Annotated in this window: 56 protein-coding genes and 1 pseudogene (1 of these 57 running past the window's edge); 22 read left to right on the top strand and 35 right to left on the bottom strand. The window is 60.6% G+C overall.

Features of this window, described 5'->3' with window-relative positions; translation table 11 throughout:
• Positions 1–469, top strand: partial view of a methyl-accepting chemotaxis protein gene (locus ACNOHI_RS20355; RefSeq protein WP_420476533.1) — the 3' portion only. It extends 1,595 nt beyond the left edge of the window; the window shows 469 of its 2,064 coding nt (coding positions 1,596–2,064); its start codon lies off the left edge, out of view; the stop codon is at positions 467–469.
• Positions 470–625: 156 nt separating this feature from the next.
• Here ACNOHI_RS20355 and ACNOHI_RS20350 read toward each other — a convergent pair whose 3' ends face one another.
• The 4 genes from ACNOHI_RS20350 to ACNOHI_RS20335 all read right to left on the bottom strand — a co-directional run bounded on the left by ACNOHI_RS20350 (position 626) and on the right by ACNOHI_RS20335 (position 4,925).
• Entirely contained in the window at positions 626–1,561 is a 936-nt protein-coding gene (locus ACNOHI_RS20350) for a carbonic anhydrase (protein WP_420476532.1), read from the bottom strand.
• A 108-nt stretch (positions 1,562–1,669) separates the two neighbouring features.
• Positions 1,670–2,440: a DUF1223 domain-containing protein gene (locus ACNOHI_RS20345; RefSeq protein WP_420476531.1), complete on the bottom strand. Its 771-nt coding sequence runs from the start codon at positions 2,438–2,440 to the stop codon at positions 1,670–1,672.
• Between the two features lie 61 nt (positions 2,441–2,501).
• A complete protein-coding gene (locus ACNOHI_RS20340; protein ID WP_420476530.1) occupies positions 2,502–2,921 on the bottom strand; it encodes a hypothetical protein in 420 nt (139 codons plus the stop codon).
• Positions 2,922–3,257: 336 nt separating this feature from the next.
• Positions 3,258–4,925 (bottom strand): methyl-accepting chemotaxis protein, encoded by a 1,668-nt coding sequence (locus ACNOHI_RS20335; RefSeq protein ID WP_420476529.1) that lies wholly within the window; start codon positions 4,923–4,925, stop codon positions 3,258–3,260.
• A gap of 244 nt (positions 4,926–5,169) precedes the next feature.
• Here ACNOHI_RS20335 and ACNOHI_RS20330 point away from each other — a divergent pair, with 244 nt between their 5' ends.
• The gene (locus ACNOHI_RS20330) at positions 5,170–5,709 is read left to right on the top strand and encodes a class I SAM-dependent methyltransferase (protein ID WP_420476528.1); all 540 of its coding nucleotides are present in this window, start codon (positions 5,170–5,172) and stop codon (positions 5,707–5,709) included.
• Between the two features lie 233 nt (positions 5,710–5,942).
• On the opposite strand, the gene ACNOHI_RS20325 is transcribed toward ACNOHI_RS20330, so the two are convergent.
• Positions 5,943–6,425 carry a cupin domain-containing protein gene (locus ACNOHI_RS20325; RefSeq protein ID WP_420476527.1) on the bottom strand — a complete coding sequence of 161 codons (483 nt, stop codon included), beginning with the start codon at positions 6,423–6,425 and terminating at the stop codon, positions 5,943–5,945.
• Between the two features lie 85 nt (positions 6,426–6,510).
• Positions 6,511–7,632: a hypothetical protein gene (locus ACNOHI_RS20320; RefSeq protein WP_420476526.1), complete on the bottom strand. Its 1,122-nt coding sequence runs from the start codon at positions 7,630–7,632 to the stop codon at positions 6,511–6,513.
• A 273-nt stretch (positions 7,633–7,905) separates the two neighbouring features.
• Between ACNOHI_RS20320 and ACNOHI_RS20315 the strand changes: the two genes are divergently transcribed.
• From ACNOHI_RS20315 to ACNOHI_RS20290, 6 genes and pseudogenes are all read left to right on the top strand, one after another.
• A complete protein-coding gene (locus tag ACNOHI_RS20315) occupies positions 7,906–9,654 on the top strand; it encodes a glutamine--tRNA ligase/YqeY domain fusion protein (protein ID WP_420476525.1) in 1,749 nt (582 codons plus the stop codon).
• Between the two features lie 176 nt (positions 9,655–9,830).
• The gene (locus ACNOHI_RS20310; RefSeq protein ID WP_420476524.1) at positions 9,831–10,934 is read left to right on the top strand and encodes a ParA family protein; all 1,104 of its coding nucleotides are present in this window, start codon (positions 9,831–9,833) and stop codon (positions 10,932–10,934) included.
• A gap of 4 nt (positions 10,935–10,938) precedes the next feature.
• Positions 10,939–11,613 carry a (p)ppGpp synthetase gene (locus tag ACNOHI_RS20305; RefSeq protein ID WP_420476523.1) on the top strand — a complete coding sequence of 225 codons (675 nt, stop codon included), beginning with the start codon at positions 10,939–10,941 and terminating at the stop codon, positions 11,611–11,613.
• Between the two features lie 219 nt (positions 11,614–11,832).
• Positions 11,833–12,953, top strand: a pseudogene (locus ACNOHI_RS20300) (IS3 family transposase).
• Positions 12,954–13,071: 118 nt separating this feature from the next.
• Complete coding sequence (locus ACNOHI_RS20295) at positions 13,072–13,905, top strand: hypothetical protein (RefSeq protein ID WP_420476522.1); 834 nt, start codon at positions 13,072–13,074, stop codon at positions 13,903–13,905.
• Positions 13,905–15,104, top strand: coding sequence for a GTP pyrophosphokinase (locus ACNOHI_RS20290; protein ID WP_420476521.1), 1,200 nt, complete (start codon positions 13,905–13,907; stop codon positions 15,102–15,104). Before ACNOHI_RS20295 ends, ACNOHI_RS20290 begins: the two co-directional genes overlap by 1 nt.
• 136 nt (positions 15,105–15,240) lie before the next feature.
• On the opposite strand, the gene ACNOHI_RS20285 is transcribed toward ACNOHI_RS20290, so the two are convergent.
• Complete coding sequence (locus tag ACNOHI_RS20285) at positions 15,241–16,080, bottom strand: methyltransferase domain-containing protein (protein ID WP_420476520.1); 840 nt, start codon at positions 16,078–16,080, stop codon at positions 15,241–15,243.
• 186 nt (positions 16,081–16,266) lie between these two features.
• Between ACNOHI_RS20285 and ACNOHI_RS20280 the strand changes: the two genes are divergently transcribed.
• Positions 16,267–17,295, top strand: coding sequence for an AraC family transcriptional regulator (locus tag ACNOHI_RS20280; protein ID WP_420476519.1), 1,029 nt, complete (start codon positions 16,267–16,269; stop codon positions 17,293–17,295).
• Positions 17,296–17,306: 11 nt separating this feature from the next.
• Here the strand turns inward: ACNOHI_RS20280 and ACNOHI_RS20275 are convergent, their stop codons facing one another.
• Positions 17,307–17,705, bottom strand: a complete 399-nt coding sequence (locus ACNOHI_RS20275; protein ID WP_420476518.1) for an Ig domain-containing protein — start codon at positions 17,703–17,705, stop codon at positions 17,307–17,309.
• Between the two features lie 162 nt (positions 17,706–17,867).
• Positions 17,868–18,188: a GYD domain-containing protein gene (locus ACNOHI_RS20270; RefSeq protein WP_420476517.1), complete on the bottom strand. Its 321-nt coding sequence runs from the start codon at positions 18,186–18,188 to the stop codon at positions 17,868–17,870.
• Between the two features lie 302 nt (positions 18,189–18,490).
• On the opposite strand from ACNOHI_RS20270, the gene pssA reads away from it, so the two are divergent.
• The 9 genes from pssA to ACNOHI_RS20225 all read left to right on the top strand — a co-directional run bounded on the left by pssA (position 18,491) and on the right by ACNOHI_RS20225 (position 24,511).
• Positions 18,491–19,123: a CDP-diacylglycerol--serine O-phosphatidyltransferase gene (gene pssA, locus ACNOHI_RS20265; protein WP_420476516.1), complete on the top strand. Its 633-nt coding sequence runs from the start codon at positions 18,491–18,493 to the stop codon at positions 19,121–19,123.
• A 286-nt stretch (positions 19,124–19,409) separates the two neighbouring features.
• Entirely contained in the window at positions 19,410–19,628 is a 219-nt protein-coding gene (locus tag ACNOHI_RS20260; protein WP_420476515.1) for a hypothetical protein, read from the top strand.
• Between the two features lie 221 nt (positions 19,629–19,849).
• Complete coding sequence (locus ACNOHI_RS20255; protein ID WP_420476514.1) at positions 19,850–20,374, top strand: hypothetical protein; 525 nt, start codon at positions 19,850–19,852, stop codon at positions 20,372–20,374.
• The gene (locus ACNOHI_RS20250) at positions 20,371–20,715 is read left to right on the top strand and encodes a hypothetical protein (RefSeq protein ID WP_420476513.1); all 345 of its coding nucleotides are present in this window, start codon (positions 20,371–20,373) and stop codon (positions 20,713–20,715) included. The genes ACNOHI_RS20255 and ACNOHI_RS20250 overlap by 4 nt, the downstream gene beginning before the upstream one ends.
• A 411-nt stretch (positions 20,716–21,126) precedes the next feature.
• A complete protein-coding gene (locus ACNOHI_RS20245; protein WP_420476512.1) occupies positions 21,127–21,399 on the top strand; it encodes a hypothetical protein in 273 nt (90 codons plus the stop codon).
• A 141-nt stretch (positions 21,400–21,540) separates the two neighbouring features.
• Complete coding sequence (locus ACNOHI_RS20240; RefSeq protein WP_420476511.1) at positions 21,541–21,774, top strand: DUF3563 family protein; 234 nt, start codon at positions 21,541–21,543, stop codon at positions 21,772–21,774.
• Positions 21,775–22,224: 450 nt separating this feature from the next.
• Positions 22,225–23,016 (top strand): amino acid ABC transporter substrate-binding protein, encoded by a 792-nt coding sequence (locus ACNOHI_RS20235; RefSeq protein ID WP_420476510.1) that lies wholly within the window; start codon positions 22,225–22,227, stop codon positions 23,014–23,016.
• 69 nt (positions 23,017–23,085) lie between these two features.
• Complete coding sequence (locus ACNOHI_RS20230) at positions 23,086–23,739, top strand: amino acid ABC transporter permease (RefSeq protein WP_420476509.1); 654 nt, start codon at positions 23,086–23,088, stop codon at positions 23,737–23,739.
• Complete coding sequence (locus ACNOHI_RS20225) at positions 23,720–24,511, top strand: amino acid ABC transporter ATP-binding protein (RefSeq protein ID WP_420476508.1); 792 nt, start codon at positions 23,720–23,722, stop codon at positions 24,509–24,511. Before ACNOHI_RS20230 ends, ACNOHI_RS20225 begins: the two co-directional genes overlap by 20 nt.
• Positions 24,512–24,555: 44 nt before the next feature.
• Here the strand turns inward: ACNOHI_RS20225 and ACNOHI_RS20220 are convergent, their stop codons facing one another.
• Positions 24,556–25,401 (bottom strand): phytanoyl-CoA dioxygenase family protein, encoded by an 846-nt coding sequence (locus ACNOHI_RS20220; protein WP_420476507.1) that lies wholly within the window; start codon positions 25,399–25,401, stop codon positions 24,556–24,558.
• Positions 25,402–25,627: 226 nt separating this feature from the next.
• Here ACNOHI_RS20220 and ACNOHI_RS20215 point away from each other — a divergent pair, with 226 nt between their 5' ends.
• Positions 25,628–26,977 carry a pyridoxal phosphate-dependent decarboxylase family protein gene (locus tag ACNOHI_RS20215; RefSeq protein ID WP_420476506.1) on the top strand — a complete coding sequence of 450 codons (1,350 nt, stop codon included), beginning with the start codon at positions 25,628–25,630 and terminating at the stop codon, positions 26,975–26,977.
• A gap of 34 nt (positions 26,978–27,011) precedes the next feature.
• Here ACNOHI_RS20215 and ACNOHI_RS20210 read toward each other — a convergent pair whose 3' ends face one another.
• The 9 genes from ACNOHI_RS20210 to ACNOHI_RS20170 all read right to left on the bottom strand — a co-directional run bounded on the left by ACNOHI_RS20210 (position 27,012) and on the right by ACNOHI_RS20170 (position 35,193).
• Positions 27,012–27,914, bottom strand: a complete 903-nt coding sequence (locus ACNOHI_RS20210) for a succinylglutamate desuccinylase/aspartoacylase family protein (protein WP_420476505.1) — start codon at positions 27,912–27,914, stop codon at positions 27,012–27,014.
• Positions 27,915–28,161: 247 nt separating this feature from the next.
• Positions 28,162–28,368 carry a hypothetical protein gene (locus ACNOHI_RS20205; RefSeq protein WP_420476504.1) on the bottom strand — a complete coding sequence of 69 codons (207 nt, stop codon included), beginning with the start codon at positions 28,366–28,368 and terminating at the stop codon, positions 28,162–28,164.
• Between the two features lie 136 nt (positions 28,369–28,504).
• On the bottom strand, positions 28,505–29,518 hold the full coding sequence (locus ACNOHI_RS20200; protein ID WP_420476503.1) for a Bug family tripartite tricarboxylate transporter substrate binding protein: 1,014 nt from the start codon (positions 29,516–29,518) through the stop codon (positions 28,505–28,507).
• 93 nt (positions 29,519–29,611) lie between these two features.
• Positions 29,612–30,142, bottom strand: coding sequence for a DUF2939 domain-containing protein (locus ACNOHI_RS20195; protein WP_420476502.1), 531 nt, complete (start codon positions 30,140–30,142; stop codon positions 29,612–29,614).
• A gap of 229 nt (positions 30,143–30,371) precedes the next feature.
• Complete coding sequence (locus tag ACNOHI_RS20190) at positions 30,372–31,298, bottom strand: CysB family HTH-type transcriptional regulator (RefSeq protein ID WP_420476501.1); 927 nt, start codon at positions 31,296–31,298, stop codon at positions 30,372–30,374.
• An 11-nt stretch (positions 31,299–31,309) separates the two neighbouring features.
• Positions 31,310–32,377: a sulfate/molybdate ABC transporter ATP-binding protein gene (locus tag ACNOHI_RS20185; RefSeq protein WP_420476500.1), complete on the bottom strand. Its 1,068-nt coding sequence runs from the start codon at positions 32,375–32,377 to the stop codon at positions 31,310–31,312.
• A gap of 2 nt (positions 32,378–32,379) precedes the next feature.
• Complete coding sequence (gene cysW / locus ACNOHI_RS20180; RefSeq protein WP_420476499.1) at positions 32,380–33,285, bottom strand: sulfate ABC transporter permease subunit CysW; 906 nt, start codon at positions 33,283–33,285, stop codon at positions 32,380–32,382.
• A 1-nt stretch (position 33,286) separates the two neighbouring features.
• Positions 33,287–34,153, bottom strand: coding sequence for a sulfate ABC transporter permease subunit CysT (gene cysT / locus ACNOHI_RS20175; protein ID WP_420476498.1), 867 nt, complete (start codon positions 34,151–34,153; stop codon positions 33,287–33,289).
• Positions 34,154–34,308: 155 nt separating this feature from the next.
• Positions 34,309–35,193, bottom strand: a complete 885-nt coding sequence (locus ACNOHI_RS20170) for an MBL fold metallo-hydrolase (protein WP_420476497.1) — start codon at positions 35,191–35,193, stop codon at positions 34,309–34,311.
• Positions 35,194–35,397: 204 nt separating this feature from the next.
• Here ACNOHI_RS20170 and ACNOHI_RS20165 point away from each other — a divergent pair, with 204 nt between their 5' ends.
• Entirely contained in the window at positions 35,398–36,759 is a 1,362-nt protein-coding gene (locus ACNOHI_RS20165) for a sigma-54 interaction domain-containing protein (RefSeq protein ID WP_420476496.1), read from the top strand.
• Positions 36,760–37,010: 251 nt separating this feature from the next.
• Entirely contained in the window at positions 37,011–38,438 is a 1,428-nt protein-coding gene (gene ccoG / locus ACNOHI_RS20160; RefSeq protein WP_420476495.1) for a cytochrome c oxidase accessory protein CcoG, read from the top strand.
• 6 nt (positions 38,439–38,444) lie between these two features.
• Here the strand turns inward: ccoG and ACNOHI_RS20155 are convergent, their stop codons facing one another.
• The 14 genes from ACNOHI_RS20155 to ACNOHI_RS20090 form a co-directional block, all read right to left on the bottom strand.
• On the bottom strand, positions 38,445–39,314 hold the full coding sequence (locus ACNOHI_RS20155; RefSeq protein ID WP_420476494.1) for an EAL domain-containing protein: 870 nt from the start codon (positions 39,312–39,314) through the stop codon (positions 38,445–38,447).
• A 22-nt stretch (positions 39,315–39,336) separates the two neighbouring features.
• Complete coding sequence (locus ACNOHI_RS20150; protein ID WP_420476493.1) at positions 39,337–39,552, bottom strand: TOBE domain-containing protein; 216 nt, start codon at positions 39,550–39,552, stop codon at positions 39,337–39,339.
• Positions 39,553–39,590: 38 nt separating this feature from the next.
• Positions 39,591–40,424, bottom strand: a complete 834-nt coding sequence (locus ACNOHI_RS20145) for an ATP-binding cassette domain-containing protein (RefSeq protein ID WP_420476492.1) — start codon at positions 40,422–40,424, stop codon at positions 39,591–39,593.
• Between the two features lie 16 nt (positions 40,425–40,440).
• Positions 40,441–41,274, bottom strand: a complete 834-nt coding sequence (gene ssuC, locus ACNOHI_RS20140) for an aliphatic sulfonate ABC transporter permease SsuC (RefSeq protein WP_420476491.1) — start codon at positions 41,272–41,274, stop codon at positions 40,441–40,443.
• A gap of 10 nt (positions 41,275–41,284) precedes the next feature.
• Positions 41,285–42,439 (bottom strand): FMNH2-dependent alkanesulfonate monooxygenase, encoded by a 1,155-nt coding sequence (gene ssuD / locus ACNOHI_RS20135; protein ID WP_420476490.1) that lies wholly within the window; start codon positions 42,437–42,439, stop codon positions 41,285–41,287.
• Between the two features lie 30 nt (positions 42,440–42,469).
• Complete coding sequence (locus ACNOHI_RS20130; protein ID WP_420476489.1) at positions 42,470–43,462, bottom strand: sulfonate ABC transporter substrate-binding protein; 993 nt, start codon at positions 43,460–43,462, stop codon at positions 42,470–42,472.
• A gap of 11 nt (positions 43,463–43,473) precedes the next feature.
• Positions 43,474–44,445, bottom strand: coding sequence for a sulfonate ABC transporter substrate-binding protein (locus ACNOHI_RS20125; RefSeq protein ID WP_420476488.1), 972 nt, complete (start codon positions 44,443–44,445; stop codon positions 43,474–43,476).
• 148 nt (positions 44,446–44,593) lie between these two features.
• The gene (gene ssuE / locus ACNOHI_RS20120; protein WP_420476487.1) at positions 44,594–45,184 is read right to left on the bottom strand and encodes an NADPH-dependent FMN reductase; all 591 of its coding nucleotides are present in this window, start codon (positions 45,182–45,184) and stop codon (positions 44,594–44,596) included.
• Between the two features lie 30 nt (positions 45,185–45,214).
• Positions 45,215–46,222, bottom strand: a complete 1,008-nt coding sequence (locus ACNOHI_RS20115; RefSeq protein WP_420476486.1) for a sulfate ABC transporter substrate-binding protein — start codon at positions 46,220–46,222, stop codon at positions 45,215–45,217.
• Positions 46,223–46,376: 154 nt separating this feature from the next.
• Entirely contained in the window at positions 46,377–46,874 is a 498-nt protein-coding gene (locus ACNOHI_RS20110) for a GNAT family N-acetyltransferase (RefSeq protein ID WP_420476485.1), read from the bottom strand.
• A 105-nt stretch (positions 46,875–46,979) separates the two neighbouring features.
• Positions 46,980–47,402, bottom strand: a complete 423-nt coding sequence (locus ACNOHI_RS20105; RefSeq protein ID WP_420476484.1) for a DoxX family protein — start codon at positions 47,400–47,402, stop codon at positions 46,980–46,982.
• A gap of 102 nt (positions 47,403–47,504) precedes the next feature.
• On the bottom strand, positions 47,505–47,903 hold the full coding sequence (locus tag ACNOHI_RS20100; RefSeq protein ID WP_420476483.1) for a diacylglycerol kinase: 399 nt from the start codon (positions 47,901–47,903) through the stop codon (positions 47,505–47,507).
• Entirely contained in the window at positions 47,900–49,306 is a 1,407-nt protein-coding gene (locus tag ACNOHI_RS20095; RefSeq protein WP_420476482.1) for a LutB/LldF family L-lactate oxidation iron-sulfur protein, read from the bottom strand. Before ACNOHI_RS20095 ends, ACNOHI_RS20100 begins: the two co-directional genes overlap by 4 nt.
• Complete coding sequence (locus ACNOHI_RS20090) at positions 49,306–50,040, bottom strand: (Fe-S)-binding protein (RefSeq protein WP_420476716.1); 735 nt, start codon at positions 50,038–50,040, stop codon at positions 49,306–49,308. Before ACNOHI_RS20090 ends, ACNOHI_RS20095 begins: the two co-directional genes overlap by 1 nt.
• A 172-nt stretch (positions 50,041–50,212) precedes the next feature.
• On the opposite strand from ACNOHI_RS20090, the gene ACNOHI_RS20085 reads away from it, so the two are divergent.
• Entirely contained in the window at positions 50,213–51,004 is a 792-nt protein-coding gene (locus ACNOHI_RS20085; RefSeq protein ID WP_420476481.1) for an IclR family transcriptional regulator, read from the top strand.
• Positions 51,005–51,031: 27 nt separating this feature from the next.
• Here the strand turns inward: ACNOHI_RS20085 and ACNOHI_RS20080 are convergent, their stop codons facing one another.
• Complete coding sequence (locus tag ACNOHI_RS20080; RefSeq protein WP_420476480.1) at positions 51,032–51,886, bottom strand: CheR family methyltransferase; 855 nt, start codon at positions 51,884–51,886, stop codon at positions 51,032–51,034.
• On the bottom strand, positions 51,871–55,610 hold a 3,740-nt coding region (locus ACNOHI_RS20075; protein WP_420476479.1), incomplete at its 5' end, for a response regulator. The genes ACNOHI_RS20075 and ACNOHI_RS20080, both read right to left, overlap by 16 nt.

Here is a 55,610-nt window from a genome sequence, read left to right as displayed (position 1 = left end):
GTCAGCCGCCGCTGCGAAGGAGATCAAGGAACTGATCAACAATTCCGTCGAGAAGGTCGAGATCGGGACGAAGCTGGTTGATCAAACGGGTGACACGATGAACGAAGTCGTCACCAGCATCAGGCGTGTCTCGGATATCGTCGCGGAGATCGCCGCGGCGAGCAGGGAACAGTCCTCCGGCATTGAGCAGGTGAACGAGGCCATTATTCAGATGGACAACGTGACGCAGCAGAACGCGTCGCTGGTGGAGCAGGAAGCGGCTGCTGCGGAAGCGCTGCGCGAACTGGCGCAGAACCTGGCGCATACGGTCAGCGTGTTCCGGTTGGGGAATGAGGACGCGATGGTTGCGGCGCCCGTTCCTGTCGCAGCGCCTGTATCGCAGCCGCTGCCGGCGCGCAGCGCGAACGTGGTTTCGCTCGTGGTGGCGGGGCGGGACAAGCGCGCGGGGTTGAGTCCGGCGCAGCGGTGATGTGAAGGGATGGTGGAAGGGTGTGCGCTGTCGGTTACTTTTCCCCCGTCATTCCCGCCTTCGCGGGAATGACGGGGAAAGGAAATTTCAGAGATTGAATGCAGGTGCCCGCAAACACAAATCGTTTGCACTACATCGCTACTCCACTCTCCCCGATCAATTCGATTCCTTGATCAATCGCCCCGACAGCGCCTGCACCGGGCGCGCATTCATCGGATACAGCCGGGCAAAAATATCGAGCTGCTGCTTCGATGCCTTGATCGGTTCCTTCATCACGATCCACAGCACGCCCTCGTCACACGGCGGCGTCGTCAGCGAACCCATGAAGGTGTAGTACTCACGCTTTTCCGGCAGCATCGCGGCGGGATCGAACTGGACGACGGGCGCCAGCGGCTGGAATTTTTCGAGCGGCAGGTTGTTCCACACGGCCTGGACGCCAGGGTGCTGCGTGCCCTCCTCGATCAGCACGGCAATCACGGCCAGTCGCCCCTCCTCGTCCTTGTGCACGAGATGGGCGACCATGTCGAAATTCCGGCCGTCGACCTTTTCCTCGGACGGGCGGTGGAAATGGAATTGCTGCAGCTCGTAGGTGCGGCCGGTCAGCGTGAAGCGGTTGCCCGGCGCAAGATTGACCTGCACCGTGTGGCCGTTGTTGAGGACATTGAAACCGGAGGCGCCGTATTCAAACGCGATGGGTTCCAGGTCGACGCGGATGCCATCGCGAATATCGATCGGCGACTGGCGGTTGCCGGAATCGCATTTCGCCCAGGCCGGATTGATCTTGCCCCACTTGGCCGGACCGGTTTCGCCTTCATAGCTCCACTGGTCGGAGCGCTTCACCTTGGGCGCGATCTCCGCGGCCTTGGCGTCGGCAGCCGCACGCGCCGCCCTCGCCTTGCGCATCGCGTCAAGGCGTGCCTTCACCATGGCCTGCACCTCCGCGTCCGTCAGCGGTCGGCCCGGCTCCTTGGAAGGTTGCGGCTCGGCCTTGGTGACGAGCACGCGGCTGCCAGGCAGCTTTTCAGGTTCTTTCGCCAGTGAAGCCTGTGACAGCATCGCGGCGCAGGCCAGTAAGGTAATCGGGAGTCGCATGTCTTTTTTGCACCGTGAAGGTCGGGCTTGCTTCGGATTTCAGCGAAGAAATATTCTACCCGACTCACGATACGCCCCCGCCGCTTTGTGCCGGGGGAACAACAGCAATCACCCGTGACATAGCGGAAGCGCAAGTGCCTGCAGCACTTCCCCGCGCGGCGTCTGGACAAAGGCAGCCACGCCGAGATTGCGCGCCACGGCGCCAGCGGGAACCGCAAGCGGCCGCGGCAACGCCGCCTTGCCGCCCTGTCCGTCCAGCGCAACAGGACCGATCCAGTCGCGCACCACGTAGTCGTGCCTGAGTTGCACGTCGCGGTTTTCGCCGGCCTTCACATCGCTCGATAACCCGTTCTCGTAGAGCACCACGTACAGGGCGGCGTCGCGCGCGGCTTTCGCCTTGACCTCCACCGGCAGGCTGCCGCCCGAAGGCCGCGCCGCCGAGACGTTAATCTGCGCCTCTGCCGGACGCTCGTTGATGCGACGGACCGCCGCCGCCGTCGCAGCACGCCAGTTTCGCAACTCCTGTCCGGCGACAAAGATTTCGGGGGTGTAGACGGTACGGCTCTTTGCCTGTGCCGAGAGCCAGTATTGCCGTTCGGTAAAGAGGCGGTTGGCGAAAGGATCTTTCCAGCCGATGTAATCCCAGTAATCCACATGCAGGGCCAGCGGGACGACCTGGTTGCCGTCCAGCCCCGCCGCACGCAGCCCGCTGATGAAGCGGTCGGCCGGCGGGCAGCTGCTGCAGCCTTCCGAGGTGTAGAGCTCCAGCAGCGCGACGGTGTGCGCCGGGCTCTGCTTGCTGCAGGCTTCGGCGAACGCGCCCCACGGCGCGAGAAGGAGGGAAAGAGAAACGGCGGACAGCGGCAGCAAGCGGCTCATGGCATGGCTTCCTCGGCAAGAATGGTGCTTTGTCTGCCGGGAATGCCGAATCCTTACATGCTCATGCGGAAACCTGTTGTAGTGCGACCACGGCCAGCGGCACGGACGCCATCACCACCGCGAGCAGCAAGCGAATGCGCGCGCCGTAGCCGCGCTTGCGGAACCACGCCACGAGCGCCATTCCCCCGGCAAGGTACAGGAAGAGCAGGACTGCCCAGGCGCTATTTCCCATGGCATGGGCGGTGCGGCTGGAAAACAGCACGCCGAACATCGCGGCCGTGACCACCGCCAGCACTGCCAGAAGGAAAGACAGCACCGTATGGAGTCCCTTGTACTGACGCGGATGCGCCTGGTCCAGCATCGCCTGTCGCTTGGCCGTGATATCGCGCTGCAGCAGATAGACCAGCAATGGATCAACCTGCCGGTATTGCAGGAGACCTGCAGCCGCCGCTGCAACGAGGTCGTCGCGTCTGATCGTCATTCGGTGCTCCTTCGGTTATTTTTCTTAGAGCTGAAAGGGTGTGCAACGCGCCCCAGCCGAGCACACCGCTCGGGCTTTCCGAATGACGCCGGACTGCTGCGCGGAGCTGGTACGCGGTCCACGCGCGGGGAATGACGACTTTCCGGAATGCCTGGAGACCCGGCCGGCCATGCGTCGCCAGCGAGCGTCTTTCTGGGTATTTAATCGGCTCGTGGCGAGAAGTGGTAGAGATAGATCAAGCGCTTACGGTCGAATGACACGATATTTATACCGTGTCAAATAGAAGGTATCGATAGTTGACGCGCAATAACCGAAGTCATTGCGCGTGCACCACGATCAAGCGGACCTGCGCATGGCTTCTTGCCGGTAGCCGGCATGGTCTGCGATCTCCGCCCGCCGAGGGATCGCCGTCGGCAACACGCGCTGCTGCCGCCTCACGGACGTATTGAAGACAGCCACCGCATGGCTCAAGCGGGTCGCCTGTTCATTCAGGCTGGCCGTCGCCGCGGCCGCTTCCTCCACCAGGGCGGAATTCTGCTGGGTCACATGGTCCATCTGGGACACCGCCTCGTTGACCTGCTGGATGCCGGCGGATTGTTCCTGCCCGGCCATGGCGATTTCGCCGACGATGGCGTTCACGCGCGCCACGGCGTCCACGACCTGGTCCACGGTGCGCTTGGCGTTGACCACCATGTGGTTGCCGGCATCCACCTTTTCCACGGAATCATGGATCAGGTTCTTGATGTCCTTGGCGGCTTCAGCGGAGCGTTGCGCAAGGTGCCGGACTTCCGCAGCCACCACGGCGAAGCCGCGTCCCGATTCACCTGCGCGCGCGGCTTCCACGGCGGCATTGAGCGCCAGTATGTTGGTCTGGAACGCAATGCCGTCGATCAGGCCGGTGATTTCCGCGACCATTTTCGCCGACCGGGAAATCGCTTCCATCGTGTCGCCGACCTGGGCGACCGCCTTTCCTGCCTCGGTCGCAATCGACGACGCCGAACCCGCCAGCGTGCTGGCTTCCTTCGCGCTCGTGGCATTCTGCGTGACGGTCGCCGCCAGTTCTTCCATGCTGGACGCCGTTTCTTCCAGGCTCGATGCCTGCATCTCGGTGCGCGAAGAGAGGTCCATGTTGCCCGCCGCGATTTCCCCGGTGGCCGTATCCATGATTTCCACGTTGGCGCGAATGTCGCCTATGGTCGCGATGAGATTGACGTTCAGTTGCTGCAAGGCTTGCAGCAGCCGCCCCATGTCGCCCTGCGCGTCGAACGACGCCTTCGACGTCAGGTCGCCTCCGGCCAGGGATTGCGCCAGTTTCGTCGCCTGCGTGATGGGCGTAACGACGCTGCGCTGCAGATAGATCCAGAGTTGCAGGCTGAGCAGCGCGGAGAATCCGATGGCGAAAGGCGTCCAGCCCGGCATGTGGGCCGACGTTCCCGGCAGGAGGGTCGCCACGGCCAGCGCCGCCATCAGCAGGATTTGCAGGCAGGACGTGAACGCGCAGCGAAGCTGCAAGGGCATGGCCGTCAGCCGGGACAACAATGCCGGCAAGCCCCGCCGCTGGAGGCGGCCGCGCGCGACTTCAAGACGGGAATGCTTGTCTTCGCGCATCTCGGCATAGGCGGCCTCGGCCAGTTTTATCTGCTCGCGCGAGGGCTTCGTCCGGACAGACATGTAGCCGACAACCTGGCCGTTTTCGGTGATCGGGGTGACATTGGCCAGCACCCAATAGAAGTCGCCATTCTTGCGCCGGTTCTTGACCGGCGCACTCCAGATCTCGCCGTCCTTGAGGCTTTTCCAGAGATCGCGGAACGCCGCTTCGGGCATGTCCGGGTGACGCACGATGTTGTGGGGTGCGCCGAGCAGCTCCGACTCGGCGTAGCCGCTGACTTCGATGAAGTAGGGATTGACGTACGTGATCTTGCCTTTCAGATCGGTCTTCGAGACGATCGGTCGGCCATCCTGCATTTCATACTCGGTACTGCTCACAGGCAGGTTCGTTCGCATCGTTTTGTCTCCTGGTTCTTATGACTTTGGAATGACTACCAGACGGGTGCAACGCATACCGGAATGCAACAGTGGGAAAAAGTTTCCCATCGCTATTGATGAATAACCATCCCATGAATGCGGTATTCGCGATCGATGTTTTTTTGCAACGTGGATTTGCGGCGATGCGGTATCGTTCCGGTTTCGATCCGGATGGGAATGCATGATGCGTGACGAACAATGGATGGGCAGATGGAAAAGCCTGATGGCACAGCATTCACCGTCGCCCGCCATCCTTGAACTCGGGTGCGGTAACGGGCTGGATACGCGCTGGCTGGCAGCGCAGGGATTTGCCGACATCACGGCGACGGACCTGTCGGCCGAGGCACTGGAAGAATGTGCGCGCGCCGTCCCTTCAGTCCGCGCTGTGTGCCACGACGTGCGCGAGCCGCTGCCGTTTGCCGACGAGCGTTTCGACGTCGTGATTGCCAGCCTGTGCCTGCATTACTTCGCGTGGGACAAGACGGTGGAGATCGTGCGCGAGATCCGGCGCTGCCTGGCGCCCGACGGGCTGATGTTGTGCCGGTTGAATTCGACGCGGGATGTGCATCACGGGGCGGTCGGCCATCGGAAGATCGCGCATCATTTCTTTGATGTTCGTGGAGGGTGCAAGCGATTCTTTGACGCGAGTGAGGTGGATACCTTGTTCGCGGATGGCTGGCAGCGTGTGTCCACCGCTGAACTGACGATCGACCGGTACGAGATGCCGAAGAAGGTCTGGGAAGTCATTTTGCGCAAGGCATGACGCCACTGCCTGAAGGCGGGCACCTACGCTTCCATCAATTCCACCCTCCCCCGTCATTCCCGCGAAGGCGGGAATCCATGCGGAGTCTGTTGCATCAACCTCACTATGGATTCCCGCCTCCGCGGGAATGACGGGGGGAGGTAGCAAGGCCGCATAACATTTCCACGCCCGCACTCGGGCTGCAAGGAACGACGTTTCCACCGCCCCCATCCGACCATCCCAGAAAAAATCGCCTACCCGTACTCCACTCCATCCTTGTGTAAAAACCTCCACTTCCCCTCCACCAGCCGCGCCGCAAGATCATCATCCGGATAACTCGCCTCATCCCCCGCCGTCCGATCCCCGATCTCCAGATACACCACCTCCGCATCCGACTCGTTAACCAGCCGATGCGCATTCCCCGTCCCCGCCTTGAACCCCGCGCACATCCCCGGCTGCAACAGCGTGCGCCCCTCGTCGGTGTGGAGCGTCGGTGTACCCGACAGAATGAACACAAACTCATCCTGCCTTGTATGTGCATGCCGCAACGCCGAAATCGCCCCCGGCGGCAGCACCGTCAAATTCACCCCGAAGTTGGTCAACCCGAACAGGTCCCCAAGCGGCCTCTTCACCCGCGAAGCGACCATCGAGGCAAACGGCTCCGGATAATTGGACGGCTTGGTCCGCGGCGGCGCTTCTGCAGCGACGATGGCAACGGGTTTCCTGTTCTCTGTCATGGTCTTCCTTTCATGAGAATCGGTAACATCATGTCCAAGAAAACGGGCGGCCGCAGCCGCCCGCATCAAGCCTCCCTCGCTTACCCTATCGCAAGTCCCACTGCCGTGCCGGCATCGCAATGATCTCCCGCGCATTCGGCTGCCCCGCCGCCACGTCAAACGCACTGATGCGCACATCCCGCAATCCACCAGGCACACTTGCCGTATCGAACTCCATCCACGCAAAGCTGCCGTTAAAGTCGACGTTGAACACCCCCAGCCGCGGCGTATAGCCGCTCGCCGGAAGCAGCTCCACATTCTTCATCCCGCTGCCGCGCACTTCCAGCCGCACACGCCCGCTGACGATCTCTCCATGCACCGGCGCCATCGTTACCGACGCGAGGAACGTCCCCGTCCCGTTGCTCACCGTCCAGCGCCGCGCCGGCATGGCAATGATCTCCACCGCCCCCGCCTGTCCCTCCGTCACGTTGAACGCGCTGATCCGCAGGTCGCGCACGCCATCCTGCAGCGTCCGCGTATCCAGGTCCACCCACGCCATCGTCCTGTCCGCCGACACATTGAACATCGCCAGGCGCGGCGTGTAACCGGTCGCCGGCAGCAATTCCGCACTGGCAATCCCGCTGCCCCTCAGTTCGAGACGGGTAACACCGCTGACCACGGCGCCGTCCGCAGGCGCCTGCACCACCGCCGCCGTAAATCCGCCAGCCGGCGGCGCCGCATTATTAATGTTCCAGGTCCGCGTCTGCATCGCCACGATCTCGGCCCCCGGCTGTCCGGCGGGAACATTGAAGGCACTCACCCGCATGCTCACCGGCCCGTTCGGCAGGCGCGTCGTATCCAGGTCCATCCACGCCACAGTCCGGTCGCCGGTAATCCTGAAGACCCCGTAGCGCGGCAGATAACCACTGCCCGGCAACAGTTCGACATTCGCCATCTCGTTGCCGCGCACCTCCAGCCGCACGATCCCGCTGATCGTCGCCCCGTTGGGCGGCGCCACGGTCGACGAAGCAAAGAACGGCGCGTACGGATTGCCCGAACACGCGGGACTCAGGCTGCAACTGTTGAACGAACGGCCCTCCGAGGTCCACACCGTCGGCCGCAACTGGGACGTCGGCGTGCCATTCGATTCAAAGTCCGCCGAACCGCCGCCACAGGCTGCCAGCAGCATTGCGGCAATGGCCGCCGCTGCAATTCCAATTCTTGACATTCGTACTGGCTCCAGAAAAAGGATGCTCCCTGCATCTGCGGCATCGGGCAGTCGCGCGCTCAGGCAAAAGTGCGACAGGACGCTAAAGGCCTGCCGTCTCACCCGTCGGCGCGGGTTCTGTCTTCAGTTTGGCGCTAAGTGGGTGCACGCTGTTGACCCTCCTCAAATGGCCGAATCGGGTGTTGCGCGGCGAACGACGGAAGCCCGGCCCCTCCCCCGCTACGGTAAAATGGCCGGTTAAACCTTCATTTACAGAGCAATTCTCCCGATTTCATGAGCAACGATTCCAAAAACGCAGCAGCAACCGAAAACGCCGCGCCGTCCAACTTCCTGCGCGGCCTGATCGAATCCGACCTCGCCTCCGGCAAGTACGCCAACCGCACCGATCCCAACGGCAACCCGCTGCCCACGGTCGTCACGCGTTTTCCGCCCGAGCCCAACGGCTACCTGCACATCGGCCACGCCAAATCGATCTGCCTGAACTTCGGCATGGCCCGCGATTTCGGCGGCCGCTGCACGATGCGCTTCGACGACACCAACCCGACCAAGGAAGAACAGGAATACGTCGACAGCATCCTCGACGCCGTCAAATGGCTCGGCTTCGACTGGAAGGACAGCGCCGGCGACCACCTCTACTTCGCCAGCGACTACTTCGACCAGATGTACATGATGGCCGAGTACCTCATCAGCGCCGGCCACGCCTACGTCGACAGCCAGAGCGCCGAAGAAATGGCGAAGAACCGCGGCAACTTCACCGAGCCCGGCAAGAACTCGCCCTACCGCGACCGCCCGGCCGCCGAATCGCTCGACCTGTTCCGCCGCATGAAGCTCGGCGAATTCAAGGACGGCCAGCACATCGTCCGCGCCAAGATCGACATGGCCTCGCCCAACATGAACATGCGCGACCCGGCCATCTATCGCATCCGCCACGCGCACCACCATCGCACCGGCGACAAGTGGTGCGTGTACCCGATGTACGACTTCGCGCACCCCATCGAAGACGCGATCGAATACATCACCCACAGCTTCTGCACGCTCGAATTCCAGGACCACCGCCCCTTCTACAACTGGGTGCTGGAACACCTGGCCGACGGCGGCTTCTTCAAGCGCCCGCTGCCGGAACAAACCGAATTCGCGCGCCTGAACCTTACCTACGCGATCACCAGCAAGCGCAAGCTGCTGCAACTGGTCGAAGAAAAGATCGTCGACGGCTGGGACGACCCGCGCATGCCCACCATCGTCGGCATCCGCCGCCGCGGCTACACGCCGGAAGCGATCCAGTTGTTCTGCGAACGCGCCGGTGTCGCCAAGGCCGACAGCTGGATCGACATGAGCACGCTGGAAGGCGCGCTGCGCGACGACCTCGATCCCAAGGCTGCGCGTGCCATCGCCGTGCTGAAGCCGCTGAAGCTCATCATCGACAACTTCCCGGAAAACCTCGCCGACGAATGCAGCGCCCCGGTTCACCCGCATCATCCGGAACGCGGGCAGCGCAAATTCCCGATCACCAGGGAAGTGTGGATCGAAGAAGAAGACTTCATGGAAGTCCCGAGCAAAGGCTACTTCCGCCTCTTCCCCGGCAACAAGGTGCGGCTGAAGTACGGCTACGTGGTCGAATGCACCGGCTGCGACAAGGATGAAAACGGCAAGGTGATTGCGGTGCACTGCAACTACTTTGCTGACTCCAAGAGCGGCACCGAAGGCGCCAACAACTACAAGGTCAAGGGCACCATCCACTGGGTCAGCGTGCCGCATTCGCTGGAAGCGGAAGTGCGTTTGTATGACCGGCTGTTCACCGACCCGAGTCCGGATGCGGGTGGGAAGGATTTCAAGCTGGCGTTGAATCCGAATGCGAAGGAAGTGATTACGGCTTATCTGGAGCAGGGGTTACGGCATGCTATGCCGGATGAGAAGTTTCAGTTTGAGCGGCATGGGTATTTTGTGGCTGACCGCATAGATCACTCGGCGACAAGGCCTGTGTTTAATCGGGTGGTTACTTTGAAGGATAGTTGGGGGAAGTGATTCTTTACACGAATCGCCGAAAAGCCCGCTGACGCGGGCTTTTTTTGCAACCGTTAACAATTCGACTATCTATAACATGGGATAGCCCTTCTCTCAACTAATGGTAGCCTTAGCTACTTCGAACGACCGTGATAGTTGAGGGAAACAAATCACCCTAATCATAAAAACTTACGAAGATGAAAATTCTGTCGGTCTTTAATAACAAAGGCGGCGTCGGAAAAACGACCCTTACATATCACCTTTCCCACGCGTTGTCAGAAATGGGATTTCGCGTCCTTATGATCGATGCTGATCCCCAATGCAATCTAACAATCTATTCCATTCCAGAGTCGTCAATCCACGATATTTGGGAGATAGAAAATCCTTTTATCGACGAAGGAATAGACGCAACTAGGAAAGGAAAAACGCTCGACGAAATGAGAGCGCTGTTAAGTGACCCGCGAAGCTTACATTTCATTCTTAAGTCGACCGAAGAAGGTACAGGCGAGCTAGAAATTCTTCCGCCACCATACAAAATTACCGGCTCACTTGATATTGTTCCAGGCCGCCTGTCACTTCATATGTTTGAAGAAAAGGTATCGGCGCGATGGCCTGATGCCTATCGCGGTGATCCGCTTGCAATACGCACACTCACTCGAATTAGAGCATTGGCTGAACAATACACTAAGATAAACAATTACGACTTCGTCGTAGTCGATACGTCACCGAGCCTTGGAGCGCTAAACAAAGTAATCATTTCAACTGTAGACGGCTTTTTTGTCCCAGCGCTCCCGGACCTATTCTCGCTATATGGAATAAGAAATATCGGTCGCGCGCTATCGGCATGGAAAGCCGAATTCGATGTCTTATACCAATTAATAAGTGAAGATAAGCGTAGATCATTTCCGCAGAGGTTCGTTAGCTTCCTTGGATACACGATCTATAACGCTAAGCCCTACAAGAACCCTAATCTAAAGTGGAATCTTGCAAAGGCGCATCTCCATTATGCAGAAAAGCTCCCGTCAGCTATTAAAGACTTTATAAAGCCAGAACTGCGAAATCATCTTGACGATGAGACCCTTGATCGGCCTATAGGTGATGCTTCGATTATGTATACACACAACACATTTCCTAGCCTTGCCCAACACTATCATCAGCCTATGTGGAAGGTACCGAGTTTGCCGGCACTCGATGCAGACCATGTGAATACATTGGCGGGATCTAGAGGAAAATATGAGGCAACAAAGGATTCGTACCATAGCTTTGCGACCGATCTTCTTGAACGAGTAAATTTGCTTTAACGACATGCATAATGATTTCTCCGACCTGATTGAGATGTATCGAAAGCAAATACATCTATTTAAACAGTTCAAGAACGTGATCGTTGATTGTTTTGTTTTGGAACCCTCGCTCAATACCACAACGAATCCGACGATTCATTCAATAAAGGCTCGCTTAAAAGACCCCGATCACCTCGCCGAAAAGATTGCTCGAAAGCTTAGTGATCCGGACGCAGAACCCATAACAACCGACAATTTCTTTTCTAGGATAACTGACCTAAGTGGCGTACGTGTCCTTCATTTATATCAAGACCAATTTCCGAAGATTCATGAATTTATCGATAGAAAAATAAGAGAAGGCGACTGGTATTTAGCTGAAACTCCCAAAGCATACTCTTGGGATCCGGAAGCACGAGAGTTCTTCGAAAAATTAGGACTCGAAGTAAAACTCAAAGAGTCGCACTACACAAGCATTCACTATCTGATCAAACCGAAACCCGATTCAATCGTGTGCTGCGAGATACAAGTGCGTACGCTCTTTGAAGAAATTTGGGGAGAGATTGACCATACAATTAATTATCCGAGCCCTTCACAGTCTCGGGCGTGTAAAGAGCAACTACGAGTCCTTTCTAAGCTCGTATCAACCGGAACCCGGTTAGCAGATTCCATATTTCGGGTACATAGCGATCCACAAGGATAATTGGTACTGGCAAGAAGCAAGAACAGCACGTGTAGAGTGTAAAAGCGAAGCGTCTTCCGCCGAATAGAAAGAGGGCAGTTGTTCGAATCAGTGCCAAAGGCGTCCCCTACTTCTTGCGGCGGATATCGAATTTTCGACGAACTGATATCGCCTGATATGCCCCCAATAAACAGTGCCACGGGGATCTAGTAAAGTTCGTTTTCAACAGGGAGAACGAACGTGAAGAAGCGATTTACCGACGAGCAGATCATCGGTTTTTTGAAGCAGGCAGAGGCGGGAGTGCCATTGAAGGAACTGTGCCGGCAACACGGGTTCGGCGATGCGTCGTTCTACAACTGGCGAGCCAAGTTCGGCGGGATGGCGGTTCCCGATGCAAGGCGGTTACGGGATTTGGAAGCCGAGAATGCACAGCTCAAAAAGCTGCTAGCCGAATCAATTCTTGACGCCCAGGCACTGAAGGCAGCACTAGGACGAAAGTACTGACACCACAGGCCAAGCGTGAGGCAGTCGCGGTCATGAAGGAGAAGACAGAGATCTCCGAGCGCCGGGCCTGCCTGCTTGTGGGACTGTCACGCACCGTGCTGCATTACCAATCAAGAGCACAACCGGAGAACGAGCAACTGCAAGCCCGCATGGTGGAGTTGGCGGGCGAACGGCGTCGGTTTGGCTATCGCCGGCTTCATGCGCTGCTCAGGCGTGAAGGTGTCGATGCCAATCACAAGCGGATATTTCGTCTTTACGAGGATGCGGGTCTGGCAGTGAAGCGTCGCCGCAAGAGGCATGGCGTTGCAGTGGAACGAGAGCAGCTGGCATTGCCATGCAAACCCAACTAGGTGTGGTCGATGGACTTCGTCAGTGACGCACTATCGAACGGCAGGCGTATCAAGGTGTTGGCCATCGTGGATGATTTCACCAAGGAGCCGGTTGATCTGGTCGCCGACCATGGAATATCGGGCCAGTACGTCGTCAGAGTGCTACAGCGAGCGGCACAATTTCGCGGATTGCCAGCGGCAATCCGAACCGACCAGGGACCGGAATTCACTGGAAAGGCACTGGATCAATGGGCGTACCAGAACGGAGTGCAACTGAAATTGATTGAGCCGGGAAAGCCGACACAGAATGCGTTTATCGAAAGCTTTAACGGTCGATTCAGGGATGAATGCCTTAACGATCACTGGTTCACGAGCTTGGCTGAAGCGCGCATTCGGATTGCTGCACGGCGGCGGGATTACAATGAACACCGACCTCACAGCGCATTGAACTACCAGACGCCTGCCGAGTTCGCTGCCAGCCATCGGCAAAAAGAAGCAACCCAGGACGCAGGAAAGATCATTAACTGAACTTTACTAACATGCTCTTGGCACTGCTAATGGGGACACAACACGCCGGCCGCACGAACGTCTATTTGACTATGTTGAATGAAATATGACCATGCATACCATTCCAACAACATAAGACATGAAAAAGAAACAGAAGCTCGTCGAGAAGAATCGGATAGGCATCTGCAAACTTACACAGGGCAGCGGCACATTTGTAGAGTCACATCTCATTCCCAAAGCGCTGACTAAACCAGCCCAAAAAGGCGTCCCATTTTTTCAACTTAGAGCCGATGGGCCACCGATAAAGCGATGGAATAGTTGGTATGACACCGAGCTAGTTACTCGGGCAGGGGAAGATATCCTTGCGGAGTTCGATACATGGGCAATTAATGAGCTGCGTAAGCATAGGCTTATTTGGAGCAGTTGGGGAAAAGATCGATCCCTAGGGTCACATCATCGTCCTATTAAGGAAACCCCGTGGGGAATTCGTAAGCTTGACGGTATCGACTCGAAAAAATTACGACTCTTTTTCCTTACTCTGCTCTGGCGGGCTGCAGCAACTAATCTACCGGAATTCTCGGATGTGCGGCTACCGCAGGAAGACCTTGAGAGACTGCGGTTAATGATTTGCAATAGAATCGTAGAACCGGTTTCCTTCTATCCGGTTCAGTTAACTCAGCTCTCCACAATCGGTATCATTCATAATCATGCTCCGATTTGTGAGTTAAAAGCTATTCGAAGCCCAGCACCCGATATGCCAGATCGGAAAATGCTCGTTTATCGTTTTTACTTTGATGGGTTGATAGCTCACATTCACGCTCACAGTTCAGACGATGGTTTCACTAGCGAACTCGGCAACTTGATTGTCGGCATGGAAAACTCCTTGCTTGTTCCAACTCAGACATATGAGAATTCTTACCAAAGTAATCGCTTGATTCTAGGACTACCTAACATCGCGCTTTCGACTATGTAATGAAAGAAATGTTCATGCGCGGGGTCGTCGAAACAGGGAAGCTGCAGCGAGAACGGGATTCCGAGAGGCTTTGCACTGCATTGAACGCTGTAATCCAACCAATGATACCGGCCCCCGCGTACTCGAAGAGTGCGGTTAAACGCGCCGGCGAAACACTCCTCATCGACAACATCGTCGCCACAGATCCGGAACGACACCTAGAGGCGCTAAAAGCGCTTTCCTACTGGCGCGCCTGCCATCTTGCCCCGTTGGACGCGGCTGTACGTGAGGTGGAAGAAGCGGTCGCCGGAATGCGCAGGGCACCAATAGTGGCGAAGCGCTTAAAGCGCGCGCCGTCGATCATCTCGAAGCTCCAGCGGTATCCGAAAATGGACCTGCAGAACATGCAGGACATCGGAGGCTGTCGCGTGATCGTTCGGAGTACCAAGCATGTCCATCAAGTGCGACGTGCACTTCAGCGACGCCGAGCATACAGGATCAAGGACTACATCAAAAATCCCAAGGAGGACGGATACCGCGGGGTCCACTTGATCGGGAAGTTTCCCGGCAAAGAGCCGGGGAGCAAGTATCACATCGAGATTCAGGTACGCACCGCCATCCAACATGCCTGGGCCACGGCTGTAGAGATCATCGACCTCTTTACTCGCCAGCATTTGAAGGCAAACCTCGGCAAGCCGGATTGGCAAGAATTCTTTTGTCTGGCAGGAGAAGCGTTGGCCGCACTCGACAGGGAAAACACCGAGACCGAACGCCATACGGAAGTGTGCACGGAAGTCCTGCGGTTAGCTAATCGGCTTAACGTCATTAACCGGTTTGCGATGTTTAGCAGCTCCCTTCGAATCCTCGAAGAGAAAGGTGTGAAGGGTGTAGAAGGCTATTACCTTCTTGAGATCAACACGAAGAAAAAGACCGTTGGCGGCACCTTTTTCCCGATCGCGGCCCATGAAGCGGCGGTCGACTCATACTTACAGCGCGAGCGTGCCAGCTTGAAAGCTCCAGAACTGGTCGTAGCGCTGGTGTCGACCGATTCCGTGAGCGGGTTGCAGGAAGCGTACCCGAACTACTTTGCCGACTCCGCCGTTTTTGTCGATCACCTGCATACCATTATGGCGCGCGCTAAGGTGACAAATCCGAACTGGATCACGCGGTTTTTCCTCGACCTTGGCTGGAAAAAAGAAAAACGGCAGATCCAGGAGTAGGCTGCGTAGCAAGCGTAGGCGGCGCCCCGCCAACCAGCAGCGTAGACAACAAAGGGGGTCATACAAAGGGGGTCAGGTCTTGCACGAACACATGCACTTCTTTCCTGACCCTGATTCACATCTTCAATTTCCCTCGTTACCCGTTCTTACGCCTGATCACAACTTCAAGATACTCACTCGGCAGCACCAGCGTTTCATCTCCGGAACGGTTGCGACTCTCCATGAGCGAAAGCAGCTCCCGGGCGAAAGCGTCCTGCTTCTCCTCATCAAGCGCACCAAACGCCTTGTTCATTGGCCCGTAGTAGGTGCGGAACACGTCAAGGAAATGCTCCGGCGAACGGTAACGGAACGTGAATTGCCGCGTAGTCGCCTGAATCTCCTGCGCACTGCTTCCAAACAGTTCTTGCAGCCTTTCCTTCGTCCCCCACAGCGCCGGTGATTTGACTCCTGGTGCCGGCGGAATGTACTTGCCGATGGTCTTGAACACTTGGCCAATGAAGCTGTCCGGCGTCCAGTTCGCCAAGCCGATCTTGCCCCCGGGCTTGCACACACGCGCCAGCTCAGCCGCAGCTTTCTCCTGGTCCGGCGTAAACATCACGCCAAAGGAAGACATGACCGCATCAAACGATGCATCAGGAAACGGCAGGTTCTCGGCGTCTGCTTCCTGAAAACGGATCTCGTACCCATCCGCCTGCGCGCGCTTGCGTCCCGCTTCGAGCAGCGAAGGTACATAATCAGTAGAGGTCACTTCACACCACCGCCGTGCGGCGGCGAGCGTGGCGTTGCCATTGCCTGCGGCAACATCGAGCACGGTTGCGTCGGAGTGCAGGTCAAGCGCTTCGCACAGGTTCTCGCCGACGATTTGCAGCGTGGTGCCGACGACGGCGTAGTTGCCTGTGGACCAGGCGGCCTGCTGGCGCGCCTTGACTGCGGCGAGATCGATAGCGGGTGTGGATGGTGAAAGGACTGCGGACATGAATACTCTCCTGAGAATTGGCTGGTGGTAAGTGTTGATGCGGCACTTGCTTTTGCGCCTCGTCCTGACGTTGAGCCATCGCTAACCGTCGGTGAGGTACGGGTCTAGTATTCATTGACTGCCCTCGGGTTTGAATGACCAGGCGTCCAGCTTTCTTGCCCGCGACGCCGGAATTGGAGCGGCGAGATGGATGCGCTTTCTGATGTCTTGCGCGCCGTGCAACTCAACGGCGCTGTCTTTCTAAATGGTGAATTTTCGGCACCCTGGTGCGTGATCGGCAAGCCCGAGAGCGAACTATGCACGGCGTACCTGCCGCCGTCGGACAGGGTGGCGTCATATCACCTCATCACCGCCGGTTCTTGCTGGGCAAGCCTTGGCGACGACGATTCGGCGATACAGGTGCATGCGGGTGAAATCCTGGTCGTGCCGCAAGGCGAGATGCATCTGCTGGGGAGCGACCTGGCGTTGGCCCCGATCCCTTCCGCGCCGCTGCTGGCGGAGTGCCTGCTGTCACATCCGGGAGAAGTGCTGCGCATCGTTTATGGCGGCGGCGGTGAGCAGACCCGCATGGTGTGCGGTTTCCTGACGTGCGATGAAGTGTTGAGCGATCCGCTGCTTAACGCGCTCCCGCGCCTGTTCAAGGTCGACATGGGCAGCGACAGGGAATCGTCATGGCTGGCATCAGCGCTCGGTTTTGCCGCGATGGAAGCCGCCGAGCCGCGGGCGGGCTCGACCAGCGTGCTCGCGAAGCTGTCCGAACTGCTGTTTGTGGAAGCGGTGCGGCGCTGGATCGAAACCTTGCCGGAACATGAAGCGGGATTTCTTGCCGCATTGCGCGACCGCTATGTCGGGCGCGCGCTGTCGCGCCTGCATATGCAGCCCGCGCATCCCTGGACCGTTGACGAGCTTGCCGGCCATGTTGGGTTGTCGCGCTCGGCGTTGTCGCAGCGCTTTACCGATCTGCTCGGCCAGCCGCCAATACAGTACCTGGCGCGCTGGCGGCTGCGGCTGGCGGCGCGTGAATTGCGCAGCGGCAGGAAGTCGCTGGCCGAGGTCGCCGGCGCGGTGGGGTATGACTCGGAGGCTGCCTTCAGCCGTGCGTTCAAACGCGAATTCGGGCTTCCTCCTGCAAGCTGGCGAAGCAGTCGGGATGCGCCGGTTGCCATGGCCGGGCATGGCATGTTGGGGCGAGCGATGGGAGGCAGTCCGCGGTGACGCCGCGTATTTCAGCTGACAAAGAAAACAGCACTGGTTGTCACCGATCCGGTAAAGCAATCGGCAGACGCGCGTACCGTGTAGGAGAAGCTCCCTTGAAATCCGGCGACTATTCCTGAAATTCGCCCACTGCTCGGATTGAGCGAAAGACCACTGGGCAGCATGCCGCCAACAAGGTCGAATCGCAGTATGGAGTTATCCAGGCCGTTACTTGCCGTTACCTCTATCGTCGGATCAACGCTGACCAGCGCTCCGACAGGAGCCGAGCGATTCGGGTAGAAAATCTTCACGACGGGGAAAGGTGGGTGTGTCTGACATGCAAGCGTCGTTGCGTCATTGCTTCCGCCGCAGCCTGCCAGAGTGAAAACCGCCATCACACTGAACAGCGCGATATAGCGTTTGCTTCTCATGTCTTTGCGTGCGTGATGGGGATCAGGTCTTGCGTGCAACAGGAGACAGACCGGGTTTATCTACTTTCGATTCATTCATCGCGGTCTGTCCCTTGGTCCTAGGCAGAAAAGCGCGTCAAGCCAGAGAATGGATGGTGCGCCAAACGCGCGTGCCTGGCATATTCATCGCCCTGGGGGTGTATAAGACACGTCCATCTTCGCCGCCTTGTCCACTTCGTCTGGTGCCATCAGTACCGTGGTCTTGCATTTCGCGAGTCCGGCCGCGTTGACCTTCAATGCGATCGCGGCGGCGCTGGCGTTGTCGGGGACATCCGCAACGATGATGACGTCCCGGTCGCCGAAGGCAAAGTAGAAGGATTCGACCTTTCCGTCGACCGAACGAAACATTTCCTCCACGGTGCTGCGGCGGTGCGTTCCGCCTTCCTTCAGCAGGCCGCTGATGCCCTCACCCACGTAGTTGGCTTCGAACAGATATTTCGCCATGACAGTCCTCCTCGAAGTAGAGGCTGGCCCGACGCAGTCTCCGTGGATCAACAGGCCATGCTGTCATCCGGGCACCTGGCTCCGCGCTGCGGAAGGCGCGACACGGTTCAGCCTGCGTCGCACACGTTCAGCATAGATTCAGGACGCATCCCAAGTTTGATCGGCCTCAAGCGGGTTGGAAGAGAATAAACAGGGGGCAGGCCACGCACGCGACGCTCGTTTTCTTGCCCGATCTCCAAACGCGTCGTTGCCCAAAGGGTTATAGAAGATATTCCAGAGATACCGCGATATCGCCAACCCCTATGCCCTCTCCGAATCCACGCCCCCGGCACTTCTCGATGATCCGGGAGTTCCATCTTGCGGACTTCCTCACGCTGGCCAACGCGGCGTGCGGTGTGCTCGCGCTGTTTTTTTCCATGCAGTATCTGCTCGGCGGCGAGTTGGCGGATTTCTTCCTCGCTTGCGCGATGGCGCCGCTCGCTTTCCTGTTCGACTTTCTCGATGGACGCGTTGCGCGCTGGCGCCAACAGCACTCGGCGTTAGGCCGCGAGCTGGATTCACTGGCGGACGTGATTTCGTTTGGTGTTGCGCCTGCCACTCTGGCATTTGCCGCAGGGATGCAGACCACGGTCGACAAGATCGCGTTGATCTATTTCGTCTGCTGCGGGGTGAGTCGCCTGGCGCGGTATAACGTGACGGCGGAAAGCTTGTCGGAGGGGGCGGACAAGGTCTCCTATTTCGAGGGGACGCCGATTCCGACGAGCGTCGTGCTGACGGCTCTGCTTGCCATTGCGGCGTGGCAGGGGCGGTTGGGCGATCAGTTGTACGGCGGTCAGTGGGAGATGGGGCCGCTGGTGCTGCATCCGCTGGTTTTGTTGTTCGTTCTGTCTGGATCGCTGATGATCAGCAAGACTTTGCGGATTCCGAAGTTGTAGCGGGAGTCCAATCAACATTCAGTCAGGAACGAGGTCACGTCTTGGCTATCTACCCCCACCTAACCTCACGCATCCGCAGGATTAGCTTTTGCGGATGCAGTCTGTAGGGCGCTCCGCCCCTATTGCTCTCCTTCGAGCTTTCCTCGCCCATGGACCGTCTCAACCTGCGTTGAATTTTGCCCCGGGCACTACTTGCCTATTATTGATATTTTTATAATAATTTCAGCGCAACAAATGTTGCAATTAATGCATCTTTCATCCTCCCTTTAAAGGAAGTCAGGTTCCTATGATCACTGCGACCATCCTCGTCTTGCTCGGTGCTGCCGGGCTATTCTTTGTAAGCCGCCGCGAGTTCTACCGGCGGAATGCATCCGGAATAGAAGAATTCGGCGGCTTTACCGGAATGCTTGCCACAAAATTCCTCGAGCGAATACTGCGAACCGTATCGGTATTGCTTCTGCTCGCAGGCGCGACGCTGTTCGCTATCTCGTTAATGCGGGGATAACGCGCGTCGGTAGATTAACCAGGGCGATCTGTTCAGATACGCACCATCCTTGTGCGAACTCGTAGAGCGGACGTCGAGTGCGCTCTACACACACCCCTGTTTCACTTCATACGTAAGTCGAGGCGGTTCAGGTCTTGTATTAACAATTCCGGGCTTGGACAGTGCCTCCTGCGTCTTGGCCCCTGTAGTGCACCGCCACGTTTCAACTTCAAGGGATAACCATGCCAGGACAGACGCCAGCCACGCGCAACATAATCCCTTTGAGCGCCAACACTGGGAGTAACTTTTCGCCTTCGACCGAACCCGTTGCTATCGATCCCCTTACCGTTCAGGTGATAGTCAACGACGGGCGCTTGCTCAGCCGAGGGTCTCAATGGGGGCACGTGGCAATTGCAATCGACAAAAAGGTCTACTCCCGTGCTCACTCGATCTATTACACAACCACGCTGGACAAGTACCTCGCCGATAACAGCTATCGCGATAGCACGAGCCTTGTCCTTCGCGTTTCGAACACCGAGAAACAGATGATGCGGTCGGAGCTCGAACGACGCGTGACCAGCAATGGCAAGTACAGTCTTTTTTCAAACAATTGTTCGACGAACGTCGCTGATGTACTCCAGATGATTGGCATACTGGCGCACGATCCTCGTTACTTTGATACACCGGTGAGCCCGAAGGAATTGCTGATTGTCGTATCCCGATCGAAGCGCTTGGCGAAGCGAATCGACTACCCTGCAAAAAAATGAAAACTTCGCTCCCCCTCAAAATTTTCCTTGGTGCCGCTTTGGTTTTCGGCGGCCTTTACGTGGCCATGAAAAAGCAAACTCCGCCGTGGACCGGTCCATTTATTGGAAAACGTGTCGTCATCCAGAAGGAAACGGATCCCTCACTTTCGACGTCCTGGGTTTTTGCAGATGTGGACGATTTCAAGAAAATGTTCATGCTGCAGAAAGGCGATGAGTGCTTCGTGATGACGGAACCAGAATGGCGGTGGCAGGATGCAAAAGGAGGCTTTACTCTGGTGCCTGTCTTTTGTCCTGCAAAGGGAGGCGGTTGGACAGATCAGCACATACTGGACGGCGCCTGAACGAACCGCAACGGGATCTACGCATTTACCGACCATGAAAGACATGCCTGATGTTCAAACGCCGGATCCTTCCTTGCCTCAGCCCGCTTCCCGGCACCTTAGCCTTCGTCTATTGGTGGGAAAACACTCTAATCTCTATCCCATTGTCCGAGACCGTCTGGACGTTCTATCTCCACTTGACCGGTGAAACCTATCCAGGGCTTGCATCGGACCTGGAATTCCTCACCGCGATAGGTATTGGTTTTCTCCTATCCTATGGCGGCCTGAGGATATTCCGCCTCCTTAAAAAGACATGGATGAAGTAAGACCGATTGAGGATTCAGGAATGGGGGCGAGTCATCCCACTTCGCGAATGCGAGGTTGCGGAAGTAAGCCCGTTTTCGTTAAAAGTATAAGGAAGGATGCGGCCCGATGAAGCGAGTTCCGCGCCCTGGGCTGCTTTGCGCAGCGGCGACATTCCTGGTTCTCGCGCTGACGAAATACCTGTTAAGCGCGGGTTCGCCAATGGCCGGCCTGCCAGCATCGTTTATTGAGTGGTGCCTGGCGACCTACAACCCTCGGAACGCCGAAGAGGTTGCGGATATGGAGTTGGTGATTGCATTTGCGATTTCCACCACGCTGATGTTTGCGCTTGCCTGTGTCGTACTTGTTCTCCAAAAATGGCGCCGAGCGGGCAAAGCCTGAGATGCAGCGGCAGGTTCTTTTCCGCGCATTTCTGGATCATATTCACAAACCGGATACCTGAAATTCCCAAACGAAAGTTCTGTTTTGGTGCTCGCCGCCTACACTGGAAGCACAAACAGAGTACTTCAAGAGGAAAATAAAATGTCAGCCGTATCCAATATGCCGCATGTGATCGCAGATGCAGTTCGCGCAGCAAGCCATGCCGCCCACGACTTTTTCGAACACCTCGGCGATTCAGTGAGCCACAGCATCATTGAAAGCGAACGTGAACGCGAAGAAGCGTACCTCGCCGAATCAGCCGACCTCGCCGACCTGGAATGCCGGATGCACGATCTGGATCACGCACGCCAGCACCACGTGTTCTGGACGACCTGAACACCTGCCTCCGAGTCGGGAGTTCGGTGCGATGCCAGAAGCACGAAGCGGAGGATGAGTCCTCCGCTTTTTCATTCTTGTTGCTGGTCTGTTGATGCATCTACGGGAGGGTGACTCCTTTCGATTTCACCGACTCCCCTGTCCCCGTCATTCCCGCGCAGGCGGGAATCCATAAGCCGGTTCAGACTGCAAACGCACTATGGATTCCCGCCTGCGCGGCAATGACGGGATGCTTTTCGAAGACGTTCGACCGTAGTCACCCGCCTTCGAACGTATGCACCCGACGCATTCAGCTTAACGGTCTACCAATACCGCACTTGTCATTCCGCTATCGCACGAAGAATTGTCGAACAGATAACCCCTCCCTCTCCCGTAGCATTACTGATCGGAAAGCGCGCGACTTTGTGGAATAATCGCGCGTTTGCCCATTTCGATTTCCGAAAAACTCCCATGAAGAAAACGCTTTCCCTGCTTTCCGCAGCCCTCGTTGCGGGCGCCCTCCTGTCCGCTTGCGACAAGTCTCCGGCACCGGCTGCTTCGGCACCCGCCGCCGCCACCAAGATCGTCATCGGCCTGGATGACAACTTCCCCCCGATGGGTTTCCGCGACGCGAAGTCGAACGAGCTGGTCGGCTTTGACATCGACCTGGCGCGCGAAGCCGGCAAGCGCCTCGGCGTCGAGGTGGAATTCAAGCCGATCGAATGGAGCGCGAAAGAAGCCGAACTCGGCGGCAAGCGCGTCGACGTACTGTGGAACGGCCTGACCATCACCGAGAAGCGCAAGGAACAGATCGCCTTTACCGCGCCCTATCTCGAGAACCGCCAGATCATCATCGTGACGGCCGCGTCGCCGATCAAGACCAAGGCCGACCTGAATGGCAAGGTCGTCGGCGTGCAGGAAGGCAGCAGCGCCGTCGAAGCCATCCAGAAGGATGAGGCGGCGAAGGGCCTGAAGGAGCTGCGCAAGTTTGGCGACAACGTCGCGGCCCTGATGGATGTGAGCACGGGCCGTCTCGATGCGCTCGTGGTCGATGAGGTGGTCGGCCGCTACTACACGTCCAAGAAGCCGGGCGAATACGTCGTACTGGACGAGCACTTCGGCACCGAAGAGTACGGCGTGGGCGTGCGCAAGGACGACACGGCGCTGCTGGGCAAGCTGGACAAGGCGCTCGACGACATGAAGAAGGACGGCGCGGCCGAGCGTATCTCGACCCAGTGGTTCGGCAAGAACATCGTCAAATAAGACTGCCCGCTCCGGCGGGCCTTACTGCCTGCATGACCCGGCCCCGCGCCGGGTCAGCGGGCCAGCAACATGAACTACCTCTTTGAAATCATGGGTCCGCTGCTGGATGGCAGCGTGGTCACCCTGAAGGTCTTTTTCATCACGCTGGTGCTCTCGGTTCCGCTGGGCCTTGCGCTGGCGCTGATCCGCGTCTCCCATTTCCGCGCCGCGAGCGGCGTCGTCAGCGGCTATATCTGGCTGATGCGCGGCACGCCGCTGATGCTGCAGATGCTGTTCATCTACTTCGCGCTGCCCTGGGTGCCGGTCGTCGGCATTCGCCTGCCGGACTTCCCCGCTGCTATCGTGGCGTTCACGCTCAACTACGCGGCCTATTTCGCGGAGATCTTCCGCTCCGGCATCCAGTCGGTGGATCGCGGGCAGTACGAGGCGTCGCAGGTGCTGGGCATGAATTATGTGCAGACCATGCGAAGGATCATCCTGCCGCAGGTCATCAAGCGCATCCTGGCGCCGGTCAGCAACGAGACGATCACCCTCGTCAAGGACACCTCGCTGATCTACGTGCTGGCAATGAACGACCTGCTCCGTGCGGCGCGCGGTATCGTGCAGCGCGACTTCACCACCATGCCGTTCGTGGTCGCCGCCGCGTTCTACCTGATCATGACCCTGGTGCTGACCTGGGGCTTCCATCGCCTGGAAAAACGTTATGCCGTCTATGAAGGATGATGCCGTGGAACCGATGCTGATGATTCAGGCGCGCGACATTCGCAAGAGCTTCGGACACCTGGAAGTCTTGAAGGGCATTTCGCTGGATGTGCGGAAGGGCGATGTGGTCGCCCTGATCGGCCCTTCCGGTTCGGGCAAGAGTACTTTCCTGCGCTGCCTCAACCACCTCGAAAAGATCGACAGCGGCCATCTCGCCATTGAGGGCGAAACGCTGGCGACGACCGCTGGCGACGGCGCCTGCCGCTATGTGCCTTCCGCCGACGTGCGCCGGATCTGCAGCAGGATGGGCATGGTGTTCCAGCACTTCAATCTCTTCCCCCACCTCACCGTCCTCGACAACATCATCGAGGCGCCGATGACCGTGAAAGGCATGCGCCGCGACGAGATCGTGCCCAAGGCCGAGGCCCTGCTGCGCAAGGTCGATCTGCTGAACAAGAGCGACAGCTATCCGTCGCAGCTCTCGGGCGGACAGAAGCAGCGCGTCGCCATTGCCCGCGCGCTGGCGATGGAACCCGACCTGATGCTGTTCGACGAACCGACCTCGGCCCTCGATCCCGAGCTCACCGGCGAAGTCCTGCGCGCCATGCGCCAGCTGGCCGACGAGCACATGACCATGCTGGTCGTCACCCATGAAATGAACTTTGCGCGGGATGTTTCGACGCGCGTGGTGTTCATGGACAAGGGTGAGATCGTGGAGGCCGGCAATCCGGCGGAGATGTTCTCGAATCCGCAGCACGCGCGGACGCGGGCTTTCCTCGAGCACGTACTGTAATCACGACGGCACTGCTCTCCCCGTGCAGTGCTGCCGCGGCCACTTTACTCGCCGCTCATCCCCATCACCAGGCCCGCGATCGTGTGCGCTTGCGTGATCGACTCAAGCTCATCCACTACGCGACAAGCAAGATGCCGCCGCACCTCGTGAGGCAGTCTGTCAAAGTACGGCCTCGTCACCTGCAGGTCGTGTTTTTCCGCATTGCGCGCGTCGGGCGCATCGACACCCAATACGAGTACAGGCCGCGACTGGTTTGACCGGTTTGCCGTGCCGCGATGAATGGTAAGTGCGGAGCGGGCGGAGATGTCGCCCATCTTCGGCATCTTTTTCTGCGCCCGCGCTTCGTAACGGTGCCACATCGACTTCGGTGGAAACATCCCGCTGTCGCAAGCGCTCAGATCATCCCATTGCGTGCCGGGGGCGATTTCGAAGGGACCCATTTCTTCCGTGACGTCAACTGTCGTGATGTTGAAGGCGAGCGAGTTCAGCCGGCGTCCGCTGCTGGTGGCGTCGGGAGATGGAAAGTCGCGATGCCAGGGCTGGTCGGCCGATCCCGGGCCGGGCACGTCGAAACCGACTTCCACGATCTTGTAGTCGGGGCCAAGGATGGACTCGCAGACGGCGGTCACCCACGGATGGGTGATGAGGTCGGAGAAGCCGCGCAGGCGCTCCGGGTGGACCTCGACGTAGAAGCGATTCGGGCCCCGTGCCAATGCGCCGCCGGGGCGCCGCAGTGCTTCCGTGAACAGGCCGTCGATATCTTCGCGCAGCTTCTGCACCCACGGCCGGTCGAACGCGCCCTTGAGTCCGATGATGCCGTCACCGTACAGGCCGCCCATGATCTCGGCGGTATCGAATTGGGGTAAACGTGGCTGCAGCACTGCGTTCATGGATGTCGTCCTCTGGCTCTATGTCCGCGCTCGCGGCGCGGTGATGAAATGGAAACGCCCGCATCCTGTTGCCGGCGCGGTGAAATGATGCAGACCGGACAGCGATGAAAAAGTGCCCGTGAGGAATCCAAAGTATTTCATTGCGTCTCTGCAGGCGCGCTCTACCCTGAGAGAAGCCATACCCGATCACAACACCTTGCCTTGAGCAAATAATGGAGACCTTGCCATGAGAGAACTGTTGACCGCCACAGCGCAGCGTGCCATTGCCTATCTCGACGGATTGCCGCATCGCGCTGTTGCTCCTTCCGCGGAAGCCGTGGCACGCCTGCGCGAACTGGATATTCCGCTTCCGGAGGATCCGGTCAGTCCCGAAACGGTCTTGCACACGCTGGATACGTATGGCTCTCCAGCAACAATGGGCATGGCGGGGCCGCGCTTTTTCGGCTTTGTCATTGGAGGGTCGCTGCCGGCCGCCCTGGCCGCCAACTGGCTTGCCAACGCATGGGATCAAAACAGCGCGTACTACAACGTCACCCCGGCGACGGCGGTGCTTGAACAGGTTGCCTTGCGCTGGCTGCTCGACGTGCTCAGGTTGCCGCCGGATTGTGGCGGCGCCTTTGTCACGGGGACAAGTGTGGCCCATCTTGCCGCGCTTGCCGCGGCGAGGCATTCCCTCCTCGCAAAGACGGGCTGGGATGCGGAAGGGAGCGGCTTGTTCGGGGCGCCGCCGCTGGAGGTGATTGTCGGTGCGGAGGCACATCCTACCCTGCTGAAGTCCCTCGCGATCCTTGGCTTGGGCCGAAAGCGTGTCCTTGCGGTTCCGGTGGACAGCGATGGCGCGATGCGCCTCGATGCGCTTCCGCCGTTGACGGACCGCTCCATCGTTTGCGTACAGGCAGGCAACGTCAATACGGGCGCCGTCGATCCGGTCCAGGAAATTTGCCGGCGGGCGCGCGAGGCAGGCGCCTGGGTGCATGTGGACGGTGCGTTCGGTTTGTGGGCCGCCGCAGCACCCTCCCGCGCGCATCTTGTCGAGGGAATCGAGGATGCCGACTCCTGGGCGACCGACGCCCACAAGTGGCTCAATGTGCCTTACGACAGCGGAATCGCCTTCGTTCGTGACCCGGATGCGTTACGGGCTGCGATGGCAATCACAGCGGATTACCTGCCGACGGTCAGCAATCACCGCAATCCGGGAGACTTTACGCCGGAGCTCTCGCGGCGCGCGCGCGGTGTCGAGGTCTGGGCGGCGCTGCATTCATTGGGGCGCAGCGGATTGGCCGGAATGATTGAACGGACCTGTGCACATGCCCGACGCTTTGCCGAGGCCCTGACGGCGGCGGGATATGAAGTGATCAATGACGTCGTGCTCAACCAGGTCCTGGTTTCCTTTGGCAGCCCGGAAAAGACGCTGCGTGTGATCCAGGATATCCAGGCTGATGGGACGTGCTGGTGCGGCAACACGTTGTGGCAAGGCCGGACGGCAATGCGGATCAGTGTCATCTCCTGGGCGACAACGGAAGCCGACGTCGAGCAGAGCATCGACGCGATCTTGCGCATGGCGGCACGGGATTAAGCCGAGACGAAAATCGTGCAAATCCGCTGCGGGATCACGCCCCCGGAAACTTCCCCGGCGTGCCAAAGAAGAACCATTCATCCCCCGTCGCAGCACTCGCCTTGGGCAGGATGACATGCCCATCCTCCGGCGCCACGAGCTCGCCCTTGGGACCGCTGGCGAGGACGTCCCCGCGCGCCACACGGTCGAAGTGCTGCCATGGCTTGACGAAGGCGACATCGGCGTCCTTGTAGAAAACGCTTTTCATCCAGACGCACTGCTGCGACGCAAGGGCGACACCAGCGTCGAGCGAGCGTGCCGCCGCGCAGTCGGGCGCGAGCATGTCGAAATGCGCCAGTGCCCTGAGGATGGCGCGATATCCGACGTCGGCCGCGTCGGCATTGTGGTGATGGCCGCATTCGAGCGTCACCGCCAGCGCACCGTTCGCACGGGCGTATTCGGTCGTTCCCTGCGATTCCTTGTCACCGCCCTTTCCACCGCTGCCAAAGGCCTCGGCCCAGCCGCAGACGAAGTCGCGCACGCCGAGTGCGCGCGCAAAGTCGACCTCCTCCGGCCGTGACTGGGATCCGCCAAGGAAAACGAACGGGCCGCCTTGCGAGGCGTAGGAATGCAAGTCGAGCAATACGTCGGCGCGGTCGAGAAAGCCGCAGACCACCGGATCGAGATGGTCTTCGTAGTGCTTCTTCTCGTCCTTCGGGTAGAGATAGCGGTTCAGGTTGCGTTCGACGAAACGCGTTTTCTGCGCATAGGCGCGCGGATTGGCGATCGGCATCAGCTGCAGGGTGCCGCGTTGCAGGACGACGACACCGCTGTCGAGATCAGACATCAGGCGCGTGATGGCGGCCGGTCCGCAAATTTCATTGCCGTGCACGGCGCCCATGACGGCGAGCGTCTTGCCGGGTGCCAGAGTGTGGTGAAAGACGGTTTTTACAGTCATGACGTAGCGGAAACGGAGATAAGTCGAGACGGAAGTCTCTCATGACGTGCCGCAAACCTCAATCGCCCGTGCGCGGTAAACGCGCCGCGCGCTTTGTGTGGGACAGAGTGAATGTAACAACGCCGCGCTGCTGGAACCGTGCGCGGCGTTATCCAAGGAGCCAGGACAAAGAGGAATCGCTGGCCTTGCCCCATCTGCGGGGGCCTGCTACCCGTTGCGTGTCGTCGACGGGTCGGCAGAACAACGTTTACAGGGTATCGGCAATCGCCCGAACTTTTGCCATTTCTTGCTCGGACACGCGGCCGGTATGCGGCACTGCGCGGACCATTTCCATGGATTTGGTCAGGATTTCAAGAATCATTGCCACCGTGGCTCCGAGCGTGCGTTGGCTCGACGTCGTGGTCCTTTTGTCAGCCACCCGTGCATGGCTTAATGGGTGTGCTAGTGCGCTCATGGCGTGCCTTTCAGAGTAAGTGCGTTTGAAGACACCACTCTATGCCACCGTCACATGGATTCCCACTTCTGTCTGGTGTTACCTGACATCACTGGTCCTTATATGTGTCGGCTCGGCACGCCGCGCGACGCCGGCGCTATTCGATCTTCACGCCGGCTTCCTTCACAACCTCCCGCATGCTGCCGTGATCCTTCTGCAGCAGCGCCGAGAACTTCTCCGGTGACATTGCCTGCGGTTCCGCACCTTGCGCGTGGATCGCATTCTTCATCTCGGGCGTCTCCAGCAGCTTGTTCACTTCGCCATTGAGGCGTGCGACGACGTCTTTCGGCGTCCCGGCCGGCACGAAGAGGCCATACCAGGTGCTGACGTCGAAGCCCTTGTAGCCCGATTCCGCGACCGTCGGGACGTCGGGCAGCGACGTGCTCCGTGTAGCGGATGTGACGGCCAGGGCGCGCAGCTTGCCTGCCTTGATCTGGCTTAGCGCGGAGGGAACCGACGACAGCGCGAGGTCCAGCGTTCCGCTGATGGCATCGACCATCGCCGGGCTCGATCCCTTGTAGGGCACATGCACCAGCTTGATTCTGGCAGCCGCGTTGAGCTCTTCACCGGCGAGGTGGATGGTGGTGCCGTTGCCGGGCGAACCATACGTGATGGTGCCGGGAGCGCCGCGTGCCGCGTTCACCACATCGGCCAGCGTCTTGAATTTGGAGTTGGCGGCGGTGACGATGACCACCGGCGTGTAGGCGACGTGCGCGACAGGCGTGAAATCCTTGAGGGGGTCATAGGCGAGGCTCTTGTACAGCCACGGCGCAACCGCCATGTTGTCCTTCTGGCCCATCACGACGGTATAGCCGTTGGGCGCGGCCTTGGCTGCTTCGGCCAGGCCGATGGTGCCGCCCGCGCCGCCGCGGTTGTCGGCGACGATGGTCCACTTGTTGGTCTCGGCGAGCTTGTTGGAAACGATGCGCGACAGGATGTCGGTGCCGCCGCCCGGAGGGAACGGGATGATCATCTTGATGGGATTGGCGGGCCAGGTCTGCGCTTGGACGGCAAATGCCCCGCAGGACAGCGCGACGGTAGCGAGCATGGTCTTGATCAGGGCGCGTCTTCCGTGGCGCGTGGCGGATGCTGTTTTGGAGGTGATGTGCATGGGAGTCGTTGCTGGGTTGAAACGGACTGGTTGTCGATGATGGTTTGAGCCGGGGGTTATTTTATTGTTCATTCGGGGATGTCTGCAGGACCCTCAACTTTCGGGAAGTTCGACCTCCGCCAGTTTCCAGCTCCATGGGCCTGTGCGGATGAGGATGAAGCTGCCCTCTTCCTCGGCGGCACCCGCGCCACGGAAGGCGACCTTGTTCCATCCGCGATATGTTGCCTTCAGGTCGGCCGGTGGTGCTTCCGCCGAGGGCACTTTGGTGATGGCGCTCGAGATGACCGCGCGCGTGATTCTCGGTGTGCCCTGGTTGATCATTTCGATGACGCCCGGTGCACCGAGCACGACGTCGAGCGCGGTACCGGTGAGTGTTCCCAGGATGCCTTCGCTTAATGCACCGAGGAGACTTTCGCTGTCCTTCTTCGTGCTGGCAAGCATCTGGCTCTTGAAACTTGCGTGGAGGGAGGGGTAATCGACATGGGACGAGAAGGCGTTGTAGTCGCGGGACTCGATGGCGGAACGCATGCGGTGGAGGATCCACCAGGGGCTGAGGATGCTCGTGATAGCGAGTGTGACGACAATCGCGAGGGTGATGAGGGTGATTTTTCTTTGGGGTTGCATGTCCGTTTGCATCGCTGTGACCATGAGAGATGGTTACGGAATGATAACGGTTTATGCCTGGTCGCAAGTGATGGAGGGGCATCGTGCGATGCCTTCAATGTCGAAGCCTCCTGTATGCGGGAAGCTACGTTTGGTTTATTGCAAAAAGCACCCCGTCATTCCCGCGAAGGCGCGAATGACGGGGGTAGTCAGTCATGCGATCGACCTCCTCTCCCGCTCACCTGCTCTCTCAGCCAGCCGCACTCAACGCCGTCTCAATATCCGAGCGTCTCAAACCCGGCGCAAAGCGCAGGATGAACTCATAGGTATAAGCCCGAAGATACGCTCCCCGCCGCACTGCCAGACGGGTAACGTTGGGGGCGAACAGATGCGCCGCTTCGATTGCCTTCAGCCCAGGCGCAAGGTTGTTTTCCACCGCCATCGACGCCACGATGCCCACTCCCAGGCCAAGGGACACATACTGCTGGATCACATCCGAATCCATCGCCGTCAGGACGATGTCCGTGTCGATGCCGGCTTCGGCAAATGCATCGTCGATATGGCTGCGGCCGGTGAAACCGACGTCGTAAGTGATCAGGGAATGCGCAGCCAGGTCGGCAAGCGTGACCGATCTCAGCTCCGCCAGCGGATGGGATTCCGGCACGACGACCATGTGGCTCCAGCTGTAGCACGGGAAGGACACCAGGTCCTCGAACTGGCTCAAGCCCTCGGTGGCGATGCCGATGTCGGCTTTCCCGGACATGACCCATTCGGCAATATGTTCCGGCGAGCTTTGCTGCAGGGCGATGCGCACATCCGGGAAGGCATTGCGGAAGGCCTGCACCACGTGCGGCAGCACGTAGCGCGCCTGGGTGTGGGTGGTAGCGACGGCCAGCGTGCCGCTGCGCTCGCCGGCATATTCGCGGCTGGCCTGGCGCAGGTTTTCCGCTTCCAGCAGCAGGCGTTCGATGATCTGCAGGATGCCCTTGCCGGGGTCGGTCAGGCCGGTCAAGCGCTTGCCGTTGCGTTCGAAAATCTCGACGCCCAGTTCCTCTTCCAGTTCGCGGATCTGTCGGCTCACGCCAGGCTGGGAGGTGAAGAGCACATTGGCGACTTCGGTCAGGTTGTAGCCACGGCGGGCGGCTTCGCGAACCGATCGTAATTGCTGAAAGTTCATGCTATCTCCCGTCAGACCGCTTCGTCGACGAAGACGCGCAGGCGCCTCGGACGGACGATGAGCGCTTCGCCTTCCTGCAGCGCGAGCTGCGCGTAGCGCTCGGTGGAGATGACCGCTTCGATCATCTGGGCATTGTCGGCGCGCTCAAGTTCGAGCTGCGCCAGCGGGCCGATCGCGTGCGCGCGGCGCAGGCGGGCAACGATGCCTTCCGCGTCGGCGGTATAGCGCTCGACTTCGATGTCGTGCGGGCGGACAAAGCCGACGCCTTGCGCATCGCGTGCTTCCGCGTGGTCGGGCGCGTCGAGCGTGACGCCGCCGGCGTCCAGCACGCCTTCGTGCACGCGTCCGTGGAACAGGTTGACGTTGCCGAGGAAGCCGTACACGAAGGGCGATGCCGGCTGGTTGTACACCTGGTCCGGCGAGCCGATCTGCTCGACCTTGCCCTTGTTCATCAGCACGACCTGGTCGGCAACTTCCAGCGCCTCTTCCTGGTCATGGGTGACGAAGATGCTGGTGACGTGCAATTCGTCATGCAGGCGGCGCAGCCAGCGGCGCAGTTCCTTGCGCACCTTGGCATCGAGTGCGCCGAAGGGTTCGTCCAGCAGCAGCACGCGCGGTTCGACGGCCAGCGCGCGGGCCAGCGCAATACGCTGGCGCTGGCCGCCGGAGAGTTGCGGCGGGTAGCGGTCCGCCAGCCAGTCGAGCTGCACCAGCTCCAGCAGCGACATCACTTTCTTGCGGATCTCGGATTCGGAGGGGCGCTGGTTGCGCGGCTTCACCCGCAGGCCGAAGGCGATGTTCTCGAACACGGTCATGTGCTTGAACAGCGCATAGTGCTGGAACACGAAGCCGACCTGGCGCTCGCGCACATGGCTGCCCGACGCATCCTCGCCGTCGAGGAAGACCTGGCCGGAATCCGGCTGCTCCAGTCCGGCGATGATGCGCAGCAGGGTGGTCTTGCCGCAGCCGGAGGGTCCGAGCAATGCCGTCAGTTCGCCCGGCGGGAAATTGAGCGAAACGTTGTCGAGTGCTACGAAACTGCCGAAACGCTTGTTGATGTTCTTGACGTCGATTCCCATGATTACTGTCCCTCGTGTAGCGGTTGCAGGTTGCTGTCGGCGGCGCGCCATTCGACGAAGGTCTTGAGCGCGAGCGTGACCAGTGCGAGCAATGCGAGCAGCGATGCCACCGCGAACGCAGCCGCGAAGTTGTATTCGTTGTAGAGGATTTCCACCTGCAGCGGCATGGTGTTGGTTTCACCGCGGATGTGGCCGGACACCACAGACACCGCGCCGAACTCGCCCATCGCACGGGCGTTGCACAGGATCACGCCGTACAGCAGGCCCCACTTGATGTTGGGCAGCGTCACGTGCCAGAAGGTGCGCCAGCCGGACGCGCCGAGGACCAGCGCGGCCTCTTCCTCTTCCGTACCCTGCGCCTGCATCAGCGGAATCAGTTCGCGCGCGACGAAGGGAAAGGTCACGAAGATGGTGGCCAGCACGATGCCGGGGACGGCGAACAGGATCTTGATGTCATGCTCGCGCAGCCATTCGCCGAACCAGCCCTGGGCGCCGAACAGCAGCACATAGATCAGGCCCGAAATCACCGGCGACACCGAGAACGGCAGGTCGATCAGGGTGAGCAGCACGTTCTTGCCGCGGAACTCGAACTTGGCGATGGTCCAGGCCGCGGCGACGCCGAAGACCAGGTTGAGCGGCACGGCGATGGCGGCGGTAAGCAGCGTGAGCTTGATGGCCGAGATGGCGTCGGGCTCGACGATGGCAGCGAGATAGGCATCCCAGCCTTTGCGCAGCGCTTCGGAAAACACGGCCGCCAGCGGGACGAACAGGAACAGCGTGAGGAAGGTCAGCGCAATCCCGATCAGCAGTGCGCGCACCCAGAAGGGTTCGACAGTGGCCGCCGGCGCATAGGCGGGTTCAGCCCGCGCCGGTATGGAAATCGGTAGGGTTGCAGCAGCTCCGGCCATATCAGACTTTCTCCGCCCGGCCGCGCTTGCGGGTCCAGGCTTGCAACAGGTTGATGGTCAGCAGCAGGACGAAGGACACCAGCAGCATCACCACGGCAATCGCGGTGGCGCCGGTGTAGTCGTACTGCTCCAGCTTGGTGATGATGAAAAGGGGCGTGATCTCGGACACCATCGGCATGTTGCCGGCGATGAAGATCACCGAGCCGTACTCGCCGGTGGCGCGGGCGAAGGCCAGCGCGAAACCGGTCAGCAGTGCGGGCAGGATGGTCGGGAAGATCACTTTTGCAAATGTCTGCAGGCGGTTGGCGCCGAGGCTGGCGGCGGCTTCTTCCAGTTCGCGTTCCGCTTCCTCCAGGACAGGTTGCACGGTGCGCACGACGAATGGCAGGCCGATGAAGGTCAGCGCCACCAGCACGCCGAGCGGCGTGAAGGCGACCTTGATGCCGAGCGGTTCGAGGTAGCGGCCGATCCAGCCATTGGCCGAGTACAGCGCCGTCAGGGCAATGCCGGCGACGGCGGTCGGCAGGGCGAACGGCAGGTCCACCAGTGCGTCGATGATTTTCTTGCCCGGGAAGCGGTAGCGCACCAGCACCCAGGCCACGATGCCGCCGAAGAAGACGTTCAACAGCGCGCCGAGCAGCGACGCGCCGAACGTCAGCTTGTACGAGGCGACCACGCGCTCGTTGGTCACCGCCGTCCAGAATGCCTCCCAGGTCAGCGTGAAGGTCTTCAGGAAGACGGCCGACAAGGGGATCAGGACGATCAGCGCCAGATAAGTCAGCGTAAAACCGAGCGCCAGCCGGAAGCCCGGAATGACGCGCACGGCGTTGGGGCGCCTTGCCTGCGGTGTGATTGAAAGTGTGGTCATACCCGCCCTTATTACAAATTCAGCTAATGAAGGGCGATATTTGCATCCTCTCGTTATAAAAAGAACGATTTTTTTCGCATGATCTTAGAACGAATTCGGATAATGTAATAACAATGTACTTACGTATCAACATTGTTAGTACATGGAGTCAACACTCAAAGCGCATCCAACGGAATCTTGAGATACCGAATGCCGTTCGACTCCGGTTCCGGGAATTGCCCTGCACGCATGTTGACTTGTACCGACGGCAACATCAGCACAGGCAAATCCAACGTGGCATCACGCGCCGACCGCATGGCGACGAACTGATCCTCGCTGATGCCGTTACGGACGTGAATATTCGATTCACGCTCGTCGGCCACGGTCGTCTCGTACTGCGCCTCCCTGCCGCCGGGCGGATAGTCGTGGCACATGTAGAGGCGGGTTTGGGGCGGGAGGCTGAGCACGCGGTTGATCGACCGGTACAGGGTGCGGGCATCGCCGCCAGGGAAATCGCAACGCGCCGTACCGAAATCCGGCATGAACAGGGTGTCGCCCACGAAGGCGACGGTTTCATCCCCGTCCCCGACCACATACGTCATGCATGCTGAGGTGTGGCCGGGCGTATGCATTACACGGCACGCAAGCCCGCCGATGCTGAACTTCTCTTCGTCGCCGAACAAGTGGTCGAACTGGCTTCCGTCGTGGGCGAAGTCATCGCCCGCATTGAACAGGCGGCCGAATACCTGCTGCACGGCAGTAATGCCGCGGCCGATGCCAAGCCTGCCGCCGAGCTGCCGTCGCAGGTAATCGGCAGCGGTCAGGTGATCCGCGTGAACATGCGTCTCGAGGATCCATTGCACGTTGGCGCCCAACTCGCGCACGCGCGCTGCCAGCCGATCCGCGGAGACGGTATCGGTGCGCCCCGCCTTCGGGTCATAGTCCAGCACCGTGTCGATCAGCGCGCACTGCCTCGACGAACGGTCAAGGACGATATAGCTCACCGTCCCGGTTGCGGTGTCGTAGAAACCTTCCACCTGAAGATTGCGGTTTGCATTCATGTTTGCCTCCCTTGCCGCGCGTCGGCAGGCAAGCAACTGCAAAACGCATACCACGTCGCATCCGGCGGGCGTGACAAGCCAAGGCCTTGATCGGCATCAGTTTTTTTCTTTCCGCGCACACCGCACCGCCCAAAGTCCTGACAGTGTCAGCATTTCGTGACAGTATTGGCAGCACACAGGCATAAGGCCTTGAACGGAGTCCGCATGCAAACGCCGGCATCCTCTTCTGAAAGCATCCATCCACTGCGCACCGCGCCGCAGGTCCAGGCATTGATCTCCTTCCTTGAACAGGAAGCGCAGCCGGTGATCGTCCTCGACACCGACTACAACATTCTTGCTGCAAATACCGCCTACCAGCGGCAATTCGGCATGACGGAGCGGACCTACGTCGGCCACAAGTGCTTCCGCGTCTCCCACCGCTACGACATGCCCTGCGACCAGGCCGGCGAACACTGTCCGATGAAAAAGGCATTCGAAAAGCGCGGACCCGATCGCGTAATGCATATCCACCATACGCCGCGCGGCCCCGAGCATGTAGACGTCGAGTTGAGACCGATCATCGACGACCGGCACGACGTCGTCGCGTATGTCGAAAGACTGTCGATCGTGCGCAGTGCGTCGGCACGCCCGAGTGCCGAAGGTCTGGTCGGCTGTGCGCCAGCGTTCAACGAAGCGCTGACCGCCCTGCACCGCGTCGCGCCTTCGATGCTGCCCGTACTGCTGCAGGGCGAGTCCGGCACCGGCAAGGAATTGTTCGCCCGTGCAGTGCACGAAGCCAGTGCACGCACCCGCGGTCCCTTCGTGGTGGTCGACTGTTCCGGCCTCACCGAAACGCTGTTCGAAAGCGAACTTTTCGGCCATGAAAAAGGGGCGTTTACCGGCGCCAACGTCCGCAAGCACGGACTGGTGGAAACGGCGCAAGGTGGCACGCTTTTCCTCGACGAAATCGGCGATGTACCGCTGGCCATGCAGGTCAAGCTGCTGCGCCTGATCGAGTCGGGCACCTTCCGCCGGGTGGGCGGCGTGGAAACCTTGCGCGCCGATTTCCGGCTCGTCGCGGCCACCCACAAGCCGCTGAAGGAAATGATGGCGGAAGGCCTGTTCCGGCAGGACTTGTATTACCGGATTAGCGCCTTCCCGATTCATCTGCCGGCGCTGCGTGAACGCGCCGACGATATTCCTCTGCTGGTGAAGTCGATGCTCGAGCGCAGTGCCGGTATCGGGCGGACCGCGGTGGACCCGGAGGCGATGAAGCGGCTACAGGCCTACCCCTGGCCCGGCAACGTGCGCGAACTGCGCAATGTGCTCGAACGCGCGCTGCTCTTTGCCGACGACCATGTGATCCGGCCGGAACACCTGCCGCCTGACCTGAACATGCAGCCATTGCATATCTACGCTTCGGCGCAGGCGCCCTACTTTCCTTCTCTCAGCAAGGCGGTGCCGGAAGACGAGGCGATCCGCCGAGCAGCGGCGGAATTCGGGGGCACTCGTCGCGAGCTCGCCGCCGCGCTGGGCGTGAGCGAGCGTACCTTGTATCGACGGCTGAAGGCGCTTGGGGTTGACTGAGCAAGTGCGCAAAGATTGCATGTCATTCCCGCGAAGGCGGGAATGACGGGGAGAGGTTCTGGCACTGCCACACTGCCAGTGTGGCAGAACAAGCCGACAGACCATCCTCCCCTCCGTCGCCGTCTGTCGCGCAATCCGCCGGTTAATCACTGAATTCCAGCCCGCGCAACCCGCGGATCGACTGGCACGCATGTTGCCTTCGCTCGGGATAAGGGGTCATTACACGAAACCCGAATCCCAAGGTGCCAATCATGCCCACGTCCAATCTCAAAGTCGTCCCCATCAAGCCCGCCGAGCCGAAGGCCGTCGAGCAGCGACTCTACGAAGCACGCAAGAAGATCTATCCCCGAACCGTGCATGGATGGTTCGCCGGGTGGCGCTGGATCATGGTGGGCATCACGCAGGTGATTTTCTATGGCCTGCCGTGGCTGTCGTGGAACGGCAGGCAGGCGGTCCTGTTTGACCTTGAAGCGCGCAAATTCCATCTCTTCGGCCTGATTTTCTGGCCGCAGGACTTCATCTACCTCACCGCGCTGCTCGTGGTCTCCGCACTTTCACTTTTCCTGTTCACCGCCATTGCCGGGCGGCTGTTCTGCGGTTATGCCTGCCCGCAGACGGTGTACACGGAAATCTTCCTGTGGATCGAACGCAGGATCGAAGGGGATCGAACGGCGCGCATCCGTCTCGACCAGCAGCCAATGTCGTTGCACAAGTTCGGTCTGAAAACCGCCAAGCATGCTGCCTGGCTGGCGGTGGCGGGCTGGACCGGATTCACCTTCGTCGGCTACTTCACCCCGATCCGCGGACTTGCCGCGCAGGTGGCGGCGTTCTCCCTCGGACCGTGGCAAACCTTCTGGATCTTCTTCTACAGCTTCGCGACCTACGGCCAGGCCGGCTTCATGCGCGAACAGGTGTGCAAGTACATGTGCCCTTACGCGCGCTTCCAGAGTTCGATGTTCGACAAGGACACGCTCATCATTACCTATGATGCGGAACGCGGCGAACCGCGCGGCGCGCGCAGCAAGAAAGCGAATCCGACGGCAATGGGACTGGGCGACTGCATCGACTGCAACGTGTGCGTGCATGTCTGCCCGACGGGCATCGACATCCGCAAGGGCTTGCAGTACGAATGCATCGCGTGCGCCGCCTGCGTCGACAGCTGCAACGATGTCATGCAGAAGATGGGTTACGACAAGGGCCTGATCCGCTATACAACGCAGCACGCGATCACCAACGGTCTTGGGCGACGCGATATCTGGCGCCGGGTACTGCGCGTGCGCACCCTGGTCTATTCCGCGATCCTGCTTGGCGTTACCCTCGCCGTCGGCCTGTCGATCGCCCACCGCACGCCGCTGAAGGTCGACGTGATCCGCGACCGCGGCATGCCGCGCGAAGTGGATGAAGGCGCGATCGAGAACGTCTACCGGCTGCAGATCATGAACACCGATGAGCGCCCGCATCGGTACCACGTCGAAGTCAACGGCCCGCCCGGCGTGTCGATCTCGTCTGACACGACCTTCGAGGTAAGCGGCGCCACCACCAAGGCCATTCCGGTGCGCGTGCGGGTGCCTGCCGACGCCGGGGCGCCTGGTTCGAACCCGGTATGGTTCCTCGTACGCGATACGGAAAACGCCGACCTCCGCGTCATGGAAAAAGGCGTCTTCCTGATTCCGAAATAAAGCCGGTCAGGCCGCCGCCCGCGGTATTGGCGCGGGCGGCATCGGCTTTCCAGCAGCCTGCGACGGACCCGGTAGCGATGACGACGGCAAGTCCCAGAGGAAACCCTGCGCGTAGATCGGCAGGCCGCTGACCGCGGCGAGCCTGCGCAAGGTATCCAGCGTGTCCGCATGTTCGACGCGCTTGAAGATCACGCGCACATTCCGCGCCGCGCACCGGTCGAGCAGGCGCAGGGCGGGGCCGTCGTGGAGCGTCTGCCGCGTATCGACCTTCACCACTTCCGGCCGTACATGGTCGAGCAGCTTGAGCGCCTCAAGCGAGTCCACCGCATTGACGCCAATGCGAAAGCCGTTGCGGCGGTAGTTGTCCGCAACATAGTTGGCCAGCCAGCCTTGGTGCTCGACGATCACCGGCAACTGCAGCAGGATGCGCTCCTGCGGAAGATCCAGCACCTTGAGGATGCGGCTGAAAGCGGTGCCATGGTTTCCGTCCACCGCGGCCAGCAGCCGGGCATGGACACTCAGGTAGAGATCGCCGCCTTCGGACTCCGGCTGGCGGAAGAAATTGATCGCATGCAGCATGCGGCACAGCCGGTCGAGCTCGACCGATTCGTCATCATTGGCGGCATGGTCGAGCAGCTTCCACAGACAGAGGCCCTGGTCCGAGCCGGAATGGCTGCGGGCGAATCCTTCGTATCCGATCACCTCGTTGCCGTCCAGCCTGCGGATGGGCTGGAATGCACTTGTCAGCGTGGAGTTGAAGTAGCGTCCGGTCGCGCGTCCGTCCGCATCTTTCCAGACACGGGTACCCGCCTGCGCCGTGCCGTACAGGCGGGACAGATAGTGTTCCAGGCCGGGATAAGGAATGGCAGCAGGCATGGCAGGGCCTCCGTCCTCGAAATCAGAGCTTTGCGATCGATACTTCCGTCGCCTTGACCAGGGCGACGACTTCGACGCCGGGCTCGAGCCCGAGGTCGCGTACCGAGCGGGTGGTAATGACGGAAGTCACGATGCCGGCCGGGGTCTCGACATCGACCTCGGAAACGACGGGGCCGTCGATGATGGCCTTGACCTTGCCGCGGAACTGGTTGCGTACATTGATTGCCTGGATGCTCATGATTTCTCCTCTAAGTGAGCGGTTTCAAAAAGTGTGTGTCAGATCGCCCATGCGACCTGGTTGACGGTTTTCAGCAGGGACACGTCGCCCAGTGCCGTGTCCGGTTTTGAAGCGGGATGCCGGAGGACCCGCGAGAGCACGTATTCCTCCAACTGCGCGAATGTGGCGCTGCCCCTGGCGCGTGGTCGCGGCAGCGAGATGCGTTCGTCAAGGGCGATCTGCCCGTCCTCGATCAGGATGACGCGGTCGGCCAACGCGATGGCTTCCTGCACATCGTGCGTGACCAGCACGGCGGTGAAGCCACGCTCCTGCCACAAGGATTCGATCAGTTGCTGCATCTCGATACGCGTCAGCGCGTCGAGGGCGCCGAGCGGTTCGTCGAGCAACAGCAAAGCGGGCTCATGGACAAGCGCGCGGGCAAGGGCGACACGCTGGCGCTGCCCGCCGGACAGCACTGCGGGCCACTCTTTCGCCCGATCCTCGAGGCCGACGTTCTTCAGGGCCTGCAGCGCCTTATCCCTTGCGCCGTCCAGTCCCAGCGCAACGTTATCGAGCACGCGCTGCCACGGCAGCAGGCGCGAGTCCTGGAACATCACGCGGATCTCCGGCGCACGCGGCGGGTCGTACTGCGAACCGAACACGATGCGGCCGTTGTCCGTGGTTTCCAGGCCGGACACCAGGCGCAGCAGCGTGCTCTTGCCGCAACCACTGCGCCCTACCACAGCGACGAATTCCCCCGCCGCGATATGCAAATCGACAGCCTTCAGCACATGCCGTCCGCCGTAGGCTTTCCAGAGCCCCTGCACCTGGACCTGCACGCCGCGCGCGGATGCCTTGCTGAGCTGCTGGTTCTCTCTCTTGTCATTCTTCATGCTGACTGCACTCCCTTCATGATTGATAGCCCGGGTGCCAGCGCAACGTGACACGCTCGACCGTCCGCGCAAGGACGTCGGCGAACTTGCCGAGCAGCGCGTAGAGCAGGATGCCGACCAGGACCACGTCGGTCTGGAGGAATTCGCGCGCATTCATCGTCATGTAGCCGATGCCCGACTGGGCGGAAATCGTTTCGGACACGATCAACAGCACCCACACCAGGCCGAGCGAAAAGCGCACGCCGACCAGGATCGACGGCAGCGCGCCGGGCAGGATCACGTCGCGGTACAAGGCCCAGCCTGACAGACCATAGCTGCGCGCCATCTCGATCAATCCCTTGTCCACCGAGCGGATGCCGTGGAAGGTGTTGAGGTAGACCGGGAAGAACACGCCTACCGATACCAGGAACAGCTTCGCCGCCTCGTCGATGCCGAACCAGAGGATGACCAGCGGGATCAGCGCCAGCGCGGGGATGTTGCGAATCATCTGGATCGTGGTATCGAGCAAGGTTTCCGCCTGCTTGAATGTGCCGGTGAGCAGGCCGAGCAGCAGTCCCAGTCCGCCGCCTACAGCAAATGCCGACAGGGCGCGCCATGCGCTGGTCTTGACGTGTCCCCAGAGCTCTCCGGATTCGGCGAGCGTCCACGCCGCACGGAGCACGGCGAGCGGTTCCGGCAGGATGCGGCTGGACAGCCACCCGAATTGCGCCGCCAGCTGCCACGCCAGGATCAGGCCGGCAGGGACAACCCAGGGCGCGGCCCGGGACAGTACCGCGCGATCCCAACGCCTTCCTTGCGCAACGCTTGCCGGTACAGCAGCGGCATCGATTTGTAGGGAAGTTGCCGACATGTGTTCCTCCTCAGCTCTGGGAAACTTTAGGCAGGAATCCATTGGCCACTACTTCGCCGAACGGACCGGTCAACGACGCGCCGTCCTCGCCCGGCCGCTTCCGTCCGAGCAAGGGGAAGACCAGCTCCGAGAAGCGGTAAGCCTCCTCGAGATGCGGATAGCCGGAAAAGATGAACGTCTCGATGCCAAGGTCCGCGTACTCCTTGATGCGCGCGGTAACCGTCTCCGGATCGCCGACCAGGGCCGTTCCGGCCCCGCCGCGCACCAGTCCGACGCCAGCCCACAGGTTGGGCGACACCTCGAGCTTGTCGCGCCTGCCGCCATGCAATGCCGCCATGCGGCGCTGGCCGACGGAATCCATCTTCGCGAACGCGGCCTGCGCGCGTGCGATCACCTCGTCGTCGAGGTGGCTGATCAGTTCGTCGGCCGCCTTCCATGCCGCTTCGTTGGTCTCGCGCACGATCACGTGCAGGCGGATGCCGAAGCGCACTGTCCTGCCGTACTTCGCGGCGCGGGCACGTATGTCGGCAATCTTTTCCGCCACGGCCGCCGGAGGCTCGCCCCAGGTGAGGTAGACGTCCACCTGCTCGGCCGCCAGTTCGTGCGCCGCTTCCGACGAGCCGCCGAAGTAGAGCGGCGGATGCGGCTTTTGCACGGGCGGGAACAGCGTCTTCGCCCCCTTCACCTTGATGTGCTGTCCCTCGAAGTCGAAGCCCGCTTCCTCGCCCTCCCCGGCCAAGGCCGCGCGCCAGACGCGCAGGAATTCCGATGAAATGTCATAACGCGTCGCATGATCGGCAAACAAGCCGTCCGCTTCCAGCTCGCCCTGGTCGCCGCCGGTGACCACATTGACCATCAGGCGCCCGCCGGACAGCCGGTCGAAGGTAGCCGCCGTCCGGACCGCCAGGCCGGGGGTGCTGAGACCCGGACGGATGGCGACGAGGAACTTCAGGTTCTTCGTCGCGCCGATCAGGCTGGAGGCGACCACCCAGGGATCCTCGCAGGAGCGGCCCGTGGGAATCAGCACGCCGTCATAGCCGCTGGTATCGGCCGCGACCGCGACCTGGCGCAGATAGTCGAAATTGACCGGGCGCGCGCCGCGCGTCGTGCCCAAATAGCGGCTGTCGCCGTGCGTGGGTAAAAACCAGAATACATTGAGACTCATGGGCATTTCCTTTCGTTGCCGGTGGCAATATCAATTCGATTTCGCTTGCTGCTGGGGCGGCTGCCAGAACACCTCCTTCACCCGGATTGGCTTCGGGATCAGGTTCTGGCGGTGGAAGGTGTCCGCGATCACCTGTTGTTCCTCGCTCATCTGCTGCGTGAGGTAGGCCACCGGGGAACGCGGGCGTCGTGTCAGGTAGGTGTCGATCGTTGCATGGTCCAGGCCGGTGCTCTCGGCGACGATCCGCACGGCGTCGGCGTGGTTGTGCTTGACGAAGGAATCGCTCTTCGTCAGTTCCTCGAACAGCAGGTGCACCACGTCCGGATACTTGTCGGCGAAGGTCCGGCCTGCGAGATAAAACGTGTGGTTGCTGACCAGTCCGCGGCTCGTCGCCAGGACACGCGGCGACAGCGCCTTTTCGATGGCGGCCCAGTACGGATCCCAGATCACCCAGGCGTCCACGCTGCCGCGCTCGAAGGCCGCCCGCGCATCAGCGGGCGCGAGATACACCGCCGTAATGTCGCTCCACTGCAGGCCGCCCTGCTGCAAGGCGCGCAGGGTGAGGTAATGTGCGCTGGAGCCTTTCTGCAAGGCCACCTTCCTGCCCTTCAATTCGGCGATCGACCTGACCGGCGAATCCTGCTTCACCAGTACCGCGCTGTTGTCCGGCTTGGCCGGCTCGGCCCCGACATAAACGAGGTTGCTGCCCGCGGCTTGCGCAAAGATGGGCGGCGTGTCACCTGTCATGGCAAAGTCGATGCTGCCCACGGACAGCGCTTCCAGCATCTGTGGTCCCGCGGTGAATTCGAACCACGTGGCCTTGACGCCGGGAAGGCGCTGCTCCAGTCCCTTGCGCTGCTTGAGCAGCGTCAGGTTCACCGAGCTTTTCTGAAATCCAACGCGCAGCTCCTTCGGCGGTGCGGCCTCCGCATGCGTCATACCCCAGAGCGACAGGCAGACCGCCGCCGCCGTGCTGACGGCGATGTTGATGAAGAGACGCCGTGTCTTCGAGGAAAACGTCATCACCCGCTCCCTCACAGTTTCGCCTGCAGCACGGCGTCCCTGACCGTGATCTTCTTCGGGATCAGCTTCAGCTGCGCGAACACGTCGGCGATCTTCTGCTGCTCGGCCAGCACGGCGTCATTGATCGGCGTGACGCCATAGGTATAACGCGATGCGGCCAGCTCGACGATGGGCACGTCGAGCCCGATCTGCGACGACAGGATACTCGCCACTTCCTTGATATTGGCCTTGCCCCATTCGTCGACCTTCACCAGCTCTTCGATGATGAGTTTGATGACGTCCGGGTTCTTGTCGGCATAGGGACGCGAGGCGAGGAAGAACTGGTGGTTGGCGACCAGGCCCTTGCCGTCGGCAAGGATGCGCGCACCAAGCTGCTTTTCCGCGGCGGCCAGGAAGGGATCCCAGATCACCCAGGCGTCGACGCTGCCGCGTTCGAAGGCGGCGCGGGCGTCGGATGGCGGCAGGAAAACGGTTTCCACCTCCTTGTAGTCGAGGCCGGCCTTTTCCAGCGCCTTGACCAGCAGGTAGTGGACGTTCGAGCCCTTGTTCAGCGCGACCTTCTTTCCCTTCAGGTCGGCGACGGTCTTCAGCGTGGAGTTTTTCGGCACGACGATGGCTTCGCTCAGCGGCGCCGGCGGTTCATTGGCGACGTACACGAGATTGGCGCCCGCCGCCTGGGCAAAGATCGGCGGCGCCTCACCCACGGTGCCGAAGTCGACGCTGCCGACGTTCAAGCCTTCCAGCAATACCGGGCCAGAGGGAAATTCTGTCCATTTCACGTCGATGCCCTGCGCGGCGAGCCGCTTTTCCAGCGTGCCGCGAGCCTTGAGGATGGTGAGCGTGCCGTACTTCTGGTAGCCAATGCGCAGCGTGCCCTTCGATTGCGCCAGCACAGCCTGGGGCAAGGCGGATGCGAGCGCCGCGGCGGAGAGCAAACCGAGCGTCTGGCGTCGGATTTTTCGCTTGTCATTCGAAATCGTCATGTTGATATCCTTTTTCTGTTTGATTGCGACAGGAAATACGAATCCCTCCGCTCAGGGACGCGGATAAGAAAGCCGCAACGCGGCCGCTCTCGAACGGAGGAGAAAAACTAATGAAACCGGAACAGCGAAGGAAAGCGTGAAGCTTCCGTCAGACGCTACATCGCACCTGGGAGAACGGTACGGAGGGGAATGCAGTGGAACGCGACGCACGCAGCGCGTGCAAATTGGTGGAGAGGTGCTGGACGCCGGCATCGACGCGCTGCGCGATGCCGGGATCAAGCGCCAGGCCGGTTTCGGCGTTCCAGACAATCTGCGCGTCGGTTGCGTAGATGCTGGGAAGGATTTGCCGCGCGCCGAGGGCCGACAGCACCGGGCGCAGCGCGTAGTCGAGGGCGAGCATGTGGGACTGGCTGCCACCGGTCGCCAACGGCAGGACCAGCTTGCCGGCGAAACCGTCCTGCGGCAGCACATCGAGGAAGGCTTTCACGATGCCGCTATACGCGGCCTTGTACACCGGCGTGCCGATCACGATGGCGTCGGCCAGCTCGACCTGCGCCTTGGCCTTCGTCAGCTCGGCATTCTTGAAGTCGGCATGCAGCAATGCCTGCGCTGGAAGATCCAGCACCTGCAGTGTACTGATGCCGTGGCCGAGCGCAGCAAGGCGCTCGCCGACATGGTGCAGCAGCCGCGTGGAGCGGGAGGGGATCGACGGGCTGCCGGCCAGCAGGAGGATGCTCATGATTCTTCCTGTCCTTGTCCGATGCGCGCCTTACTTGCGGCCCGGCTGGTAGATCTGGTCGAAGGAGCCGCCGTCGGCGAAGTGCGCCTTCTGCGCCGTGCTCCAGCCGCCGAACGCTTCATCGATCGTGAACAGCTTCACTTTGGGGAATTGCGCCGCATACTTCTTCGCAACCTTCTCGGAGATCGGACGGTAGTAGTTCTGCGCGGCGATTTCCTGGCCCTCGTCGGTGTACAGGTAGTTCAGGTAGGCTTCGGCCACCTTGCGCGTGCCCTTCTTGTCCACGACCTTGTCGACCACGGCGACCGGCGGTTCGGCAAGGATGCTCAGCGCCGGTGCGACGACTTCGAACTTGTCCGGACCGAGTTCCTTGATGGCGAGGATGGCTTCGTTCTCCCAGGCGATCAGCACGTCGCCGATGCCGCGCTCGACGAAGGTGGTGGTGGCGCCGCGCGCGCCGGAATCCAGCACCGGCACGTTCTTGAAGATCTTCGCCACGAAGTCCTTGGCGGTGGCTTCGGAGCCGCCCTGCTGCTTCAGCGCGTATCCCCACGCGGCGAGGTAGTTCCAGCGCGCGCCACCGGATGTCTTCGGGTTCGGTGTGATGACGGCGACGCCAGGTTTGGCGAGGTCATTCCAGTCCTTGATGCCCTTGGGATTGCCCTTGCGCACGAGGAAGACGATGGTCGAGGTGTAGGGCGAGCTGTTGTGCGGCAGGCGCTTCTGCCAGTCCTTGGCGAGCAGGCCCTTGCCGGCGATCTCGTCGATGTCATAGGCCAGCGCCAGCGTCACGATGTCGGCGTCGAGGCCGTCGATTACCGAGCGCGCCTGCTTGCCGGAGCCGCCATGCGACTGCTTGACGGTCACGTTATCGCCTGCCTTGCCCTTCCACTGGGCCGAGAAGGCCTTGTTGAAGTCCTGGTACAGCTCGCGCGTCGGGTCATACGACACATTCAGCAGCGATACATCGGCGGCCTGGACGGCCGGGGCGATCAGTGCAAGCGCCAGCGCGGACTGGAAAAATTTCTTGAGCAACATCTGTCTTCTCCCTGAGGAATCTGGTTTCCGAAGTCGACAGGTTAAAGAAGCGCTTATGCAAAAAGAACGAATACTTTTGTGCTTCTTTATGCATTACGCATATATAGGATCTACAGGCGAAAAAAAGGCCGCGGGAGGCGGCCATCGGTCTGGCTCAGGATTGCCGGCCACAGCCGCAACCACCGGGAAGCTTTTTCGTCAGCGAAACGGCATCGGTGCCAAAGGCGGTTCTTGCCGGACCGCAATTTTCAAATCCGTGGCGCTCGTAAAAGTGCTGTGCCGACAGGGTGCTGGCGACCTGCATCGTGCGCAGGCCCCACTCCTTTGCCTGCCGCTCCAGCGCCTCGAGCAGCGCCTTGCCGGTGCCTGTGGAGCGAACCTCGGGAGAGATATAGAAGAGAACAATGCGCCCCTGGCGGGTCATGATCGCCACGCCGACCAACGCGTCGCCGCTACAGGCGACGATGGAATGATGGGTCGCGCACTCGAACCAGGAGGCCACATTTTCGGGCGTCTTGTTCCCCAGCCACGCGGCAAGGATGCCGGCATCGTTACGATGGTCTTTGGCACAACATTCCGAAATCGAGCGGCACAACATATGGCAGGCCGGGGCGGCATCCGCTTGCGTGGCGGCTCTGATGACTGCATTCATTCCAGCACCAAACAATACTTCCTGTTACTTGGGAAGGCCGGCGCTGGCAGTCGCCCCGGCCTTGGTTTCGGCTGGAAGAAAGTATATCAGTGAACGCGGGAAAGCTTAGTTCAGCCGGCCGTTGATGCCACCCAGGCTGTAGCGCCCCGCTCCGAGGAACGCGATCGCGATGGCAGAGAACAGGAACATGCCCTGCAGCTCCAGCGCCCAGCCGCCCGTCTTTCCGAGAGTGAGCAGTTCGCCCATATGAACGAGGCCAATGGCGACGATCATGTTGCCGGCGATGATGACCGCCGCCAGCCGGGTCCAGGCGCCGATCAGCATGAGGATGGGCGCGAGCACCTCCCCGACGAGCACAAGATAGGCAAGCGCACCGGGCAGGCCATTCTTCTCCAGCATGCCGGCGATGAAGCCGACACCGCCGGTGATCTTCGCCACGCCGTGCAAGAGGATCAGGACGGCGAGCGCGACTCGCAGGATGAGCTTGCCGGTGTCTTCCGTTGTTCTGCTGGGGACGGTGTCTCTCATAATGACTCCTTCTCAGGTTGGCGCTTTCGCTCCACGCATTATGCGCCGCTTGCCGACGGCGCGTATTGCGTCTTCTTAACATTGCCGGGTCTTACCCCGGGCTCAGCGCAGGAGCAAGGGGCCAACAATGAGCAGCCAGGCGATGCCGGCCAGGGTCAACGCCAGGAACACGGCGGCGCTGCCGAAATCCTTGGCGTTCTTCGACAGGGGGTGGCGTTCGAAGGAGATGCGGTCGACGACGGCCTCGATAGCGGAATTGATGAGTTCGACGATCAGTACAAGGAACAGTACCGCGATCAGCGTGATCTTTTCCAGCGCGGAAACCGGCAGCAGCAGCGCAATGATCACGCCGGGCACGACAAGCACGAGCTCCTGCCGGAACGCATGCTCGCTTTTCCACGCAGTACGAAAACCGTACATGGAATACAAAAAAGCGGCGTAAATCCGCTTTACGCCGCTTTTGCTCTTGAACTCGCTTACCTGTTGCTGGTGCTGTGTCATCGTCGCTGTTTGTATAACTCGCGGAATGTCTTGCCGCTCGGCGCGGGCATTTCGCGATGGTCTGTCCATCCGCCGGCAAATGGCAGTTTCGAGATCGTCTTGCTATTGCCCGCCATCATGCGCATGAAGCGTACACCGATTTTGGTGGCGAGTCGATAAAGCGCCGGGCGCTTGGCGACGAAGGCCCAGAGAGTCAGGCTGAGGCGTTCTGCCTTCGGGCGCAGGTTCTGTTCCACCTGCTTTTCGCGCAATTTGCGCAGCAGGTCAGGCAGCGGAATCTTCACCGGGCAAACGACGTGGCATTCGCCGCACAGGGTCGAGGACTGCGGCAGGTCGACGGCATTCTCGATACCGACATAGGAAGGCGTCAGCACGCTGCCCATCGGTCCCGGATACACCCACCCGTAGCTGTGGCCGCCGATTTTCTGGTACACCGGGCAATGGTTCATGCAGGCACCGCAACGAATGCAGCGCAGCATTTCCTGGAAGTCGGTGCCGACCAGGTTCGTGCGGCCCGCATCGACCAGCACGAAATACATGTGCTCCGGTCCTTCCACGTCGGCCTCGCGCTTCGGGCCGGTGAGCAGGGAAACGTAGTTGGTGATCGACTGGCCGGTGGCCGAACGCGGCAGCAGGCGCAGCACGGTCGCGAAATCCTCCAGCGTCGGCAATACCTTCTCGATACCGGTGACCACAACGTGCACCTTGGGCGGCAGGATGGTGCACATGCCCTCGTTGCCTTCGTTGGTCACGATGGCAACCGAACCGGTTTCGGCGATCACGAAATTGCCGCCGGTGACGCCCATGTCGGACGACAGGAAATGCGGACGCAGCATCTCGCGTGCCTCACGCGTCATCTGCGGAATATCGGTCAACCGCGGCCGGTTGTGCACGCGGGCGAACAGGTCGGAAATCTCGTCCTTGTCCTTGTGCACCACGGGCGCGACGATGTGCGACGGCGCCTCATTGTCATTGATCTGGAGGATGTATTCGCCGAGGTCGGTCTCGACCGGCTGCACGCCGGCGGCTTCCAGCGCCTTGTTGAGCGCCATTTCCTCGGACACCATGGACTTGGACTTGGTGACCTTCTTCACGCCGTGCTTCTTCGCGATTTCGACCACGAGGCGCGAGGCGTCTTCAGCGCTTTCCGCGTAGAGCACGGTCGCGCCGCGCTCGGTCGCCTTCTTCTCGAAGGTGTCCAGCCAGACGTCGAGGTTTTCGATGGCGCGCATGCGGCGTTCTTTCGCCGCGTTGCGCGTGCCTTCGAAGTCATCCAGTTCGAGGATGGCGGACGCGCGCCCGGCGACCCACTTGGTGGACAGTTTCTTGAGGTTGGCCTGCAGGCGCTTGTCCGCCAGCTTTTCGCCCACGCGGGCCTTGAAATGCATCGACTGGACTTGCATTACGCGTCTCCCGCCAGGACTTGCGCGACATGCAGCACGCGCGTGGTGTTGTCGCCGGTGCGGCGCAGGCGGCCTTCGATATTCAGCATGCAGCCGAGGTCGCCGAGCACGACCGCTTCCGCGCCGGAATCCTGGATGTTCTTGCACTTTTCATCCACGATCGCCGCCGAGACGTTGCCGTACTTGAGCGAGAAGGTGCCGCCGAAGCCGCAGCACTGGCGATGGTCCTTCATTTCCTTCACGGTGACGCCCGCCTTTTCCAGCAGCGCGCGCGGCTGCTTCTGCACGCCCAGCTCGCGCAGGCCGCAGCAGGAGTCGTGGTAGGTCACCGGGCCCTTGATGCTGTTCTTGCCTTCGCCGGGAAGCTTCTCGATCTTGACGACGTTGTACAGAAAGTCGGTCAGTTCGAAGACGCGCGGCGCAAGGGCCTGCATGCGCGCCAGCCACGCCGGATCGTCCGAGAACAGGTCGGTGTAATGCGTCTTGACGTGACCGCCGCAGGAGCCGGACGGGATGACCACGTAATCGAAGCCCTCGAATTCCTTAACGAACTTTTCGGCGAGCGCGCGCGCCGCCTTGCGGTCGCCCGAGCTGTAGGCCGGCTGGCCGCAGCAGGTCTGGTTTTCCGGCACCACGATCTCGCAGCCTGCCGCCTCCAGCAGCTTCACGACGGAAAAGCCGATTTCCGGCCGCATCATGTCAATCAGGCAAGTATGAAAAAATCCGACGCGCATCATGCTGTCCTCGAGTTTTGCAAGGTCTCCATTATGTGCGCCGATGCCCCTCGGGAAGTCGTTTGATACGGATGAAATAATTTAGAGACTTCCTCCAAATATTTTTCGCACGACTTTTTCATTTTTTCACCATGTGATATAAAGAGGCTTATTGCAACGCACCAACCACGATATGAAACAAGAACCGACCGCCGAGAACAGCCAGATTTCGATCCAGGTGATCGAGCGGATGATCTCGCTCCTCGACGCGCTCGCCCAATATCCCGATCCGGTGAGCCTGAAAGAGCTGTCGACCGTGACCGGCCTGCATCCGTCCACCGCTCACCGCATCCTGAACGACCTCGTTGTAAAGCGTTTCGTCGACCGCGCCGAAGCCGGCTCCTACCGTCTCGGCATGCGTCTATTGGAACTGGGCAACATCGTCAAAAGCCGCTTGAACGTGCGCGAAGCCGCGCTCGACTTCATGCGTGCCCTGCATCGGAAGACCCAGCAGACGATCAACCTGTCGGTCCGCCAGGGCGACGAGATCGTGTACATCGACCGCTCCTTCTCCGAACGCTCCGGCATGCAGGTGGTGCGCGCCATTGGTGGCCGGGCACCGCTCCATCTTACCTCCACCGGCAAACTTTTCCTGTCCGCGGACGATCCGAAACAAGTGCGTGCGTACGCAACGCGCACCGGTCTCGCCGGCCACAACAAGAACTCGATTACCGACTTGGTAAAACTCGAAAGGGAATTGAGCCTGGTCCGCGCGCGCGGCTACGCGCGCGACAACGAAGAACTGGAACTCGGCGTGCGCTGCATGGCTGCCGGCATCTACGACGACTCGGGCAAGCTGATCGCCGGCCTGTCCATCTCGGCGCCCGCCGACCGCCTGCAGGAAGAGTGGGTGGAAGACCTGGTCAGCACGGCCAACCAGATCTCTGCCGTCCTTGGCTACGTGCCGCAAGGTGCGGCCGCCTGAAGGGAACGCGGGCCCCTCGCCCGCTCCCTACACCACCCTCCGGTAAAGCCCCTGCTCCTCCGCCACCGCCTTGTAGCGTGACACGAAGGGCGCTGCATTCAATCCCTCGTCGTTTCCGACGCTCAGGATGCCAAACACCGGCATGCTGTCGTAAAACAATTGCAGTGCACGGCGGTGCAGTGCCGAGCCAAAGTCCGACAGCGCATTGCGGCACACGATGAACTGGAACTCATTGAACGAGGCATCGGTGGCGAGGCTGTACTGTGCCCAAGTCACATTCGCTCGCAATGCCGGACTGAACACGCCCTTGCCGCCCGTCTCGCTGCAATAGCGCGCAAAGTCGGCGCGCCCGCCACACCGGCGGTAATTGTCCGCATATTCCGGCCAGCGCTCGAGCGTGAATTCGCCCGACCGCGCCTCTTCCAGCAGGGATTCATTCGCCGCCGTCGCGAAGATCTGCGTCTTGTCGTAAAGCCCTTCCTCGTTCAGCAGGATGGCCAGCGCGCAGACCTCTTCGGGCGCCACGCATTCGGCCACCCACACCTTCGGCGATGGGCAGGAACGCAGCCATGGCACCATCACCTCGCGCAAGGCGTGGAAGTAGGCCGGGTCGTCGAACAGTCCCGCCGGCTGCATGCTGAGCGCGCGCAACAGGACCGTGCTTGCCTGGTCGTCGTGCAACACCCTGTCCTGCAGCAGCGACACCGTCTTGAGTCCGGCCCCGCGCATCAGGGCATGCAGTCGCTGCCTCACGCTCTCGCGCCGGTAACCGCGGAAATCCTGCCCGAAGCGGTGGTATACGCCTTCGAGCAGCAGGTCGATCTCCAGGTCTTCAACGGTTTGCATCCGCTCCGTCACGATGCCACCTACTGGTGCAGCCATACCCGCATCAGCGACAGCAGCTGCGCCACATCCACCGGCTTGGTGATGTAATCCGACGCGCCGGCTGCCAGGCACTTGTCGCGGTCGCCCTTCATCGCCTTCGCCGTCAGGGTGATGATCGGCAGCGATTTGAAGCGCGGGATCGCGCGAATGGCGCGCATGGTGTCATAGCCATCCATCTCCGGCATCATGATGTCCATCAGGACGATCTCGATGGTCGGATCCTTTTCCAGGACTTCGATGCCGTCCTTGCCGTTCTCCGCGAACAGCACCTTCATCTGCTGGCGCTCGAGCACGGAGCTCAGCGCGAAGATGTTGCGCAAGTCGTCATCGACGATCAGCACCTTGCGTCCCGCCAGTCCGCCATCCTCGACGTGGATGTCCTCCAGCATGCGGCGCTGCAGTTCCGGCAGGCTGGTCGGCGAGCGGTGCAGGAACAACGCCGTCTCGTCGAGCAAGCGTTCCGGCGACCGGGCATCCTTGACGACGATGGTTTTGGCGATACGCTTCAGGCGCGTGACATCCTTGCGGCTCAAGTCCTTCGCGGTGTAGACCACCACAGGCAGGTCGCGCAGCGTGATGTCGTCGCCGATCTTGTCGAGCAGGTCGAAGCCGCTGATGTCGGGCAGGTTGAGGTCAAGCACCATGCAGTCGAAGTGCGAAGCATGCAAGGATTCCATCGCTTCCTTGCCGGTGCCCACGGACACGATCTGCACGTCACCGGAACCGATCAGGTTGACGATGGCATCGCGCTGCATCGGATCGTCTTCCACCACCAGCAGGCTGCGCTTGCCGCGCACGAGGAACTGCTGGATGCGCGTGAATTCTTCCTGCAGGCGCTCGCGGTTGACCGGCTTGTGCAGGTAGGAAATCGCTCCCTGGCGCAGGGCCCGCTCGCGCTCCTTCAGGTTGGTCATGACGTGCACCGGGATATGGCGCGTGCCCGGATCGCGCTTCAGCCGCTCGAGGACCGTGAAGCCGTCGATATCCGGCAGATCGATGTCCAGCAGGATCGCCGCCGGCAGGTAATCACGCGCAAGCGTCAGCGCCGAATCGCCGCTGTGCGTGATGATGCCCTTGAAGTTCTTCTCGCGCGCGTGGTCAAGCAGCACGCTGGCAAAGCGTGCGTCGTCCTCGACGATCAGGACGGAGGGATCGCCCGGGGCGATCAATGCGCGGTCGTCGGACGAACTCTCGTACGGCACGTCCATCACTTCCACGCTGCTCCGCAGGTGCTGCGCCTCCTCGCCGGACGTCCCGCGATCAAGGTTGTGAATGACTGCCGATTTCACCACCGGCCCTTCTCCCCCACCTTGCTGCAGGTCATAGTTGACGAAGCCTGCACGGTTATACGGCAGATAGAGTGTAAAGGTACTGCCGGCGCCCACTTCACTTTCCACGCGGATCTCGCCCCCGAGCAGTCGGGCCAGCTCGCGGCTGATGGACAGGCCGAGGCCAGTGCCACCGTATTTGCGCGCGGTACTGCCATCAGCCTGCTGGAATGCTTCGAAGATCAGCTGCAGCTTGTCGCCCGGAATACCGACACCGGTATCCGTCACCGAGAATGCCAGCACGGCATCGGCCTGGTTCAGGTTCGGGTGGTCGTGCGTCCAGCCGGACTTTGCCATGCTGATCTTGAGCGAGACTTCACCGCGGCTGGTGAACTTGAACGCATTCGACAGCAGGTTCTTCAGGATCTGCTGCAGGCGCGTGGTATCCGTCATCATCGCGACCGGCAGGTTGTTTTGAAGGTCCACCGAGAAATTAAGCTGCTTGGCTTCGGCCATGTGGCGGAAGGTGCGCTCGACATAGCCGGACAATGTGCGGAAGCGGTACTCGCTCACTTCCAGCGTGACCGTGCCCGACTCGATCTTCGACAGGTCGAGGATGTCGTTGATCAGCGTCAGCAGGTCGCTGCCGGCGCCGTAAATCGTGCGCGCATATTCGACCTGGCGTTCGCTGAGGTTGCCTTCCGGGTTGTCCGACAACTGCTGCGCCAGGATCAGCAGGCTGTTCAGCGGCGTGCGCAGTTCGTGCGACATGTTCGCGAGAAACTCGGACTTGTACTTGGAGGACAGCGCGAGCTGGGTGGCTTTTTCTTCCAGCGCGAATTTCGCCTGTTCCACTTCGCGGTTCTTGCGTTCCACCTCGATGTTCTGCTCGGACAGCAGGCGCGCCTTCTCGGCCAGTTCAAGGTTGGTCTGCTGCAGTTCCTGCGCCAGCGACTGCGACTGCGTGAGCAGCGATTCGGTACGGCTGTTGGCTTCGATGGTGTTCAGCACCACGCCGATCGATTCCATCAACTGGTCGAGGAAGGACAGGTGAGTTTCAGTGAATCGGTCCAGCGACGCGATTTCGATCACGGCCTTGACCTGTTGTTCGAACAGGATCGGCAGCACGACAATGTTGGTCGGCGGCGCCGCACCGAGTCCGGACGAAATCTGGATGTAATCGCGCGGCACATTGGTCAGCCACACGCGTTGCTTCTCGACCGCGCACTGCCCGACCAGGCCTTCGCCCGGCAGGAACGACGTCGGCAGCTTGCGGCTGGAACGGTAGCCGTAGCTCGCAATCATGCGCAGGCGCGCGTCGTTTTCCTGCGAGTCCATCATGTAGAACACGCCGTGGTGCGCGCTGACCAGCGGGGCGAGCTCGGACAGGATCAGCGTTGTCACCGCGGAGAGGTCCCGCTGGCCCTGCAGCAGACGGGTGAAGCGCGCCAGGTTGGTCTTGAGCCAGTCCTGCTGCGCGTTCTTCTGCGTCGTCTCCTTCAGGTTGCGGATCATCTCGTTGATGTTGTCCTTGAGGTCCGCCACTTCGCCGCGCGCTTCCACCTGGATCGAGCGTGACAGGTCGCCGCGCGTCACCGCCGTCGCCACTTCCGCAATCGCGCGCACCTGCGTGGTCAGGGTCGCCGCCATCTGGTTCAGGTTTTCGGTCAGATCCTTCCAGGTACCCGCCGCACCCGGCACCGAGGCCTGTCCACCCAGCTTGCCTTCCACGCCCACTTCGCGCGCCACGGTCGTCGCCTGGTCGGCGAACACCGCCAGCGTGTCGGTCATTTCGTTGATGGTGTTGGCCAGCGCCGCAATTTCGCCGCGCGCCGCCACCGTCAGCTTCTTCTTCAGGTCGCCATTCGCCACCGCCGTCACCACGCCCGCGATACCCCGCACCTGCGCGGTCAGGTTCGCCGCCATGAAGTTCACGTTGTCGGTCAAATCCTTCCACGTACCGGCCGCGCCTTCCACCTGCGCCTGGCCGCCCAGCTTGCCTTCGGTGCCGACCTCGCGCGCCACACGGGTGACTTCCGACGCGAACGAGGAGAGCTGGTCCACCATCACGTTGATGGTGTTCTTCAGTTCAAGAATTTCGCCTTTCACGTCCACCGTGATCTTCTTGGACAGGTCGCCGCGCGCCACCGCCGTCGTCACTTCCGCGATGTTGCGCACCTGGCCGGTCAGGTTCGACGCCATGAAGTTCACGTTGTCGGTCAAATCCTTCCACGTACCGGACGCACCCGGCACGTTCGCCTGGCCGCCGAGACGGCCTTCGGTACCCACTTCACGCGCCACACGGGTCACTTCCGAGGCAAACGAGCGCAGTTGATCCACCATGGTGTTGATGGTGTCCTTCAACTGAAGAATTTCGCCGCGCACGTCCACGGTAATCTTCTTCGACAAGTCGCCGTTCGCCACCGCGGTGGTCACGTCGGCGATGTTGCGCA

Source organism: Noviherbaspirillum sp. ST9 (assembly GCF_048799745.1).
Classification (GTDB): domain Bacteria; phylum Pseudomonadota; class Gammaproteobacteria; order Burkholderiales; family Burkholderiaceae_D; genus Noviherbaspirillum.
The sequence above is the reverse complement of the archived record's forward strand: the minus strand, read 5'-3'. Positions and strand labels throughout refer to the sequence as shown.

What these genes read in the sequence shown, in the direction of transcription:
- ACNOHI_RS20165 (WP_420476496.1), top strand. Translation starts at nt 35,398, where the DNA reads ATGCAAACGCCGGCATCCTCTTCTGAAAGCATCCATCCACTGCGCACC.
- ACNOHI_RS20305 (WP_420476523.1), top strand. Translation starts at nt 10,939, where the DNA reads ATGCATAATGATTTCTCCGACCTGATTGAGATGTATCGAAAGCAAATA.
- ACNOHI_RS20150 (WP_420476493.1), bottom strand. Translation starts at nt 39,552, where the DNA reads ATGAGCATCCAGGCAATCAATGTACGCAACCAGTTCCGCGGCAAGGTC.
- ccoG (WP_420476495.1), top strand. Translation starts at nt 37,011, where the DNA reads ATGCCCACGTCCAATCTCAAAGTCGTCCCCATCAAGCCCGCCGAGCCG.
- ACNOHI_RS20325 (WP_420476527.1), bottom strand. Translation starts at nt 6,425, where the DNA reads ATGACAGAGAACAGGAAACCCGTTGCCATCGTCGCTGCAGAAGCGCCG.
- ACNOHI_RS20295 (WP_420476522.1), top strand. Translation starts at nt 13,072, where the DNA reads ATGAAAAAGAAACAGAAGCTCGTCGAGAAGAATCGGATAGGCATCTGC.
- ACNOHI_RS20330 (WP_420476528.1), top strand. Translation starts at nt 5,170, where the DNA reads ATGGCACAGCATTCACCGTCGCCCGCCATCCTTGAACTCGGGTGCGGT.
- ACNOHI_RS20115 (WP_420476486.1), bottom strand. Translation starts at nt 46,222, where the DNA reads ATGTTGCTCAAGAAATTTTTCCAGTCCGCGCTGGCGCTTGCACTGATC.
- ACNOHI_RS20285 (WP_420476520.1), bottom strand. Translation starts at nt 16,080, where the DNA reads ATGTCCGCAGTCCTTTCACCATCCACACCCGCTATCGATCTCGCCGCA.
- ACNOHI_RS20215 (WP_420476506.1), top strand. Translation starts at nt 25,628, where the DNA reads ATGAGAGAACTGTTGACCGCCACAGCGCAGCGTGCCATTGCCTATCTC.
- ACNOHI_RS20335 (WP_420476529.1), bottom strand. Translation starts at nt 4,925, where the DNA reads ATGCGAACGAACCTGCCTGTGAGCAGTACCGAGTATGAAATGCAGGAT.
- ACNOHI_RS20220 (WP_420476507.1), bottom strand. Translation starts at nt 25,401, where the DNA reads ATGAACGCAGTGCTGCAGCCACGTTTACCCCAATTCGATACCGCCGAG.
- ACNOHI_RS20130 (WP_420476489.1), bottom strand. Translation starts at nt 43,462, where the DNA reads ATGACGTTTTCCTCGAAGACACGGCGTCTCTTCATCAACATCGCCGTC.
- ACNOHI_RS20095 (WP_420476482.1), bottom strand. Translation starts at nt 49,306, where the DNA reads ATGCAAGTCCAGTCGATGCATTTCAAGGCCCGCGTGGGCGAAAAGCTG.
- ACNOHI_RS20085 (WP_420476481.1), top strand. Translation starts at nt 50,213, where the DNA reads ATGAAACAAGAACCGACCGCCGAGAACAGCCAGATTTCGATCCAGGTG.
- ssuE (WP_420476487.1), bottom strand. Translation starts at nt 45,184, where the DNA reads ATGAGCATCCTCCTGCTGGCCGGCAGCCCGTCGATCCCCTCCCGCTCC.
- ACNOHI_RS20185 (WP_420476500.1), bottom strand. Translation starts at nt 32,377, where the DNA reads ATGGGAATCGACGTCAAGAACATCAACAAGCGTTTCGGCAGTTTCGTA.
- cysW (WP_420476499.1), bottom strand. Translation starts at nt 33,285, where the DNA reads ATGGCCGGAGCTGCTGCAACCCTACCGATTTCCATACCGGCGCGGGCT.
- ACNOHI_RS20210 (WP_420476505.1), bottom strand. Translation starts at nt 27,914, where the DNA reads ATGACTGTAAAAACCGTCTTTCACCACACTCTGGCACCCGGCAAGACG.
- ACNOHI_RS20200 (WP_420476503.1), bottom strand. Translation starts at nt 29,518, where the DNA reads ATGCACATCACCTCCAAAACAGCATCCGCCACGCGCCACGGAAGACGC.
- ACNOHI_RS20350 (WP_420476532.1), bottom strand. Translation starts at nt 1,561, where the DNA reads ATGCGACTCCCGATTACCTTACTGGCCTGCGCCGCGATGCTGTCACAG.
- ACNOHI_RS20315 (WP_420476525.1), top strand. Translation starts at nt 7,906, where the DNA reads ATGAGCAACGATTCCAAAAACGCAGCAGCAACCGAAAACGCCGCGCCG.
- ACNOHI_RS20100 (WP_420476483.1), bottom strand. Translation starts at nt 47,903, where the DNA reads ATGACACAGCACCAGCAACAGGTAAGCGAGTTCAAGAGCAAAAGCGGC.
- ACNOHI_RS20260 (WP_420476515.1), top strand. Translation starts at nt 19,410, where the DNA reads ATGATCACTGCGACCATCCTCGTCTTGCTCGGTGCTGCCGGGCTATTC.
- ACNOHI_RS20225 (WP_420476508.1), top strand. Translation starts at nt 23,720, where the DNA reads ATGCCGTCTATGAAGGATGATGCCGTGGAACCGATGCTGATGATTCAG.
- ACNOHI_RS20205 (WP_420476504.1), bottom strand. Translation starts at nt 28,368, where the DNA reads ATGAGCGCACTAGCACACCCATTAAGCCATGCACGGGTGGCTGACAAA.
- ssuC (WP_420476491.1), bottom strand. Translation starts at nt 41,274, where the DNA reads ATGTCGGCAACTTCCCTACAAATCGATGCCGCTGCTGTACCGGCAAGC.
- ssuD (WP_420476490.1), bottom strand. Translation starts at nt 42,439, where the DNA reads ATGAGTCTCAATGTATTCTGGTTTTTACCCACGCACGGCGACAGCCGC.
- ACNOHI_RS20290 (WP_420476521.1), top strand. Translation starts at nt 13,905, where the DNA reads ATGAAAGAAATGTTCATGCGCGGGGTCGTCGAAACAGGGAAGCTGCAG.
- ACNOHI_RS20105 (WP_420476484.1), bottom strand. Translation starts at nt 47,402, where the DNA reads ATGAGAGACACCGTCCCCAGCAGAACAACGGAAGACACCGGCAAGCTC.
- pssA (WP_420476516.1), top strand. Translation starts at nt 18,491, where the DNA reads ATGCCCTCTCCGAATCCACGCCCCCGGCACTTCTCGATGATCCGGGAG.
- ACNOHI_RS20310 (WP_420476524.1), top strand. Translation starts at nt 9,831, where the DNA reads ATGAAAATTCTGTCGGTCTTTAATAACAAAGGCGGCGTCGGAAAAACG.
- ACNOHI_RS20230 (WP_420476509.1), top strand. Translation starts at nt 23,086, where the DNA reads ATGAACTACCTCTTTGAAATCATGGGTCCGCTGCTGGATGGCAGCGTG.
- ACNOHI_RS20250 (WP_420476513.1), top strand. Translation starts at nt 20,371, where the DNA reads ATGAAAACTTCGCTCCCCCTCAAAATTTTCCTTGGTGCCGCTTTGGTT.
- ACNOHI_RS20345 (WP_420476531.1), bottom strand. Translation starts at nt 2,440, where the DNA reads ATGAGCCGCTTGCTGCCGCTGTCCGCCGTTTCTCTTTCCCTCCTTCTC.
- ACNOHI_RS20255 (WP_420476514.1), top strand. Translation starts at nt 19,850, where the DNA reads ATGCCAGGACAGACGCCAGCCACGCGCAACATAATCCCTTTGAGCGCC.
- ACNOHI_RS20145 (WP_420476492.1), bottom strand. Translation starts at nt 40,424, where the DNA reads ATGAAGAATGACAAGAGAGAGAACCAGCAGCTCAGCAAGGCATCCGCG.
- ACNOHI_RS20080 (WP_420476480.1), bottom strand. Translation starts at nt 51,886, where the DNA reads ATGGCTGCACCAGTAGGTGGCATCGTGACGGAGCGGATGCAAACCGTT.
- ACNOHI_RS20195 (WP_420476502.1), bottom strand. Translation starts at nt 30,142, where the DNA reads ATGCAACCCCAAAGAAAAATCACCCTCATCACCCTCGCGATTGTCGTC.
- ACNOHI_RS20190 (WP_420476501.1), bottom strand. Translation starts at nt 31,298, where the DNA reads ATGAACTTTCAGCAATTACGATCGGTTCGCGAAGCCGCCCGCCGTGGC.
- cysT (WP_420476498.1), bottom strand. Translation starts at nt 34,153, where the DNA reads ATGACCACACTTTCAATCACACCGCAGGCAAGGCGCCCCAACGCCGTG.
- ACNOHI_RS20320 (WP_420476526.1), bottom strand. Translation starts at nt 7,632, where the DNA reads ATGTCAAGAATTGGAATTGCAGCGGCGGCCATTGCCGCAATGCTGCTG.
- ACNOHI_RS20235 (WP_420476510.1), top strand. Translation starts at nt 22,225, where the DNA reads ATGAAGAAAACGCTTTCCCTGCTTTCCGCAGCCCTCGTTGCGGGCGCC.
- ACNOHI_RS20280 (WP_420476519.1), top strand. Translation starts at nt 16,267, where the DNA reads ATGGATGCGCTTTCTGATGTCTTGCGCGCCGTGCAACTCAACGGCGCT.
- ACNOHI_RS20125 (WP_420476488.1), bottom strand. Translation starts at nt 44,445, where the DNA reads ATGACGATTTCGAATGACAAGCGAAAAATCCGACGCCAGACGCTCGGT.
- ACNOHI_RS20240 (WP_420476511.1), top strand. Translation starts at nt 21,541, where the DNA reads ATGTCAGCCGTATCCAATATGCCGCATGTGATCGCAGATGCAGTTCGC.
- ACNOHI_RS20170 (WP_420476497.1), bottom strand. Translation starts at nt 35,193, where the DNA reads ATGAATGCAAACCGCAATCTTCAGGTGGAAGGTTTCTACGACACCGCA.
- ACNOHI_RS20270 (WP_420476517.1), bottom strand. Translation starts at nt 18,188, where the DNA reads ATGGCGAAATATCTGTTCGAAGCCAACTACGTGGGTGAGGGCATCAGC.
- ACNOHI_RS20245 (WP_420476512.1), top strand. Translation starts at nt 21,127, where the DNA reads ATGAAGCGAGTTCCGCGCCCTGGGCTGCTTTGCGCAGCGGCGACATTC.
- ACNOHI_RS20155 (WP_420476494.1), bottom strand. Translation starts at nt 39,314, where the DNA reads ATGCCTGCTGCCATTCCTTATCCCGGCCTGGAACACTATCTGTCCCGC.
- ACNOHI_RS20110 (WP_420476485.1), bottom strand. Translation starts at nt 46,874, where the DNA reads ATGAATGCAGTCATCAGAGCCGCCACGCAAGCGGATGCCGCCCCGGCC.
- ACNOHI_RS20340 (WP_420476530.1), bottom strand. Translation starts at nt 2,921, where the DNA reads ATGACGATCAGACGCGACGACCTCGTTGCAGCGGCGGCTGCAGGTCTC.
- ACNOHI_RS20090 (WP_420476716.1), bottom strand. Translation starts at nt 50,040, where the DNA reads ATGCGCGTCGGATTTTTTCATACTTGCCTGATTGACATGATGCGGCCG.
- ACNOHI_RS20275 (WP_420476518.1), bottom strand. Translation starts at nt 17,705, where the DNA reads ATGAGAAGCAAACGCTATATCGCGCTGTTCAGTGTGATGGCGGTTTTC.